The sequence below is a fragment of the Vicinamibacterales bacterium genome (genome assembly GCA_041659285.1).
In the GTDB taxonomy this organism is placed as follows: domain Bacteria; phylum Acidobacteriota; class Vicinamibacteria; order Vicinamibacterales; family UBA2999; genus 12-FULL-67-14b.
Genome location: JBAZYO010000005.1, coordinates 288,358 through 344,164, shown reverse-complemented (window position 1 = coordinate 344,164; position 55,807 = coordinate 288,358). Strand labels below are relative to the sequence as shown.

Here is a 55,807-nt window from a genome sequence, read left to right as displayed (position 1 = left end):
CCCGCGTTGGCGCCGTGTGGCTCACCAAGCGCGTGCTGCAGGACGGCTGGACCGTCGAGAAGGCCACCGCCGAAGCGAGACTGATCGGCCTGGGCAACCCCGCGCTCGAGAAGTTCGCCCTCGACTACATCGAGACCCACAAAAAGTAACCGGGCGGCGTGACGCGACTGGTTTGACAGTGTCGCGCCGGCAAGGTGATACTGAAGGGTCGTTTGTGCGGCGATTTCCTCGACTTGATGGGCCGCACCTCGTCATGCCATACCGGGCGCACTGAAAGTGCGCCCTTACGACGGCTGACGTGATTTCTATCTAAGTCGCGAGGCAGGCCCGCGACCGTCGCGGGTCTTTTTTTTTGGAGTGTGAATGGGTAACCGTTACATCTTTTCTTCGGAGTCGGTCGGCGAGGGCCACCCCGACAAGGTCGCCGACACGATTTCGGACGCGGTCCTCGACGCCTGCCTGGCGCAGGACAAGTTCAGCCGGGTCGCCTGCGAAACCTACGTCAAGTCGAACATCGTCATCGTCGGCGGCGAGATCACGACCAAGGCCAAGCTCGACTTCGTCAAGATCGTGCGGGACACCATCCGCGAAATCGGCTACGTCAACGACGATGACGTGTTTCACGCCGACCGGGTGTTCGTGAACGTGCTCGTGACGCAGCAGTCGCCCGACATCGCCCAGGGCGTGGATGCCCGCAAGGCCAAGGGCAAGAAGACCTCCAAGCAGGGCGCCGGCGACCAGGGCCTGATGTTCGGGTACGCCAGCAACGAGACGCCCGAGCTGATGCCGGCGCCGATCATGTTCGCCCACCGCCTCGGGCGGGAGCTCACCAAGATCCGCAAGCAGGGCAAGTGCCCGTGGCTGCGCCCCGACGCCAAGTCGCAGGTCTCGGTGATCTACGACAACGGCAAGCCGGTCGGCATCTCCAACGTCGTGATCTCCACGCAGCACGCCGCCGACGCCCAGCACAGTGACATCGAGAAGTTCTGCATCGAGGAAGTGATCAAGAAGGTGCTGCCGGCGCGGCTGCTGACCAGCGCGACCGAGTTCCTGATCAACCCGACCGGCCGCTTCGTCGTCGGCGGGCCGCAGGGCGACACCGGCCTCACCGGCCGCAAGATCATCGTCGACACATACGGCGGCATGGGCCGTCACGGCGGCGGCGCGTTCTCGGGCAAGGACGCGACCAAGGTGGACCGCAGCGCGGCCTACATGGCCCGCTGGGTGGCGAAGAACGTCGTCGCCGCGAAGCTGGCGGCGAAGTGCGAAGTGCAGTTCGCCTACGCCATCGGTCATCCCGATCCGGTGAGCGTGCACGTGGAGACGTTCGGCACCGCCACGGTGTCTGACGCGAAGATCATTCGCGCCATCAACCGCGTGTTCAACTTCCAGCCGTCGGAGATCATCGACCAGCTGAACCTGCGCCGGCCGATCTACTCGAAGACCACCAACTACGGGCACTTCGGCAAGAACGACAAGGACCTGACGTGGGAAGCCACGAACAAGGTCGGCGCGCTGCTGAAAGCGCTCTAGCTCCTCATCGCATCACGGCGTCGGGGTCACGATCCCGACGCCGTTCCTCACCGTCACCGTCGCGCCAAACGCCTTCGAGCGCGTCGTCAGCGCTTCCAGGATTCTCGCCGCATCCGCGCCCGTGGCCAGCTTCGGGCGCCCGCGCTCCGCGCGCGAGGTCTGGTAGCCCAGCGTGATGGGCTGCAGTTGCAGCTCGACGAACTTGCCGCCGTCCCACTTCGTCGTCGCCAACACCGAATCCCAATAGTCACGATCGGCCGGGAAGCTGCGGCGATCCTTGTCGTAGCGCGCGTCCAGGTAGTCGGACGCCTGCGCCTCGTCTCCCAGCGAGTACTGCTCGTAGCTGTCGGCGGGCATCCGCAGCAGCGTCTCGTTCTGGAAGATGAAGTTCGACAGGCTGTAGAGGATCGGCTTGCCCTTGTAGATCTCGACGCCGCGGAGCACGTGCGGTCCGTGGCCCACGAAGACGTCGGCGCCGGCGTCGATCACGGCGCGGGCAAAGATGGGGATGAAGTCCGCCGGCACGGACCGGTTGACGCCGCTCTCGTGGCCGTGCAGCGAGACGATCACGATGTCGGCAAGCGTGGCGGCGGAACGAACCACCCGCGCGATCTCCTCGACGTCCTGCTGGTTGGGCTCGGTCCGCGGCCCGGGCGTGGCGCCCGACTCGTAGCGGCGTCCGCCAAAGTTCAACGTGTCCCCGGCGGCCGGTGGTTGTCCGGACAACTCCGACGCGACCCGCTTCAAATCAGCGAGCCGATCCGGAGAAACGACGTAGGTGGTGGTGAAGCGCAGCGGGCTCAGGCCAGGCCGCGCCGGCATGTCGCCGCGCGTATTGCCGGCGCGCGAATGCGGCGTGAACGTGGACGCGGCCGCGATCAGCGCGATGCGCGCGCGCGGCGTTTCCAGGAACTTCGCCTCGCGGGCTTCGGTCAGGCTGTTGCCCACTCCGGCTTCGACCAGCCCGGCCTCGCGAACGTACTTGCTCGTGATCTGCGCGCCGAGCGGCCCGAAGTCGCCGGCGTGGTTGTTGGCACGCGAGACCAGGTCGAACCCGGCCCACGCCAGATCCTTGAGGATCGGCGGATCGGTGCGCATCCACGTGCCGCCGCTCTCGTGCGCCGGCGGCGCTTCGTAGTCGTGGAACAGCGTTTCGAGGTTGGTGAACGCGGCGTCGGCGCCGCGGATCATGTCCATGAGGCCGGTGAACTCCGGCTCCTTGAACGGCGAGATTCTCTGCGTGATGATCGAGTCGCCGGTAAGCGCGAGCGTCACGGGCCCGCGCGACTGTCCCATCGTGGTCGCCTGCCCGAGCAGGATCACCCCCAGCAGCCCCACGCCTAATGCCATGCGCTTGATCATCGCGGCCTCCAACTGGCGTGAGTATACGCAAGGTTCACGCCTGGTGCGCCTCGGGGGGCCTCCGTGAGCCCGATTTCCGTCGAGCGGAGTCTAATCACTCGGTCTCCTTCAGTTTCCAGACAGCGAGCAGGTTGGCCTGTGCCACCGGATCGTCGCGATCGATCGCCAGCGCCCGTCGAAATTCCGAAATCGCCTTGTCGAAATCGCCAGCGAGGTAGTACGCGTATCCCAGATTGACGTGCGGCCTCGCTTTCGACGGCGCCTTCCGCACGGCATCGGCCCAGAACCGGACCGGCGACGCGTAGACGGCGTTGCGGTCCACCGTCGCCATAGCGAGAAGCGGAACGAGGACAAACGGAAGAACATACGCGGAGGCTTGCGAGACGCGCGCCGCTGGACGCGGCATCGACTCCATCACCCATGCGATACACGCCGACCATGAGGAGGCAATCGCGAAAAAGAGGCCCGGCGCTGCCAGATACAGGTTGCGCTCACTCAGCAGATCGTAGCGAGCGAGGACGCTGTTGGTGGGCAGAAGCTGGAGGAGGAACCAGAAGAGGCCGAACGCCACGATTGGGTGTTTGCGCACGCACGCCACTGCCACTGCCACAAGCGCCGCGATCAGCAGCAGCGAGCCGAACGCCGGCCACACGAAGAGGGAACCAGCCGGGGCGAAGTTGTGCTCGATGCTGAGACGGCCCGGAAGCACGAACAGGGTCAGCGCGTAGGCCACGGCGTGGACCTGCGCGATCAGGTTCTCGGATATCGGACGGATATGACGGCTGACGCTGAGCAGATACACGTAGCGCGGCGTCAGCGCGGCAGCGCACAGGAAGCCGGCCAGCACGCCCCAGAACGGAAGATGGAAGCGCCAGACGGCCTGCCGGAATTGGGAACCCCTCCGCCGTCGCGCGACGAACTCGACGAGCAGCAGCGCCAGCGGAAATGTAATGGCGATCTCTTTCGAGAGCAGCGACAGCGCGAAGCACGCGATCGCAGCCGCGTACGGCCAGGACGCGACGCGGGCCTCGGATGGTCTCGTGGCGGCGGTCGCGCGAAGATAGCAGTACAACCCTGCCAGATAGAAGAACGCCATCATGCCGGTGGCGCGTCCCGAGACGTAGGTGACGGTCTCGGTGGCGATCGGGTGAACGAGAAACAGCAGCGCGGCCCAGACGGGGACAATCTCCCTTGACGCACGACGCGAAGGACCCGGATCGCCGCCGGCGAGATGCCGCGCGATCAAATAGAAGAAGAAGACGCTGCCGATGTGGAACAACACATTCAGCAGGTGATAGCCCGAGGGGTTCTCGCCCCAGACCGCGCGATCGACGAGGAAGCTGAATCGCAGCGCGGGGCGGATCATTCCCGGCAGGTGGGCCACGTAATCCGTCACGCTCGAGATCCGCGGATCTCGGAGGATCGCCGCGTCGTCGAGATGAAACAGACCCTGAAACGCATTGGCGTAGACGAGCGCCGCTCCCAAGACGATCAGGGCGGCCACCCGCCGCGGCGCCGAGTCAACGGAAGGCATCAGCACGATCGGCGGGAGACCTAGGGTGCCGTCTTGTCGTCCACGCGAGTGTAGGCGGTCGTCACGTTGAAGGTTCCGGCGGGCGATGCAATCGTCCGGGTCTGCCGCAGTTGCCTGCGGTCCTCGGAAAACGCCACCATCGCGGCCGTCCCCGCCCCACCGGGCGGGCCGACCTGCAAGACCAGGGTGCCGCGCTGCTGGTCGACATTGGAGGTCGAGTACACCTCCTGACGCGTCGGCTCATCGGGACTCACGGTCCACATCGTCTGCTGGTCGATATACAGATCGACCTGGCGCGTGGCGCCGGCCTTGCCTTCTTCAGCGGCGACAGGGGCGGCGCCAGGAGCGGCGTGACGCCAGCCGGGCTCGGCAGCCGCGATCTGTTCGGAGGTCTGGCGCCAATGCCCGAGGAGGGGCTGATCCGTCGTAGCGGGAGCCTTCGAGCAAGACCCCGTCGCGAGGCCAACGAGCACGAGACCGAGCACTGTCGCCTTCACGTGTCCTCCTCCCGTTTGTAACGGCTATCGCATTATACGTGCCCATCGTCTCAGGCGGGGACTCTTCCCGCCCAATTCGTGGGTGACGAAGAGCCGGCAGATGGAATCCTCTGCCAGGCGCCACCGCTAGGTGTAGCATTTGCCAAGCTGCTATGAAGACACCCCTGCTCGTTGTGTGTGCGGCGGCCGGCCTGCTCTTGGTGGGCGCCGATCGCGCGACGGCTCAGCCCGCGTGCAACGACCAGCCTGCGACGATCGTCGGCACTGAGGGCCCCGATGTCCTCGCCGGCACGCCCGGCGACGATGTCATCGTCGGACTCGGCGGCGACGATGTCATCCGCGGCGGAGACGGCAACGACATCATCTGCGGCGGACCGGGCAACGATGAGATCCACGGCGGATCCGGGATGGATCACATCTTCGGCGACGAGGGAAACGACCGGCTGTTCGGCGACGCCGAGTGGGATGCGATCAACGGCGGCGATGGCAATGACTTCATCGACGGCGGCGAGGGCGACGCCAACGGGTGCCCCGCTTCTTTCAGCTTCGACACCAACGGCACACTCGTGCGCACCGCGGGAGTCGCGTGCGGGCTGCGCGGCGGACCGGGCAACGACGAGATCCACGGCGGGCCCGGCGTCGATCTGATCTACGGCGACGCCGGTGACGACCGCCTGTTCGGCGGCGCGGGGTTGGACGCGATCCATGGCGGTGAGGGCAACGACGACATCGAGGGCGGCGACGGCGACGCCAACGGATGCGGCGACGAGATCTGCGGCCTACACGGCGGGCCGGGCAACGACGTGATCCACGGTGGCCCGGGCATCGATCTGATCTACGGCGACGGCGGTGACGACCGCCTGTTCGGCCAAGGGGGGTTGGACGCGATCCATGGCGGCGAGGGCGCCGACTTCATCGACGGCGGCGAGGGCGACGCCAACGGATGCGGCAGCGACATCTGCGGCCTGCACGGCGGACCGGGCAACGATGAGATCCATGGCGGATCCGGGATGGACCTCATGTTCGGCGACGGGGGAAACGACCGGCTGTTCGGGGAGGCCAACTGGGACTCCATCGGGGGCGGCGAGGGAAATGATTTCATCGACGGCGGCGAGGGCGACGACAGGGGCTGCGGCGTGTACTGGGCTCCGGGCCCCAATGGCACGACCATCCGCATGTCCGGGCTCGACTGCGGCCTGCACGGCGGGCCGGGTGACGACGAGATTCACGGTGGCCCAGGGATGGATCTGATCTTCGGTGAAGCCGGAGACGACCGCGTGTCCGGGGAGGCCGGATCGGATCACATCGACGGCGGCGGGGGCGACGACATCATCGACGGCGGTGATGGGGACGACCAGATGGAGGCCGGAGACGGCGTCGACCAGTGTAGCGGCGGCGCCGGTGCGGACAAGTGCGACGGCGGATCGCCGTCCGGCGACGATGACACCGACTGCAACGATCCGGACACCTGCTCGGCCGACACCGAAAAGCGCACGCATTGCAACAAGCCGTGCGCCGAGGAGGAGACGACCGACCAGGACAATCAGGACGCACGAAACGCGCGGCGGGAGCGCGTCCAGCAGGCGGTGGATCGAGTTCGCACTTACGGCCAGTCGATTCATTGAAGGACACACACATGACGGACACGCAGCCCGCCGTCGAGATCGCGCGCGGACACTTCCTGGCCGCCGGCTTTCACGAGCTGCAGCGCCGATATGCCCGCTTCACGATGCGCCGGACGATTCGGCAGCAGGCGGCGGAGCGCGCGGCGGCGCTGACGGCGCTGGGACAGCGTGCGTGGGACGAACAGATCGATCTCTCGTCGTTCTCCGAGCTGCGCGATCGGCTGACGGCGCTCGATGCGCGCGTCGGCGAGATTTCGCAGACCAAGAGCGCGCTCGAGAGCAGGAAGGCCTCGCTCGAGCAGGAACGGCGCGCGGAGGTGGACACGTTCACCAGCCGTCGGCAAGCGGTGCTCGACAAGAAGAATCCGATAGACGCCGCCCTCGGTCAATTCCGGTCGCGCAAAGCCGGGTGCGAGCGGACGATGGCCCATGCTGAAGCACGCCTCGCCGCAATCCCCGCGGAGTTCGCGGCCGTCGATCGCGACCTGGCTGCGGGCGGCGCGGATCCCGCGAAGGCGCAGACGGCCACCGGGCGACGGTCACGGCTCGCCGCGGAACAAGCCGAACTGGGACCGAAGCTGACGGCAGCACGCAGCGAACTGCCCGGCCTTGCGGCCGAAGATCGCCGGCTGTCGGCCGAGAGCCAGGAATGCGCCTCGCAGATCGCCGGCATCGACGCCGAGCAGAAGGCCGCGCTCGGGCGGATCGACGGAGAGTTGGGCCGTGTGCGATCCGGGCTGGACGGCGCCGCACAGCAGTCGAACACCGCGCAGCAGGAGCGCCGCGAACATTTCGGACGGCTCGGAGAGAGCCTGTACGATGCGCGGGTCAACGCGTCCGTCCTATCCGAGCAGACGGCACGGGTCGCCGCGATCGATAGGGCCCGTGCCGAAAGCGAAGCCACGCTCGAGCGCTCGCTGGCCGTGACACGAACGCTGGTGCCGGGAACGATGGGCAAGTTCTGGGGCGCGGTCGCCGGCGTGCTGGTGCTGGTGATCGTCCTGGCCTCGATCGCGAATCGCTCGGCGAATCGAGCCGCTGAAGATCGCACCGCCAGCGAATCTGCTGGCGCAGCGAAGACATCGCCGCAATCACCGTTCGCCAACGCGCAACAGACCGGGACCGACGTCGTCCGCCGCTTTGCGCAGATGGGCACCGAGAGCCCGCCGCAACTGCGCGCAGACGCCGTTCGCATCTTGAAGGCGGATCTGGAGATGATCGGCTCCACCGCCGATCCGGCCTACCTGCCGATTCTGGTGCCTGTCTTACGGAGCGACGACCCGGAACTGCGCAAGGCGGCGGCCGATGCGATCGGCCTCATCGGCCCGACTGACGAGGAGACGGCTGAACTCAAGCGCCTATTGAACGATCCCGTCCCTGGCGTGGCTGCGGCCGCGCGCCGCGCGCTCGCCGAGCGGCCGCGGTGAACTCGGCGCCAGCCCCGATGGCCCCCCCCGACATGACCACGAGAAAGATCCGACCATGAAAAGAACATCGCACGTGCTGCTGGGCGTTCTCGCCCTGTCGATTGCCGCCGTCCCCGCTGCGGCGCAACAGAAGGACGCCGCCAACTGCAAGGACCACCCGCTCCTTACCCGGATACCCGACTACTGGATTCAGGCGTGTACGCTGAAGCAGTTCGACGGATTTGCGTTCAGCATCGGCCAGGGAAAAACAGCCCGGGTGGAAGGCCAGTTCACGAACATCAGATACCAGCCGCCTGCCAATCTCACGATCAAGCCAAGCACGCTGCAGGTGCTGCGGAACGTTGAAAACGCCGTGAAGGAAATCGGGGGGACCGTCGTTGCGACCGATTCGAGCAAAGAAACCCTGAAGCTCACCAAGGACGGCAGGGAGCTGTGGATCGAAGTATGGGCCGATTTCACGGGCCAGTACATCCTGACCATCGTGGAGAAGGCGGGGATGGTCCAGGACATCGTCGCCAACGCCGGTGCGTTCGCCAGCGGCCTCAGGACGACGGGCCACATCGCGGTCGAGGGAATCTACTTCGAGACCGGCAAGTCCGAACTCAAGCCCGAATCGGCGCCGGCGATTGCGGAGGTGGCGAAGCTCCTGAAGGCCGACGCGAGCTTGAATCTCTACGTCGTCGGCCACACCGACAACGTGGGCGCCCTGGAGGGGAACATCAAGCTCTCCCAGGACCGCGCCCAGTCGGTCGTGCAGGCGATCGTTCGCACGCCCGGTATCGAGGCTGCGCGCCTCAAGGCCTATGGCGATGGTCCCTATGCGCCCGTGGCCTCGAACGACTCAGAGGAAGGACGGGCGAAGAACCGTCGCGTCGAACTCGTGAAGCGGTAGCCGCATCAAGGCGGACGCCGGATCGGATGTTGTCTAGTTCGCGAGCTTGATCGACTTGACGTTGATCGACTTGACGCCGTCCTTCTCGGTCACTTCGCCGGTCACGATGACGGTCTTGGCGACGAAGTCGAGCATCTTGGCGTTCTTGTTGGCGATGTAGTCGCCGGTCACCGTGTAGATGGCGTCGGCGGTGAGAATGCCCACCGGCTGGCCACTCTTGGCGCACGACATCGCGCAGCTGGCGTGGGCCGCGCCCTTGCCGGCTTCCTTCTTCGAGGTCGCGCACGCAATATCGACCACTTCACCCTTCACGGTCATGTCGGCGGCAAACGCCGGAATCGCCAGGGCGGCCACGAACGCGGCGCCCGCAACCATCGAAATCACATTACGCATCTGAGCTCCTTGAATTGAACGACCACTGTGGACCCCGCATCCCTCGTCGGCGCGCGTGGCTGGGGAGCCTCAATTAATGACTGTGGCTCCTGCGGGATTACCTGTCAAGCCACCGCCCCACACCAGGATGCCAGCTCTGCTGTTCTTCCAGAAACAGCGCGTTCACGCGCCATGCGGCAGAATCTCGACTGGTTCACGAAGCACCTCTGGGGCGCTACCGAATCGCGCTGAAGGCGATGTCGAGGATTGGGTACTGCGTCCAATCCTTGTAGTTGAAATGCCACCACTCGTTGGGCTCCACGGTGAACCCGTGACGCTCCATCGCCTGGCGGAGACGGTCGCGCCTGGCGCGCGCCTCCGGCGGGCCGCCGGTGTAGTCGGGATACGACCGCGGCGTCATCTCGTCGTAGCCGCCCGGCATCTCCACCACCTGCCCCGTCGCCAGGTCGTACATGCTCAGGTCAACCGCGCAGCCGCGATTGTGCTTTGACCCGGTCTTGGGGTTGGCGACGAACTCACGCTGAAAGCCGCTGGTCATGTCCCAGAACAACTTGGTGATGGCCCACGGCCGGTAGCCGTCGTGGATCAGCAGGCCGTAACCGTCTTTCGCGAGGTCCTTGTGCGCGGCCAGCAGCGCCTCCGCGGCGGGCCGCTGCAGGAAGGCGCGCGCCTCCTGGTAGACCGGCTTGCCGAGAAAGTTGTTGGTGCCGGCGTAGCGGATGTCGAGCTTGATCGTAGGATCGAGCTTCACCAGCTCCACCAGGTCCGCCGTGCGGGTGGCATTCGGATCCTTCGGCGGACCGTCCTGTGCCCACACAGCGGCCACAGAGACACAGAGACACAGAGCAATCAATAGCCGTTTCATTCGTTGCCTCTTAGCAACACCGTGGCAGCCAGGCACCGCGGCCGTTTGAACTACTCTATATACACACATGGAATACCTGATCGATTTGTTTCTTCACCTCGACGTTCACCTGGCGGAATTCGTCGCGCAGTACGGCATCTGGGTCTACGCGGGTTTGTTCACGGTGATCTTCGCGGAGACCGGCCTCGTCGTCACACCCTTTCTTCCCGGCGACTCGCTGCTGTTTGCGGCCGGGGCGCTGGCCGCCGCCGGCGCCATGGACATCACGCTGGTGTTCGTCCTGATTGCAGTGGCCGCCATCCTCGGCAACACCGTCAACTACGCCATTGGCCGGGTGATTGGACCGCGGGTGTTCGGCGCCACCGACACGCAGGGCCTGCTGCACAAGCTGCTCAATCGACAACACCTCGACAAGGCCCACCAGTTCTTCGAAAAGCACGGCGGCATCGCCGTGGTCTCGAGCCGCTTCGCGCCCATCATCCGCACGTTCGTGCCCTTCGTCGCCGGCGCGGCCGCCATGAACGCCTCCACGTTCGTCTTCTACAACGTCGTCGGCGGGCTGCTGTGGACCGCGGTCTGCGTCGGCGCCGGCTACGCGTTCGGCAACGTCCCGGTGATCAAGGAGAACTTCTCGCTGGTCGCCATCGGCATCGTGCTGGTCTCGATGTTGCCGATGGTGATTGAAGTGATGCGACACAGACGGGAGACCGTCAAGTGAAGCCTTAAACAGAAGGTCAGGAGTAACAATATTCTTCTGTTCTCCTGAACTCCTGTCGCTTGGCGTTTACCTCGCCAGCCAGTACGTCATCTTCACCGCGAGCGAGCGGCTGCGGACGCGCGACGAGGCGTCGGGAACCTGTCTCGAGGTCAGCGGCACATCGATATCCCAGCCCTGGTTGTAGACCACGTAGAGGTCGCTGCCCGGCTTGTAGTGATACCACCACAGGAAGTTGAAGCTCGCCGTCTTGCGGTCGTCGTTGTACTGGACGAAGCTCTTGAGGTAGAAGTCCGGCGAGAACGAGTGGCTGACGCGGAAGTTGAGGACGTTGCTCGAGTAGTCGGCGCGGCCGGGGAGCTGCACCCGGTTGTGCGTGTAGTTGGGCTCGAACAGCAGCGTCTTGCCCACCTGGATGGTCAGGTTGGCGCGAATGGCCTGGCGGTCGCCGTTGTAGTAGCCACCCGCATCGCCCCCCACGGTGCCGAACACGCGCCTGGTCCGGTTCGACGAGTAACTGGCGGTCGCCGTCGTCCATGAGTAGGCGCCCACCGGCAAGGTGGTGCCGGCGGTCGTGAATGACGCGCTCAGGTTGTCGTACTCGCGCGTCACCGAGACCCGCGCACTCGACGTGTCCTGCCGCTGCATGTGCGCCTCGAATTCGGAGGTCCGCGAATCGACGCGGCCGCCGTGGTTCTCGTAGTAGTCGGTGGTGCCGTTGAACATCAGCTGCCGCACGCCCCTCCACCGGGGCCGCGGGGTCCAACCGCCCCTCACCTTTCCAGCGCGGATGTCCAGGCGCGGGATGTAGCCCATCTCGGCGTTGAACTGCGCGCCGATGTCCTGGTACTGCGCACCGTAGCTGAACTTGTCGTGCTTCCAGAGGAAATCGACGACGCCTGCCGAGGTCCGGCTGAAGCCGGACGCCACATCGGAGCCGGACACCACCCCCGGAGAGAACGTTTTCGCGAACAGGCTGGTGAGGGTGACGTAGCGGCCGAGCACGAGGCCCGCATCGAGGCCAATCGCGCGGTTGTAGTCCGAGATGCCGTTGGCGCTGTTGAGCACCAGCGCGCCGATGCTCGACTTGGCCAGCACGTTGCGCTTCACGCGCACGGCGGTGTAGTTGGCATTCGCAATCTGGCGGGTGTTGAGCGTCTCTTCCTCGCTCTCGATGTTCAGCACGCCCACCGCGAACTGGCCAATCCGCCCGGTGACGCGGCCGCCGCCGATGAGGGGAATCTGCTGGCCATCGACCAGGCCGATACGCCGGCTATAGAACAGCGCGAGCAACCCGGGATCGTTGGCCGCCGACTCCCCACCCAGTCCCGCCACGGCCTTGCCGAAGTCGAAGATGCCGGCGCTCTCGGTGAAGAACTGCCGCTTCTCGGGGAAGAACAGGCTGAAGCGGGTGAGGTTCACCACCTCCTGGTCGGCTTCGACCTGGGCGAAGTCGGTGTGGTAGGTGAAGTCGGCGATCAGGTCGTTGGTGAGGCCAATCTTGAAATCGCCGCCGTACTTCGCGTCGGCTTGCCCTGAGCCATGTCGAAGGGCCTTGCCCTCGGCGTGCGACAGGTAGTCGCGCGACGCGGTCGGCAACACGAACGGCACGAACTCCACGCGCCGGCGCGACTTCAGATTCTTCAACCCGCTCAACAGGCCGGCGTTCGAGACGCGCGCGAATCCCGACGCCCCCCACTCGCGCGGAAACGGCACCCAATACGACTCCTCGTTCTTGCGGAAGAGGATGCGGCACAGGTTGATGCCCCACAGCGATTCGCCGATCGTGGTGCGGAAGCGCAGCTGGCTGAGCGGGATGGCAATCTCGATGTACCACCCCTTGTCATCCACCGTCGTCTTGTTGTCCCACACCGCGTTCCAGTCGTAGTTGATGGTGCGGCCGTTTTCGACGGTGTTGGCGTCCTTGTAGGCGCCGAGCGGGTTGGTGCTGAAGTAGAAGGCGTTGCGGTGATCGTGGAAGGTGTCGATGGTGATCTTGATCTGATCGCCCTTGTTCAGCCCGGCATCGCGCTTCATTTCGCTGGCCATGATGCCGGCCGGGTCGTCGTCCCAGACCCAGACGCCGAAGTACAGCGTCTTGTCGTCGTAGAGCACGCGGAATTCGGTCTTCTCGGACGAGGCCTGCCCGTAGTCGGGCTCGCGCTGCACGAAGTTGCCCTGCACCGGCGCCAGTGCCCAGGCTTCGTCGGTCAGCTTGCCGTCAATTTTCGGCTGCTGGCCGTCGGCCAGCTTGAACGCGATGGCGCGAAAGGTGTCGGGATCGATGGTCTTGATATCGAACGCAGATTGCGCCCATGCCACGCCAGGGCCGCTGATGAATTCACCAGGGGCGCAGATTACGCAGATTACGCAGATCAAGACACGCACCGAACCCGGCCTCATCCGCAGGATTCTATCGTCGCGATCCGTTCGGGCCTGCAATCATTTGTCTGTGGGCCGCGCCTGGCTGACGGCGGCGCTGAACTCCGCAAGTGTGCGCTCGGCGCTGCTGAGGCCAATGCGCCTGACGATCGGCTCGATGATCCAGCCCAGTAACTTCGGGAACCTGCGGCTCAACCCGAGCGTGTCCAGTTCCACCCGCACGCCGCCGTCGCGCTCCATGAACCTGGTGAACGTGTTCGCCGCCCACAGGTAGCCACTGTTCTCCCCGGGCGGCAGATAGCGCGGCCGGCGCCAGTCCCCGTCCGCGAGCTGCCGAATCGTCCTGGCTTCACCAAGCGCGCGGACCTCGCCGGCGCCGCGGACGTAGGTGACCACCGACCAGACGTCGAGCACCGCGGTCACCATGCCGCCGCCCTCCTTCATCCTGGCAAACACGCGAAACGTGTTTCCCTCGCGCGCGAGTAATCGTGATTCGAGCACCGGCGTGTGGATCGCGGCGTAACGGTCGTAGTCCTGGGCGACGGCGAGCACGTCGTCGAGGGTCACGCCGGGAATGAAGGTGGCGCCGCGCCAGTGATGCACCAGGCCGCCCGGCACCCTGGTGATGTGCCCGGTCTGATCGTCGCCGGCGGGACCTGGGCCGTCACCAAGAAACGCCTGCCGCACTGAGGCGACGTAGGCCTCGTAGGCCCGCAGCGTGCGTGGTTCCATCTCCGCCGCAACGGCCACGGCCGAGAGGACGCAGGCGGTGAGGCCCATGACCACGGCGGCGAATCGGTGAGTCTTCACGGTCGGTCTTCCTTTCGGCGTTCATGCCGCGCCGGCTGTCCCTGGTACCGCCGCGGCTTCCGGGACCGCCAGCGGGCGGTCCGGGTCTTCGGGCTGAAACTGGATGCGATACAGGCGCGCGTACAAGCCGCCCTTGGCGAGCAACTCGCGGTGCGTGCCCTGCTCGGCAATCACGCCGTGATCGAGCACGAAGATCACGTCGGCGTGGCGCACCGTGGCCAGGCGGTGCGCGATCGTGATCGAGGTGCGGCCCGCCATCAGCGTGGACAGGCCTTCGAAGATCAACTGTTCCGACTCCGGATCGAGCGACGCCGACGGCTCGTCCAGCAGCAGGATGGGCGCGTCGCGAATGATGGCGCGGGCAATGGCGATGCGCTGGCGTTGCCCGCCCGACAGGGTGTCACCGCGCTCGCCGAGCATGGTCTCGTAGCCCTGTGGCAGGCGGTCGATGAACTCGTCGGCATGGGCAAGGCGGGCGGCGCCCACGATCTCGTCCGTGGTGGCGTCCGGCCGGCCGTAGGCGATGTTCTGCGCCACCGTGGCGCGGAACAGCAGCGTGTCCTGGAGCACGAAGCTGACCTGGCGGCGCAGGGTCTCCAGCTTGTAGTCGCGGATGTCATCCCCGTCGATGGTGATGCGGCCGTCGCGGACGTCGTAGAGCCGGGGGATCAGGCAGAGCAAGGTGGACTTGCCGGTGCCGGTCAGGCCGACCAGCGCCGCCCGCTGGCCCGCCGCCACCGTCAGGTTGACTCCCGTGAGCACGGACTGGTCCGGCGAAAACCCGAACGTGACGCCGGCGAACTCGATGCGGCCGCGCAACGGCGGCGCCGGCTTCGCGCCGGGCCGGTCCCGAACCTGGCTTTCCAGCGACAGCACCTCGCGGATGCGCTCGAAGCTGATGGCCGCCTTCGACAACGTGTCGGACATCTTGGAGAGGTTCTTCATCGGCTTGTACATCTTGCCGAGATAGATCACGAACACGAGGAGGGCGCCGGCCGACAGGCGATCGGCAATGACCAGCCTGACGCCGTACCACAACACCACGCAGGTGCCGACCGCGACAATCACATCAACCAATGGCGCGAGCCGCGCCTTCAGGCTCCGCGCCCGCAGGCTGATGCGGACGCTCTCCGCACTCTCCCGATCGAGGCGCCGTTCCTCGTAGTCTTCGGTCGCAAACGCCTTCACCACCCGCGCCGATGAGATCGACTCCTGGACCACCGAGGCCAGCGCGCTCTCCTTCGCCTTGACCTCACGGGCCGCGTTCTTGATGCGCCGTGTGTAGCGGTAGACCATCACGAACAGCACCGGGGCCACCGAGAGCCCGATCAGGCTGAACCGCCAATCCAGATAGAACATGACCACGGTCATGCCGGTGATGGTGATGAGGTCGAGCGCAATCTGGAGGATGGCGGCGATGAAATCCTCGGCGGCGTCGATGTCGCTGGTCAGGCGCACCACCATGTCGCCGGTCTGCCGCCGTTCATAGAAGGAGAGCGAGAGGCGCTGCACGTGGTGGTAGAGGCGATGCCGCAGCTCGAAACCCACGCGCTTGCCGACGGTGCTGGAGAAGTACTTGTCGGTGTAGGCGCTGACAGCGTTGACGACGGCAATCAGCACCACGGCCATGGCCGCGACATCGAGAATCACCAGGCGGTCGCCGCCGCTGAGCCACGGCGCCATCCACGCCGGCGGGGCCTTGTCGCCCAGGACGTAGTCGAAGATCACCTTCAGCGGCCACGGCTCGAGCAACTCGGTGAAACCCTGGACCAGCATGGCGCCGGCGGCCACGGCCAGCAGGCGGGCGTGCGGCCGCAGCAGGCCGGCAATGCTCAGGCGGCGCGCTTCCATGGTCCGGCCCTCCCCGACACCCACAGGGCGCGCACGCGCTCGGCGTGGGAGGCTGGCGTCTCGTCGAAGCAGCGGCCGAGGGTCCGGGCCTTGCCCAACAGGTCACGGCGATACGCGCGGACCGAGCGCAGGCCGCGCGCGGCCGCGCGCGGCGACAGCGAAGGCGCCTCGCGGATCAGCGGCACCAGCAGGTCGGCGTTATGCAGTTCGCCCAGACAGGCGTCGAGCACCTCGAGCCGGTGCTGGTCATCGACCAGCCGCCCGCCGCACGCGTGATCGAGCAGCCGCAGCAGGTACCACTGGTTTTTGACTCGCCGCCGCCAGGCATGCAGGGCATCCGGCCGGGGATCGGCCAGCGCCTCGTCACGGGCATCGCGGCTGCCCCGGTGTGCGGCCTTGACCGCCGCCACCACTGCGGCCTTGCCGCGCTGCTTCACTTTCAAGTCGTTCTCGCGGCGCTGTTGTGTCTTCAGCAGCCGGACGGCGCGGGCGCGCGCGCGGCCGGCCTCGGCTCGCTGAGAGACACGCCCCGCCCGCGCCAGGAGGCCGGCGCGGATCGCGCTGACGGTTGGGGCGGCGAGCCTCTCGCCCTCGAGGTCGCACAGGCGGTCGAACGTTGCGACCACCGCGCTGGCGTCGGCGATCGGGCCCAGCAGGCGATTGGCCGCGCGCAGCCGGTGGTTGGCCGGACCGTATTCGCCGCCCAGCGCCGAACGCACCAGCCGCAGCAACGCCCGGGCCTTCTTCACATGCTTGCGAGCCTCGTGGACATCGTCCACGCTCGGCGCCGCCGACGGCGTGTCCAGGCACGCGATCGCCGCGTCCAACTGGCGGTCCATCAGCCGCCGCACCTGTCGAGACAGCGGCGCTCCGGGCTTCAAGCGAAAGGACATCAGGCGGCCTTTCTCCGTTCCGCAAACCTCCCGACACCCAGCACCCGGGCCACCACAAACGTGACCACGATGCCTGCCACCGTCGAGAGCGCGCCGAGCGTGATCTGCCCAAGCACGGCGCCAATCGGCAGGATCGCCGCGGTGACAAACAGCGCGAACGTGAAGCCACTGGTCGTGGCCAGCGCCATCACCAGCATGTCGCGCCAGGTCGTGTGGCGCGGCAGCCGCAAGCCGGCGACCGCCGCCAGCCCGATGCCGCCGAGCACGCCGAGCGGCCGGCCGACGAGCGCCGCCGTGAGGACCGCCCACGTGCCGGTGTCGTAGTGCTTCAGGATCACGCCGGCGTTGACCAGCCCGAACAGGAACAACGCGACCTGCGCGACACCGTTCCACTCATGTTCGGCGTGGTGAATCGGGTTGTTGTCGGTCCGGTCATCGAACACGTTCCGCCGCCGCGGGTCGTGTGGCAGGAGCGGCACGATCGGCACCAGCGCCAGCGCGGGATGGATCCCCATCCAGTAGAACGAGAGCCATGACAGCGTCCCGCAGACAATCCAGTACGGCCAGAACGATTGCACTTTCATCCAGCGCAGCGCCGCGGCTCCGGCCAGCGCCGCCAGCAGCACAGCGCCCCCCACCGGGTGGAAGCGGAAGTCCGGTGCGGTGAGCGTGACCACCACCATCACGATCGCGTCGGTGATCACGGCCAGCACCAACACCAAGCCGACCACGCTGCTCCGGCGTGGATAGATCAGCCTGAGCACGTAGTAGGCGGCCGCCAGGTCGATAGCACAGCCGACCGGCCATGCCACGGCCAGGGCCATCTCGTGCCGCAGGGTGACGACGGCGGAGAACGCGGCCGCCGCGCCGAGCAGCCCGCCCACGGCGCCGGCCGCCGGCATCACCCAGTACCGCCAGTGGCCGAGGGCGCCGCCGGGCATGACCGCCTCGAACACTTCCTGGGCGATCAAGGCAAGGAAGATGGCCATCCCGATTTCGTTGACGGGCCAGGTCCACGCGCCGGCGAAGCGGAAGTAGCCTTCGCCTTCGGTGTTGGCCCAGATCAGCGCGATGGCGGCGCCGAACGGCAGCAACAGAAACTGGTTCAGCACGAAGCGAAACGCGCGCCGGAGCGTGCGCCGTTGGGCGGCCGTCGTGGTCATGGCGGGAACGGTGAGAATGGGCTGGCTCATGACGATCTCCTAGGACGTCGCCCGGCGGCGAATCACGCCCGCGTCCACGGTGGCGCCGGTGCGCGAAAGGGTCTGGAAGAACATCTCGTCACCAATGACCGAGACGATCAGGAACGCCCGGTCCTGGTCGAAACCGGCGGCGGTGATCGCCGACGGCGTCAGTCCGCCCTTTCGCAACTGGCCGCTCGATCCGGCCACGAAGTAGGTGATGCCCTTCTGCGGCTTGATGCGCTCGTAGACGTGTTCATGGCCCGAGAACACGACGTCCACGCCGTATTCGACCAGAAGCGGCTCGAGCGCGACGCGCAGCTGCAGGTCCGGGCCATGGCGGTCGCCGTCGGAATAGATCGGGTGATGGAAGACGGCGATCTTCCAATCGTCCGGGGACCCGCGCAGCGCCTCCTTGATCCAGTCCAGTTGCTTCGGGTCCATGAAGTTGGTGTCGAACATGAAGAACCGCGCCCGGCCCCTGACGAAGCTGTAGTAGCGCTGGCCGCCCATGTTGAATCCCGGGTAGTTGCGATTGGTCGGCTCGTCGTGATTGCCGAGCACCGCGAAGAACGGGATCTTCATGCGGATCAACGGGCCGTACGGGCTCTCGAACTTGTTCAGGAAGTCCCGCGGCGTTTGCGACCCATACATGTTGTCGCCGAGCATCACGACGAACTCGAACGGGAACGTCGCATGCGCCTGCAGCATCTGCCGGGCGACCTCGTACTGCGGCGGCTCGCCCGTGCCGTTGTCGCCAATCACGGCGAACCGCACGGCCTCCCGATCGTCCACGGGCAGGGTGACCTGCCGCGCGCCCACCCACGACACCGGGGCGGCCAGGAGCAGGAGCAGGAGCAACGTGACAAGGCGACGCATGGCTTACCGCCCTTCCCCTTCAATACCGGCGCCGCCGCCGATGCGGACGGCCTGGTCGATCCGCCGCTTGATGACACTGATGAACGGAGCCGCGGCGGCCGGCGTGAACCCGCCGGCGCGAAAGGCTTCGTCCCACTGCCGGGCGTCCAGGCGCGCGAGCAGTTGGCCGGCCCACTCAACGTCTTGCGGTGTGATCCGCCCGCGAATGAGTTCCTGGTGATAGCCGCGGAAGCCGAACTGCACGAATCCGTCGCCGACGCCGGTGATGAACCGATGCCTGGCAAAGACGGCGGCATCGCCGCGCTTCGGCGCCAGACGGCCCGTGCCGCCCAGCGCGGTGCCCAGGTCGCGGACCACGAACCACTGCTCTGTTCGGTCGCCGGTCCGGTACTCGTACAGCGTGTTGTTGTCGTTCTTCAGGTCCGACGCGTTCACGAGCAACAGCACGACCAGCAGGCCCTGGTACGGCTGCGTGCCAACCAGTGGGCTCGTCTGCCATGACCAGGACCCGCGGTCTTTGAGCAACGGATCCTTGAGACGGAACCGCCCGCCGGGTTCGACATGCGTGCCCCAGTCGTCGCGGAGGGTGAACGACGGCAGGAAGTACACCGGCGGCTGGTGATAGCCGATGGCGGAGAGCACGCGCGACAGCGCCACCTCGATCGGCCCCTCCGGCGGCTGGCCTTCGGGCGGCGCCTGCTTGACGCTCCACTCGCGGTCGCGCGAGTCGCGCACGGTCAGGCCGGGATTGACGCCGGTGTGCTTGTGCTCGACCAAGGTATAGGTCGCGCGCGGTTCGGGTGCGCGTTCCGGCCCCCATGGTCCGAAGAACAGGTCGCGCTCAGACAGGTCTTCCGGCGGCACCCACAGCGAGCGAATCGCCGCGGCCGGCGGCGGCACCGTGGGATGCACGACCTTCGCGCACAACGGCAGGTAGAGCGCGAACAGGATCGACGCGGTGCCGAGCGCGACAATGTGCATCGCCATCACCCCTCAGGGGACGAACGGAATCGCCGCCGTCTTGCGCGACAGCCGCGACGCATGCAGTGGATCGCTCGTGGTGAACAGGATGCGCCACCCTTCCTTGCCGTGCGCCACGTCAAGCCGGCCGAACGTCGAACGAACCGAGTGCAGCCTCAGGCCCAAGCCAAACGACGTCTTGTCGAGGTTGAGGTCTGCCATGCGCGCCGCCACGTTGCCGGCGTCGGCGAACACGGCGAGATCCACGTGCGTCATCAACGCCAGGCGGGCTTCCACGTTGACCACCGCGAAGTGGCGGTCGTGGAAGCGGTAGTTCGGGTAGGCCCGGAGCGTGTTGTTTCCGCCCAGCGACGGCATCAGGTAGAACGGCACCACGCTGCCCTCCGCCGTATCGGAGGCGGCGAGCCAACCGTGCAACGCGAGGGTGACGCGCGAGCCGGCCATCGGCACGAACTGCGCGCCTTCAACCTCGAAGCGCTGGAAGCTGAATGCGGCCAGGTCGCGGGCCCAGTAGCGGGTCCACGAACTCCGATACAGCCCGCCGCGCAGCGGGTGGCTGCGATGGTCGCGCGTATCGGCCGTCACCGACAGTTCACCGGTCACGTACGCGGGCTGCTCGGCGACCGCGAACACCGGGTCGTTGGGGAACAGGTCCTGCGTCGCCGGGTAGTCGCGCAGGAAGGTGCCACCGGCCACGTCGATGGTCGGCCGCCGCAGCCAGCCGCCGCGGCCGCCGAACGTCAGCCACTTCACCGGCCGGACGTTGGTGTAGGCGACCAGGTTGAGCGACTTCAGCCGGTACTCGCTGCGATCGGTCTCCGGTGTCTCCGCGCCGGTGCCGAAGAAACTGTTCTGCGTGAAGTCCTGCCAACGGGCTTCCGTCCCGATTGCGACGCGGCTGCGGGCCAGGTTGGTGAACTCGAACCGCGCGCGCGCCATCTTGTAGGACCGCCATGACATCCCCGCCGACACGTCGAACACCATGCGGTCGCCGCCCATCCACTGGCGATAGCCGGCGCCGCCGGAGATCCAGCCGGCGCCCGTGATCATGTTGCCCATCTCCGGGTAGATGCCGCTCTTCTCCCCGCTCCCGTCGCCCATCGTCCGGGTGGCGAAGTCGATGCCGCGGGTGAGGAGGCCGGGTTCCGGCAAGACGCCCTCGACGACGGGCTGCGGATCAGCGGGCGACGACGGATCCTGTGCCGACGCGACCGCGGGCATGGCCGTGACGACGAGCGCCAATGCGCTCGACACGGCCACGGCGACGTAGTGTGGCGTGTGGGACTTCATAAAGCACCTTCGTTCAATAAACCGCCGGCCAGAGCGCGGTGGAGGTGTCGCCCAGCGCGAGCGGCAGGATGTCCACGATCAGGCTGGCGTGCACGTCAATCAGCAAGAGGTCGCGGCCGACGAGCCGGTACTGCAGTTCCGGCGGCAGCGGGGGCAGGGCCTCGAGCACGCATGGGAACATGGCCGTGCCGAGGGCCCAGGGGAATGTGCCGTTCACGCGCAGGGTGACGGCGGCGGAATCAATGCCGGCCGTCAGTTCAACCTCCTGCACGTCCGCGGGCGTGAAGCCGTGCGACCCAAGCGACCTCGCGATGCGCACGCGAATCGCGGCCTGGACCGCCGGGTTGAACAGGTCGCCTTGCCGTGCCTCCGGCCGGGCGGCGCGAATCGCCGCCGCCATGTCGTCAATGGCGCGGCGGATGGACTCCGGATTCGCGTTGACCACCACCGGCGGCAGCCGGCGTTCGAGCTGGCGGTGGAGGAAGGCGTAGTCTTCGGCTGCCTTCGCGAACTGCAGCACGCCGTCCGCGTCGGCCTGGTGCGGCGCTTGGGCGGAGGCCCTGGCCGTGAAGAATCCCAGAAGGGCCACGGCAAGCACGCGGACGGCGAGGCGGGCGTGAGAGTGACGAGCGTGGGTGGCGTACACGATACCCCTCCGATCACTCGGAAAGACTGCACCGCCCGTGCCAGCCAAATCGGGCCTGTTTTCGGGCGCGATCCGCGCCAAAACCGGCTGAAACCGCGGGAATTGCCCGCAATGGCGGGGGAATCGTTCGCAGGGGGCCGGGCGGCGCTCAGCAGGGAACAGCGAGCACGAACGCGCGGCCGGTCTTGAGCACCGCCGAGGCGATGATGCCGGGGCGGCCGCGAGGCCGTTCGCGGAGTCCCATCACCACCAGGCCGGCGCCCTCGGTCACGGCGCAACGGGAGATCTCTTCCGCCACGTCGCCGCGGCGCACGATGAGCGACCTCGGCTTGACCGGCGACAGCCCGTGGGCGTGGTCGCGAAGCTCCTGCGAGGCTTCGTGGTCGGTCTTCCTGCCATGCGTCACCGTCAGCAGGTGCAGGGGGTGAGCCGCCAGCCCTGCCATTTCGCTCGCCATTTTCAATTGACGAGCGCAGTGCTCGGTGGGGTCCACGGCCGCGAGCACCGCACCGCAGGTCAACGCCGGCCGGTCGCCCATGCTGACGATGTCCATGTCGGTGGGTGGCACCAACAGGACCGGCGCGGTGGCCACTCCCAGCAGGGCCTCGCTCGTAGAACCGAGCAGGAGGCGCGCAATGCCACCGTAGCCGCGCGAGCCCACCACGAGAAGCGTGGCGCCATGCTGTACTGCCGCTTGCTGGATCGCGTCAGACACCCGGCCCGTGGCCAGGATGACCGAATCTTCGTGGATCGACGCTTCGTACGGCGTCGCGCGTTCGCATTCGGCAAAGACACGGGTTCGCAGGTCCGCCGAATCGTCGGCACCCACGTGCACGACCTTCAGGCCGGCGCCGAGTATGCGGGAGAACCCAACGGCGTGGTGCAGAACCCTCGAGGTAGACGGACCCAGGTCCACGGCACATAACACGAGAGGTTCACTCAATACCTGCCTCCAGCCCACAGCTCCACGTTGCTAACGACAGTATCGACCTCGGCGGCCCGTGCCTATACCCCCCGGATCAGCCGGGTCCTGGCCCGGGAATCCCCGGAAAGCTTGGGAAATATCCCCGAAATCGGGGGAATTCCCCCGCGCCGGACGGCCGGACACGCGCGATTTCCGGCGAATCAACCGGCACGCATTTCGCTTGATCAGACACGGAATCCTCAGGGGCTTCATCATGGAGCGCCGCATGATGATGCCGATCACGGCGCTGGCGGAAGAAGGGTAACCACATGGTTTCGCGTGACAGTCTGAAGACCGCCGGCGGCGGCCTCGCCCTCGGCGCCAGCCTGGCTGCGCTCGGGTATGCCGGCCTCATTGCCTACCATCGCGCCCGGTACGGCAAGGATGTCGTGGAGTTGAACGACGACAGCCTGCTGCTCGATCGGTTCATCCCGTCGCCGGAAGTTGTCGAACATCATCGCGTCCGCATCTCGGCTCCGGCCGACGTGGTGATGTCGACGGCCCGCAGCCTGGAACTGCTCCACTCCCGGATGATCCGCGCCATCTTCAAGGTGCGCGAGCTCGCGCTGGGCGGCCATCCGGACGAGCGCCGGCACCCGTCGGCCCTGCTGCCGCAAATGCAGTCGATCGGCTGGGTGATCCTGGCGGAGCGGGCCGGCCGCGAAGTGGTGCTCGGCGCGGTCACCAGGCCGTGGGACGCCGCCCCCACGTTCCGGCCGGTGCCAGCCGCCGAGTTCGCGGAGTTCCGGGAACCCGGCTACGTGAAGATCGCGTGGACGCTCCGCGCCGATCCGATCAGCGACACCGAGTCGATGTTCCACACCGAGACGCGCGTCGCCTCCACCGACGTCGAATCGCGCAAGCGCTTCCGCCGCTACTGGTCCTATGTCGCGCCGGGCGTGGAGTTGATCCGCCTGGCCATGCTCGCGCCGCTCAAGAAGGCGGCGGAACACTCCCCGTCCGCCAAGGCGGCGCACGCGCACGGCCACTAGCCAAGGCCGGCGGCCTAGACAGGCCTCAGCAGATTCGCGGCAGTTGCTCGCCGCTCAGCATGTCCACCACCCTGGTTGCGCCAATGCGGCTCTTGAGCGTGACCAGGGCGCGTGGTTCTGCCGACACCGTGCCAATCGCGATCGCGTCGCGGCTCACCGCGTGACGCCGCAGGATGTCGAGCGCGCGGTCGGCCTCGGCGGCCGGCACGAAGGCAATGAAACGGCCTTCGTTGGCGACGTATAACGGGTCAAAGCCGAGAATCTCGCACGCGCCGCGCACGTCTTCCCGGATCGGGATGGCCTGCTCCGACAGCCGGATGTGCAGGCCGGTGGACTCGGCGATTTCAACGGTGGCGCTGGCGACGCCGCCTCGCGTCAAATCCCTGAGGCAATGGATCGTGACGCCCGCCTCGATCAAGGCCAGCACCGGCGCGGCCAGCGGCGCGCAATCGCTCTCGATGTCCGACTCGAATTGCAGGCCCTCACGCGCGGCCATCACGGCCATGCCGTGACGCCCGATATCCCCCGACAGCAGCACCACATCGTCCGGGCGGACGCTCGCCGGCGCGATCAGGCCGTCGTACTCGATGAGGCCGACGCCGGCGGTGTTCACGTAGACCCCGTCGCCCTTGCCGCGGTCCACCACCTTGGTGTCGCCGGTCACCACCGTCACGCCGGCGGCCTCGGCCGCCGCCTTCATCGATGCCACGATCCGCCGCAGGCTGTCCATCGGCAGCCCTTCCTCGATGACGAAGCCGACGCTCAGGAATTGCGGGCGGGCGCCGCACATCGCCAGGTCATTTACCGTGCCGTTGATCGCCAGCGTGCCGATGTCGCCGCCGGGAAAGAACATCGGCCGCACGACGTAGGAGTCAGTGGTGAAGGCCAGGCGGGCGCCGCCCAGGTGCAGGTGCGCGCCGTCATGGTGCGCGTGCGCCGCGGGATTGCCGAAGGCGGGCAGAAACAGCCCGTCGATCAGCTGGTTGGTCAGGCGGCCGCCGCCGCCGTGGGCCAGCAGCACGTGCGTGTGATCGCCGATCGGGACCGCACAGGTCAGCCCCCCCACGAGGTCAATTGCCACGGACCACCACCTTTTCCTGCGGCGGCACTTTCAGGCGCCGGTAGCGATAATACGCGGCGCAGGCGCCTTCCGACGACACCATGGTGGCGCCCAGCGGATGCTCGGGCGTGCATCGCGTGCCGAAGGCCGGGCACTCGTGCGGCTTCATCAGCCCCTGCATGATCTGGCCGCTGCAACATTCGGTCGGCTCGTCGGCGGTGTGGTCCGCCACGCCGAACCGCAGCTCGGCATCGAACGCGGCGTACGGCTCGGCCAGGCCGAGCCCGCTGGCGGGAATCTCGCCGACGCCGCGCCACTTGCGCGGCACGATGCGGAAGACCTCTCGCATCAGCAACTGCGCCGGCACGTTGCCGTCGCGCCGCACCGCGCGGGCGTACTGGTTCTCCACTTCGGCGCGCCCTTCCTCGAGCTGTTTGACGCACATGTAGACGCCTTGCAGGATGTCGAGCGGCTCGAAGCCGGTGACCACGATCGGCACGCGATAGCGGGCGGCCAGCGGCTCGTACTCGGTGTAGCCCATCACGCTGCACACGTGTCCGGCGGCGAGGAACCCCTGCACGCGGCTCTTCGGCGACGACAGGATCGCCTCCATCGCCGGCGGCACCAGCACGTGCGACACCAGCAGCGAGAAGTTCTTCAGGCCGAGCTGCGCGGCCTGGAACACGGCCATCGCGTTGGCCGGTGCCGTGGTCTCGAAGCCCACCGCGAAGAACACCACCTCGCGATCGGGGTGGTCGCGCGCGATCGTCACGGCGTCGAGCGGCGAGTAGACAATGCGCACGTCGCCGCCGCGGGCCTTGACCGTCAACAGATCGTGGGCGCCGCCCGGCACGCGCAGCATGTCGCCGAACGAACAGAAGATCACCCCGGGCATCGACGCGATCTCGATCGCCTTCTCGATCAGCTCGAGGGGCGTGACGCACACCGGACAGCCGGGCCCGTGGACCAGCTCCACCTCCGGCGGCAGCAGCTCATCGACGCCGAACTTGACGATCGCATGGGTCTGCCCGCCGCACACTTCCATCAGCGTCCACGGCCGCGTCGTGATGCGGCGCAAGGCGCGGGCGTAGCCGGCGGCGGCTTCGGGGTCGCGATACTCGTCGATGAACTTCATGACGGCTCTCCGTCTTCGAGTTCGGCCAGCTCGCCCATTTCCCGGAGGTAGCGGAAGACCTGCCGCGCCTCGGCTTCGTCCACCGTTGAAATGGCGAAACCGACGTGCACCAGCACGAAGTCGCCGACCGCGGCGTCGGGCACGTAGCTCAGGTTGACGCGCTTCACGACGCCGGCGAAGTCAACCCGGCCGCTGCGAAGCACAGGGTCGGCGCCGTCAATCGTGAGGATGCGTCCGGGAATGGCGAGGCACATGAAAGGCTCTCCTTGGCGCGAAGGTAAGCGGCGATCTGTCCCAGCGCGATGCCGCCGTCGTTGGTGGGAATGCGCTGGTGCCAGTACGGCCGGAATCCCGCCCGCCGCAATCTGGTCACGGTCTGCTCGATCAGGTAGCGGTTCTGAAAGCATCCGCCGCTCAAGACCACGGCCGCCTGCTCGAAGAACAACGCGGTGGCCACGATCATCTCGACCATGGTGTTGTGGGCGCGGGCGGCGATCACGCCAACGGCCACCTCGCCGGCGGCGTCGTCGAGGACCGCGCGCACCATCGGCGCCCAGTCGATCACCAGCCGCGGCGCCTGCCACGAACCAAGGGCGTACTGGCTGCCCTCTTCCGACAGCGTGAAGGGGTAGGCGTCGTGGACGCCCGGAGTGATGGCGAACTCGAGGTCCATCGCCGCCTGCCCCTCGAAGCTCGTGCGCTGGCGCAGGCCGGCGATCGAGGCGACGGCGTCGAACAGCCGGCCGGCGCTGGTGGTGACCGGTGCGTTCACACCGCGCGCCATCGCGTCGATGAGCAACGCCTGTTCGCTCGGGCTGAACGCGCCCGCGGTCAGCGACGGGCCGACGATGGCGATCTCGCTGGCAATCGCATGCAGCGCGCCAAGGGCCGACCGCCGCGGTTCCTTGATCGCGCGATCACCGCCGGGCAGCTGGAATGGCCGCAGGCAGGCGACGCGCGTGAACGACCCGCCGTTGACCGCGAAGAACTCGCCGCCCCACACCGTGCCGTCCAGGCCGTAGCCGGTGCCGTCCCACGCCACGCCGAGCGCCGGGCCGTCCAGTTCGTTCTCGGCCATGCACGCCGCGACGTGGGCGACGTGATGCTGCACGTGCGACACCGGCAAGCCGAGCGAGGCGGCGTGCCTGGTCGAACGGTAATCGGGATGCAGGTCGGCGACGACCGCGACGGGCGCGACTTCGTACAAGTGCGGGAGGTCGGTAAGCACCTTGACGAAAGCCGCGCTCGCCTCGGCCGATTCGAGGTCGCCGATGTGCTGGCTGACGATGATGTCCGTGCCCGAGGCCAGCGCCACCGTGTTCTTCAGGTGCGCGCCCACCGCCAGCACCGGTGGTGACAGTTGCTTGATCGGGATCGGCAGCGGCGCATACCCGCGCGCCCGCCGCAGCACCAGCTCGCGGTCGAGCACGATGCGCACGATCGAGTCGTCGACGTGACGGGCGATGGGCCGATCGTGGACCAGGAACAGGTCGGCGATGGTCGCCAGCCGCTCGATGGCGTTCTGCTCGTCGGTGCAAATCGGCTCATCGGATTGATTGCCGCTGGTGGCCACGACCGGCCCGCCAACGTCGCCCACCAGCAACTCGTGCAGCGGCGTGTAAGGGAGCATGACGCCCAGGTTGGGATTGCCGGGGGCCACCGACGGCGCCAGGCCGTCCGCGGCATCCGCGCGCCTGGCCAGCAACACGATAGGCGATTCCGGCGACGTCAGCAGGCGCGCTTCCGCATCCGCCACGAGGCAGTGACGGCGGACGGCCGCCAGGTCGGAGCACATCACCGCGAACGGCTTCTCGTCGCGGTGCTTGCGCTTCCGCAGGTGCCCGATCGCGGCGTCGTTGCCGGCGTCGCACATCAAATGAAATCCGCCCAGTCCCTTGACGGCGACGATGGCGCCGGCGCGGATGGCGGCGGACGCCGCGCGCAGCGCGGCGTCCTGCTCGGCGATCACCTTGCCGGTGACATCCCACGCCGCCAGGCGCGGGCCGCAGTGCGGGCAGGCGTTGGGCTGCGCGTGAAACCGGCGGTCGTGGGGGTCGTGGTACTCGCGCCGGCAGGCCCCGCACATGGTGAAGTGCCGCATCGAGGTGTTGGCGCGGTCGTAGGGCAGCGACTCGATGATGCTGAAGCGCGGTCCGCAGTTGGTGCAGTTGGTGAACGGATAGCGGTAACGCCGGTTGGCGGGATCGAGGATCTCGCGACGGCAGTCGTCGCACATGGCGAGGTCCGGCAGCACCAGCGCCGAGATCGCGCCGTCGCGAACGCTGTCGAGAATCTGGAAGGCGGGGTGACCGACCGCGTCCAGCCACGACGCCTCGAGACTGTGAATCACGGCGCGGGGCGGCAGCTCGGTGGCGAGGCGGGCGCGGAACAAATCCAGCACCGGGCGGCGGCCCTCGACCTCGATGCTCACCCCGAGCGTCGAGTTGCGGACCCAGCCGCTGACCGCGAGTTCCTCGGCCAGCCGGAACACGAACGGCCGGAAGCCCACCCCCTGCACGGCGCCGCGCACCGCGAGCCGCAGGCGTTCACGCATGGCCGGCGGCGAGCCTGGCCACCAGCCAGTCGCACCACTCCGTGATGCCGAGCCGCGCGGTCGCCGCCGTCTCGAACACCACCAGCTTGGGGTTGATGTGTTGGGCGTTGCGCTTGATCTCCTCGACGTCAACGTTCACGTACGGCAGCAGGTCCACCTTGTTGATGATGAGGACCGCGGCCCGGCGGAACATGGCGGGGTACTTGAGCGGCTTGTCGGCGCCCTCGGTCGTGCTGAGGACCACCACCTTCATCGCCTCGCCGAGGTCGAAGTTGGCCGGGCATACCAGGTTGCCGACGTTCTCGATCACCAGCAGGTCCACCTGATCGAGGTCGAGGCGCTCCACCGCGGCGGCCACCAGGGCGGCTTCCAGGTGACAGCCCCCGTTGGTCACGATCTGCACCACCGGCACGCCGTAGCGGGCCACGCGTTGCGCGTCGATGTCGGTCTGGACGTCGCCTTCGACCACCGCGATGCGGGCGCGGTCTTTCAACTCCTCGATCGTCGCTTCGAGCAGCGTTGTCTTGCCGGCGCCCGGCGAGCTGACGATGTTGAGGACCAGCAGCCCGTTGCGCGCGAACAGCTCGCGGTTGGAGGCGGCAAGGTCGTCGTTCTTCTGCAGGACCTTGCGTTCGATGGTGACCACGCTCATGCCGCCCCCTCGACCGTGTCGTCGAGCTCGAGGTCCACGACCTGCAGCTCGTCGCCGGACTGCAGGGCCATCCCCATGGCGCCGCACGCGGGGCACACGAACAGCGGCTGCGCCAGCCTGGTAAAACAGCCACACTCGCCGCACGTGGCCAGCGCCGGCACGCGATCGATCTCGAGGAAGGCGGCCGCGTAGGGCGTGTCGGCGACGATGGCCTCGAAACAGAACTCGAGCGAATCCGGCACCACACCCGCCATGTCGCCGACGCGCACGCGGACGGCGCGCACCCGGCCGGCGTCGGCGGCGGCGACGTTCTGTTGGACGATGTCGAGGATGCCGGCGGCCATGGTCAGCTCATGCATGGCCGCACTCCGCCGACGCGGCCAGCCGGCCCACGTCAACCGCATCGCCGATGTCGGAGGTGGCAGCGACGGCTTTCAGGCGGAAGGGGAAGCCGATCGCCGCCGCTTCATCGGCGACGCGTTCGACGAGGCCGGCCAGTCCGTCGGCGACCGCCGGTGTCAGCCCGATGCCGAGCTCGATCGACTGCGGCACCAGACCCAACAGCACGACGCGGGTCGGATAGCGATCGAGCCAGCGGGCGCCGTCCAGCAGGTCGGCGACGCCGACCTGGTGCGGGGACAGACGCGTCGCCACCGCCGGCGGGACATCATCGCCATCAAGACGCACGAACGTGCCAGGCGCCGCGTCGGTGCGAACCGCGTCAACGAGGATCACCGCGTCGGCCTGATCGAGGTACGGCAGCAGGGCGAGCCCCAGCGTGCCGCCGTCGAAGACGCGGACGCCCTCGGCCGCGTCGTAGTGATCGCGCAGCCGCGTCACCGCCGCGGAACCGACGCCATCGTCCTCGAGCAGCACGTTGCCGAGTCCGAGCACGAGCAGCGGAGTGCGCTCATTCATCGACTTGGCCTTTCCGGTTGATGAACCGGTAGCCGGAGTACTCGAGATCCTCCGGCGGGACGAACTTGTAGCCTGAGAAGATCGACTCCATCGTCGCGTTGGCCTCGACGGTGGACATCAGGACGGCGCTGTAGACGTGGTGCACGGCGAACCCCAGCAGCAGCCACATCACGCCGTGATGAATCCACCGGGCGACCTGCAGGCCGCCGATGATGGGAGCCAGCGATGCGAACCATCTGACAGGGGATTCGACATCGGCACTGGCGCTTCGCAACATCAGTCCGGTGATGATGGCCACGAAGTAGAGGCCGAACACCAACATGTACGTTGCTCCCGCCACGGGGTTGTGGCCGACGAAGCCGGGTGGCTTGCGCTGGGCAAACAGGTAGAACTTGACGGTCGGCCACAGGCCGTGGCGCCGGGACGGGTGGACCGGCAGGAACTTGTCCCATCGCGCGTACTTGTTGCCGGTGAACATCCAGATCAGGCGGACGACCACCGCGGTGAGGAACACGTAGGCGACATACCCGTGAACGACCTTGACCCAGCCCATGAAGAACGATTCGCCGGCCGGTCCGGGGACGGTGATCATCGGCCGCCCGATGTAGAAGCCGGTGACCGCTAGCACGATGATGGATGCGGCAATCAGCCAGTGCGTGAGCCGCACCGGGACTTGCCACACATACACGCGCCGGAGCGACCCGACGGTCGTCACGACACCCTCACATCCGTGATCTGGCGGCCGCGCGCGTCAACGACGTGGACGCCGCAGGCCATGCACGGATCGAAGCTGTGGACGGTGCGCAGGATCTCGATCGGCCGTTCGGCGTCAGCCACCGGCGTCCCGATCAGCGCCTCCTCGTAGGGTCCGCGGCGCCCCTTGGCGTCGCGGGGGCCGGCGTTCCAGGTGCTCGGCACCACGCACTGATAGTTCTGGATCAGGCCGTTGCCGATGTTCACCCAGTGCGCCAGCGCCCCGCGGGGGGCTTCGTGGAAGCCGGCACCCATCGCCTCGGCCGGCCACGACGAGGGATCCCACTTGCTGGTGTCGTGGATCCGGAAGTCGCCGGCCTCCATGTTGGCGGCCAGTCCATCCACCCAGGCGTCCATCTTTTCGGCGAGCAGCTGGGTCTCGATGCCGCGGGCGGCGACGCGGCCAAGGGTCGAGAACAGCGCCTCGGGGCCGACGTTGAGCGCCTTCAAGACGCCGTCCACCAGTTCCTTCACGCGCGGCTGGCCCGACACGTAAGCGACCAGCATGCGGGCCAGCGGCCCCACTTCCATGGGCTCGTCGGCGTAGCGCGGCGACTTCAGCCACGAGTACTTCTTGTCGGTGTCGAGCCGCTCGTAGGGCGGCGTCGGGCCGGTGTAGTTCGGCGAGGTCTCGCCCTTGAAGGGATGCAGCGACACCGCATCGCCCTGCTGGTAGTCATACCAGGAGTGCGAGATGTACTCCGTCACCTTGGCGGCGTCGAAGGTCTCGGTCTTCGAGATGTCCCGGCCGCGAATGATGCCGCCGGGGATGAACAGTGCCGGCGACGCGGTGTCGTCATCGGGATACTCGCCGTAGGCCAGGTAGTTGCCGACGCCCTTGCCGTGTCCGGCCCAGTCCTTGTAGAACCCGGCGATGGCCAGCAGGTCGGGAATGTAGACGCGGACGACGAAGTCGCGCGCCCGGGCGACCAGTTGCTTCAGTTCCGCGATCGTGCCGGCGTTCAGGGCCGACTGGCTGTTGGGATCGATCGGCGTCGACATGCCGCCGACGAGGAAGCTTTGCAGGTGCGGGTTCTTGCCGCCGAGCACGGCGTGCAGCTTGATGAACTCGCGCTGCCAGTCGAGCGCCTCGAGGTAATGCGCCACCGCCATCAGGTTGGCTTCGGGCGGCAGCCGGTAGGCGGGGTGGCCCCAGTACGCGTTCGCGAACGGGCCGAGCTGGCCGCGCTCCACGAACGCCTTGACGCGATCCCGCACGCCGGCGAAGTAGGTCGGGCTCGACAGCGGCCAGTCAGAAATCGACTGTGCGAGTGACGACGTCTTCGCCGGATCGGCGGAGAGGGCCGAGACGATGTCCACCCAGTCGAGCGCGTGCAGGTGGTAGAAGTGCACGACGTGGTCCTGCACGCATTGCGCCCCGATGATCAGGTTCCGCAACAGCCGCACGTTCGGCGGCGGCGCCGAGCCGATGGCGTTCTCCACCGCCCGGATCGAGGCGATGGCGTGCACGGTGGTGCAGACACCGCAGATGCGCTGCGCGAACGCCCACGCGTCGCGCGGGTCGCGGCCCTTGAGGATCAACTCGATGCCGCGGAACATCGTCGATGACGACCAGGCGTCCTTGACGACGCCGCCGTCCACCTCCGCCTCGATGCGCAGGTGGCCCTCGATGCGGGTGACCGGGTCAACAATCACACGGCTCATTGCTGGCCTCCCTCTTCGGTCTTGGGCGTCACGGGCTCGGCGTCTTCACCCACCCGCTTCATGATCTGGATCAGGCCGTGTCCGGCGAAGGCGGCGCCGACACCGGTCACCGCGATCAGGCCGATGGTGTCGATGTTGGACGCGGCGCCGAAGCCGGGCACGCCCGGCAGGTGCTGGTAGAAGGGCGTCATCGTGTCCCAGAAGTTGGGCTCGGAACAGCCGATGCACGGGTGACCGCAGCCAATCGGCCAGTTGGTGCCGCCGTTCCACTTGATGTGCGGGCAGTTCTGGAACGCGACCGGGCCCTTGCAGCCCATCTTGTAGAGGCAGTAGCCGGCGCGGTGGCCGGCGTCGCCCCACTCTTCGACGTACTGCCCCGCGTCGTAATGGGCGCGGCGCTCGCAGCCGTCGTGAATCGACTTGCCGTAGGCAAACAGCGGCCGGCGATAGTGGTCGAGATCGGGCCACCGCTTGAAGGTGAGGAAGTGCACGAGCAGCGCCGTGAGGTTCTCGACGTTGGCCGGGCAGGCGGAGAGGTTGATCAGGTTCTTGACCCCGGGCACGGCGGCGCTGACGCCGAGCGCGCCGGTCGGGTTCGGGCCGGCGGCCGGAATGCCGCCGAAGGACGCGCAGGTGCCGATGGCAATGGTGGCCATGGCCTGGCCGCAGACCTCGCGGGCAATGTCGAGCGCCGAGCGCCCGCCGATGGTGCAGTAGGCGCCGTTGGCGCCGGTGGGGATCGAGCCCTCGACCACGGCGATGTAGCCGCCCGGGCGCTCCTTGACGGTGCGCGCGAGGTTGGCCTCGGCCTGGTGGCCGGCCGCCGCCATGATGGTCTCGTGATAGTCGATCGACAGCGTGTCGAGGATCACTTCAGCCGCCGTCGGACGGCTGGCGCGCAGGAACGACTCGGTGTTCCCCGCGCAATCCTGGAATTCCAGCCAGACCAGCACCGGCTTTTCCGTCTTCTGGATGGCCCGCGCGATTTGCGCGGCCGCGGCATCGGGCAAGGCCAGGGCCGAGGCCATTGCGGCGCAGAATCCCATGAACTCCCGCCGGGTGACACCGCGGCGTTCGAGTTCAGCCGCCAACCAGTCGCGTTGATTCCTCATGGCTTACCCTCGCTTTCGCGCCGGCCGTCCACGCCCGCAGGCTTCCTGGGCCACTCCTTGACGCGAACCCAGATGGCGATCGTGATTGGTATGAGCGCGCTGACCGCGGGGACGAGGGCAGATGCCGCCGCAATCTCCTCGTGGTGACGTCTCATCCCATTGACTCCGTGACGCCCGAATTGACGACGGTCTGGAGGGCAGGCTTGCAGCGGGGTCGCCCTTCCGGGGGCGCCCCGGTGCAAGCCTTGAGCCAGACCAGCACTGCGGCTGAACCGGCGCAAAGTGGCGCTGGCCGCCGGGCAGGCCCGGGGAGATTTCAGTGGCGGTGCGAACTATTCCGGGTCACCGCCGACGGCTTGGTTTGCCCACCGTCGCGCCTTGCGCCGGAGCGGCTTGCCCACCGTCGCGCCTTGCCCGGGAGCGGCTTGCCCACCGTAGCGCTTCGCGCGAAGGTGGGTGGCGCGATCCGTGCATCACTGCCAATGGTGTCGTGCTGCGACCGTTCCGCGGCGGCGCCGGAGGGTGTCATGTCAGATCCAAGTTCGCGGGCGCTTCTGAATCACTTGATCGAGAGCTGCAAGGATGGCGAGCACGGCTTCATCCACGCCGCCGAGCTCGTCAGTGATCCCGGGTTGAAGACCCTGTTCAGCGATCTCGCCGGGCGGCGGGCCCGCGCCGCCGAGGAACTGCTGCCTCACGCGCAACGGTTCGGCGGGTCGGCGGCCACCGACGGCACGACCGCCGCGTCCATGCACCGGCGATGGATGGACGTGCGCAGCAACTTGAGCGGCCACGACGACCGGACGATCCTCAGGGAAGCGCAGCGCGGCGATGCCATCACCCTGGCCGCCTACAAGACCGCCCTGGACGGCCTGCTGCCGCCATCGGTGCGCGACCTCGTCGAGCGGCAATACGGGGAAGTGCGCGACACTCACGACGACCTCGCCCGGTCGCTGACCGAAGCCATGTGAGGCGCGGCCCTCACGCGCGGAGGAACCACCGGTCGAGCACGACGTGCTTGGTGAAGGCCGGCGACCCCATGAGCAGGCGGCCGAGCGCGCCGGTCACGGCACGCACCGGCGCCGAGTTGCGGGGGACGGGCGGGTGCTTCGCGCGCAGTGCCTCGGCATAGGGTTCCAGCGCCGTGATGTCGTCGCGGCCGGCCGCGGCGACAATCGCCTCCGCCGCCAGCCGGCCGGATTCGATGGACGGCCGGATGCCTTCACCGCTTTCCGGATATGCAAGCCCGGCGGCATCGCCGACGAGCGCGACACCCGGCCCGATCAACGGCCGCGGGCCAACGCCGGCCGCGAGGTAGGCGTGGCCCCGCCATCGCAGCGCGGCGCCTGAGCGGATGACGCGGCGCTCCTCCAAAAACACGATGAAGTCCCTGACGTGGGCGGCGAAGTCGCGGCTGCCGCGGCGGCCGATGCCGACGTTGAGGTAGCGGCCCTTCGGCACGCACCAGCCGTAGCCGTCGAGATCCCGGCAGAAGAACAATGACGGCGCGTCGCCGGCGGCATCCGCCGCATGAGCCTCGCGCAGGAACTCCGCCTCCTTGGCGACCACCGGCCGCGCGGTATCGGCGCCGCCGCGAAGGTGCTTCGCCACCGGGCAGAAATGCCCGCCGGCGCCGACCAGCACCGTGGCCTCGATGGCGTCGTTGGCAATCCAGCTGGTGCGCGTCCGGCGGAGCGTGTCGATGGGCGTAGCTTCCAGCACGCGGACGTTCGCCCGCCGAAGCAGGAAGTCGTCGAATTCACAGCGCCGGATGCCGTAGCTGACCACCCGAGGGTAGGTCGTGTCGATCAGGCGGCGGCCGATGATGCCCGTGCGGAACGACGTGATCTCCTGCAGGGTCAGCCCGCTGTCGCGGTATTCGCCCGGGTCCAGCTCGAGCGCGGTGAACACCTCAGGCGTCAGCCACCCGGCGCACACCTTGTCGCGCGGGAAGCGCGCCGCGTCCGCGACGATCACGTCCCAACCCGCCAGCCGCAGCGCCCGCGCGCACGTCGAACCCGCGGGCCCGCCGCCCACCACCAGGGCATCGCAGCGGATCATGCCGGCTCCCGCGCCGGCACGCGCGGATCCGGACGGATCCACGACGGCGGCGCCGACCCGTGCGGCGCGAACACGATCTGGAACAGCTGCATCCAGCCGGAGGCGAAGGCGGCCTGCGACCCGGCCAGGTACAACTCCCACGCCCGCGTGAACTCATCGCCGTAGCGCGCCGTCACCTGGTCTCTCGCCTCCGCGAACCGCTCGCTCCAGCACGCCAGCGTGCGCTCGTAGTGGAGGCGCAGGTTCTCCACGTCAACGACCGACATGCCCGCCGGCGACAGCACGCGCGACGTCACCTCCGCGAGCGTCGGCGGGTAAGCGCCGGGAAAGATCCGGCGCCGAATCCACGGGTTCAACGGGCGCGGCACGTCACGGCCGATGAAATGCAGAAAACCACGCCCGCCGTCGGGCCTGACCGCGCGCCGCAGCACGGCGGCGAGTGACGCGAAGTGGTGGACCCCGACATGCTCGAGCATGCCGACCGACATGAACACGTCGCACTGCCCCGTCACGTTGCGGTAGTCGTCTTCGACAAACTCGACGCGGCCGGCGAGGCCTTCACGGACGGCGCGGGCGCGCGCGAATTCCAGCTGCTCGCGTGAGATGTTGAAGGCGCGGACGCGGGCGCCGTAGTGCCGCGCCATGTGCAGCGCGAGCGCACCCCACCCGCACCCGGCTTCGACCACGAAGTCGCCGGAGCGCAGCGCCACCTTCCGGCAGACCAGGTCGAGCTTGGCGGTCTGCGCCTCCGCCAACGACATCTCGGGCCGCGCGAAGTAGGCGCAGGTATAAACCAGGGCCGGGTCCAGCCACAGCGCGTAGAAGTCGTTCCCGAGGTCGTAATGGTGATGCACGTTGCGGCGGGACGTGGCGAGCGAGTTGCGGCTCGAGATCCAGGCGCCGAGGCGCTGCGGCCAGGTCAACGGCGAGGGCAGCCGCGAGAGCGCCTCGACCACCGGCTCGAGCGGCCCGCGCACGTCGAGCCGCCGGGCCGTATAGGCCTCGCCGAAGGCGAGTTCAGGGTTGAGGGCCAGGCCGACCAGCGTGCCGGTATCGCGCACGACGAGGTCACCGACCGGCGGGTTCGTGCCGCCGTAAGACGAGGTGCCATCCCATAGTTCGAGGCGGACCCGGGCGGCGGCGATGGAGCGTTGGACGGCGGTGGCGACGACGTGATGCGGGCGCGTCACATGGGCCTCCTTCAGGTCATTCGTCCTTGGTCACATCGACGGCCAGCCCTCGTTGCAGGCGAAGGACGCGTTCCACGGCGGGCCAATCTACCATCTCCGCGTAGCCGTCGCGCTCGGCCATCGCCTGAACGTGTGCAAGCCCCAGCGGCCCTCGCTTGTAGCCATCCGGGTGCGCCTCGACGAACACCCGATCGTCGATGCGCGCGATCGTGATCGGGCGATAGATGCTCGCGCCGGGCGCGCCGATTTCGACCCGCATGTACAGCAACGCCACGTCATCCGGGTGGACGCGGATGCAGCCGTGGCTCGCGAAGTTGTAGATGCTGGAGGGCGCAATGGTGCCGTGAATGCCGATGCCGGGCAGCGACGTGCGAATCCAGTGCGCGCCCAGCGGATTCTCCGGTGATGGCGGCATCCTGGTGATGACCGGCTTGCCCTGAGCCCGCATTTCTTCCTGGATCGACACCGGCACGTCCCAGGTCGGGTTCTCTTCCTTGTCCACGACCGTGAAGCCGCCGACCGGTGTCGGCCAACTGCGCAGGCCGACCGCAATCGGGTAGGCGGACACCGTGTCGCCTTCCACCAGGAACAACAGGCGCTGGGGGATGTTCAAGGTGATCTGGAATCGACTCTCGACGACGGCGAGGTGGCGGTTGTCGATGGTCAGCACCTGCCCCGGCACCAGCTTGTCCTGCCGGCGGATGCCGTTGAGCTCGACGATCGCCGCGACGCCGGCGCCGAACCGCGCGCTGACCGAGCCCAGCGTGTCGCCGTCGGCGACCGGGTAGGCGAACACGGAGCCGGTGAGCGCGGTTCGCACAAGGGGAACCTCCTGCGCGCGCGCCGGGTCGCCGGCCCCCGCGGCCAGCGCCAGCAGCGCGCACCGCAGGAGGCGCGTCATCAGCAGATCTCGACGTCAACCGGGGGTATCGGGACGAGGTGCGGCGCGACCGTGATCCGGTTGTCCACGTCGGTGATGCCGGGCGCGTGCATCACGGCGTTCTCGACGGCTTCCATTTCGGCCCACGACGCCACTTCGCCTTCGAGCCTGACGGCCGAGCCGTCAATCACGATGGCGACACCACGGGCATCGACCTCGGCGCTGCGATGGAGCGCCTGCACGATGCGCCGGCGCAGGTCGCGAACCGACGCTGCCGCCTCGACGCGGATGTAGTTGGTGACGTCGCTGACCCCGGGAATGTGGCGCACGGCTTCGGCCGCGAGCGCACGAATGAAGTAGGTGGGGACCAGGCCGGTGAGGGTGATGTGCCCGCCGTGCACGACCGCCTGCACGGTTTCTGGAATGGCGACGCGCATCCGCAGGGCGGCGTCGATGTCGGCGGCAATCTCCGGATCGGTGCGTCCGAGACGCAGGCGAACCTGGATGTCGTTGGCGACGGCACGGACGCCGCGGACCCGCTTGGCCGCCCGTTCGGCGGCCAGCTTGCCGGCATAGGTATCGATGAAGCCGGTGAGCGCGACCACGCCGCCGCGTGCGCTGACGCCGACGTCGGTCGCATCCACCTCCGAATCCCACTCGAGCTGTTGCGCGACAGCGTCCCGGAGCATGGTGTTGATCTGTGCAGAGGCGGCTGTAGTCATGGCGGCTTTCCTTTGGGGTCCATCAATGCCAAACACGTGCCACCGGAGTATCCTGCTCGAGGAGTTGCCATGACTGCGTCGGAGCGTTCGAACGACGACGAAATACTGAAGAATTGCGCCTTGATCGAGGTGAATGTCGGCGACCTGAAGCAACTCTTCAACTCCCTGGATCCGACGCCGTTTCGCGAACGCGACCTGGATCCGAGGGCCGAGGAATTCATCACCGGGTGGGCCAGCGAGCTCCACTCGGACGTTCCGCTGGCCCTGGTTGTGCACGTTGACCTGCAGGCCGTGACCCCGGCTGAGGTGGCCGTCCTGAAGGACGCGATCCGGGAGTACTTCAAGCAGCGGGCCGTGGTCACGCGGCGCCGCCTCCGGCAGCTTTTCCGGGTCGGCCGCACCAGCCTGATGATCGGGGTCGCGGCCGTGGCGTTGTCGATTGGCCTCGGCGACCTGCTCGCCAAGCTGCTGAGCGGCGGGAACTTCGGCGGCATCATCCGGGAAAGTCTGCTGATCGGCGGCTGGGTCGCCATGTGGCGTCCGCTGGAGGTGTTCCTGTACGACTGGTGGCCGATTCGCGCCGAGGCCAGGATGTTCGACCGTTTGAGCGACATGAGGGTTCGCGTCGTGGCGTCTGCGCCACGCTCCTGACTGGCATCAACCATGCTTGTTCCCTCGGTGTAAGGCGCGCCCGCGCCCCATCCTCTGGGAATTAGTGTGCGGTCATGGTGAAACTTTCCGTGCTGGCGCTGGACTACGACGGCACTGTCACGCGCAACGACACGCTCGACCCGACGGTGCGTGACGCCATCGCCGCGATCCGGGCCACCGGTATCACCGTGCTGCTGGTCACCGGCCGCATCCTGAGCGAGCTTCGCCGCGTTGCCGGGGAACTGCACTTCGTCGATGGCATCGTCGCGGAGAACGGCGCCGTCGTCCACTTCCCGGCGACCGGCCACACCAACCGGCTGATGCCGGCGATACCCCCCGCGTTCCTCGACGAGCTGCGTTTGCAGGGCATTCCCCACCAGGCGGGTGAGTGTCTGGTCGATGCGTCGGCCGCCGACGCGCCGAGGCTGCTGGACGCAATCCGCCGGCTGGAGCTGCCGCTCGTGCTGCTCTTCAACAAAGGGCGGGTCATGATCCTCGGACAGGGCGTCAGCAAGGCCACCGGGCTGCACGCGCTGCTGGACATGCTGCGCCTGTCGTCGCACAACATGGTGGCGATCGGCGACGCCGAGAACGACCACGAGTTGCTGCGCCTGGCCGAAGTGGGCGCGGCCGTGGAATGGGGCAGCCAAGCGCTGCGCGCGGCCGCGGACGTGGTCGTGTCCGGTTCGGATCCTTCCGCCGTCGCGGCCTACATCCGCGACCTCGCGCGCGCAGGGCAGCTGCCGGTGCCCAGGCACGACCGGCGCCGGCTGCGGCTGGGTCACACCGAAGACGGCCGCGAGTTCTCGCTGTCGGCCCGCGGGCGCAACGTCCTGATCGCCGGCGACGCCAAGTCCGGCAAGTCGTGGGTCGCGGGCCTGCTGTGCGAGCAGTTGATCGTGCACGGCTACTGCGTGTGCGTGATCGATCCCGAAGGCGACTACGGATCGCTCGAGGGCCTGCCAGGGGTATCGGTGCTGGGCGGGGCGGACCCGCCGCCGACACCGCGCGAGGTCGCCCGCGCCCTCCGCTACCCCGATCGCAGCGTGGTCATCGACCTGTCGCAACGTCCGCAGGACGAGAAGATCGAATACATCCGCGCCGTGCTGCCGGCGATCAACGAGATCCGGCGGCGCACGGGCCTGCCCCATCGCGTGGTGGTGGACGAGGCGCACTATTTCCTGCACGACGCCGACACGCCGAGCCTGGTCGACCTCGATCGCAACGGCTATACCTTCGTGACTTACTGGGCCTCGCGCCTGCCGGCGGCGGTGCTGGCGGCCACCGAAGTGATGATCGTGACGAGGGAAACCTCGGCCGCGGAAATCGAGGCGCTGCGCCAGCGCTGCTTGACCTGCGGGGTCAGCCGCGAGCGTTGGTCCGTGCTGAGCCACCTGGCCACGTCGCAGGCCGTGGCGCTGCCGATCACCGAAGAAGCCGGCGGCGACCTCGTGCTGTTCACGCTGGGCCCGCGCATGACGCCGCACGTTCGCCATCGCGAGAAATACGTGGACGTGCCGGTGACGGAGGGCCGCGCCTTCGTGTTCACGAAGCCGGGCGCGGGACCGGGGCGCCGGGCCAAGACGCTGCGGCAGTTCATCGCCGAGTTGGAGCGGCGATCACCTGACGGGGTGGATCATGTCCGCCGGGGCGACTTCTCTCGATGGATCCACGACGTGTTTGGTGATTTCGCGCTGGCCGCCGAACTGAAGGCGATCGAACAGGCGCCGGGCGCGGCGACCGATGCCGACACGTTGCCGCGGATGGTGAACGCGATTCGCGCGCGCTACGACGTGACTGAAGACTAGCGGTGTCGGTGTGGAATACGCGCGGGCGGGGACAGCGGCACGCCGTCCCGCCCGCCGTCAGTTCACGGGCTTCACTTGTAGCGTGCGGACGAAGTCCACCAGCGTATCGATGCGCTCCTTGACGGTCGCGGCGTCGCCGCCATCGCGAGAGCGGGCAAACGCATCGCCCCATACCGGCATGTCGGGCCCGCCGTGGCCGCGAATCGGCTGCTTGCCGTCGATCGTGCGATAGACCACCTCCGAGGGGTACTGGCCGCCATTGCGCTTGGCGATCTCGGTCAGGTCAGGCGGCTTGCGGCGCATGGAGTCGGCCAGCGGTCCGTCGCCGCGGCCGTTCGGGCCGTGGCACGTCGCGCAGTAGGTCCGGTAGATCTCGGCACCGGTGACCCGTTGCCGGCCGGTGTCCTGGGCCGCCGCTGGTGACGCCGCGACGGGCGCGAGGAGGGACACGGCCAATACGACCGCGGCCACCACGCCACCCTTCGTCACCCAGCGATCGGCCACAGGCTCCTGCGGTTCGCGAACGGTCAGGACCGGACATGACGCCATACGCACCACGCGCTCGGCCACGTTTCCCATCAGGGCGTGCATCAAGGCCCCGTGCCCGTGCGTACCCATGACGATGAGGTCCGGCTTGCGGGCCTCGGCCGCGGTCACGATGGCGCGCGCCGGGTTGCCAAACAGCACCTCGGTCGACACCCTGACGCCGGTGAGGTTCGGCGTCAGCGTCAAGAGCTGCCGCTCGGCCTCCTCCCCGAGTTGCTGGCTCCAGTTCGAGTACGCGATCGCGTAGGCGTCCATCGACCCGGTCCTGAGCGCGGGGACCTCGCACACGTGGATCAAGTGCAGCGAGGCGCCGAGCCTGGTGGCCAGGGCGTGGGCGTAGTCGAGAGCGCGAGCGGAGTTCGAGCTGAAGTCCACGGGAACGAGGATGCTCTTGATGTCGGGCGTCATGGTCTGGTCCTTTTCTGGGTGACCGTTCGGCGGTTACAGGGGCAACCTCCGTGCCAGCCCGTTTCCCCACGGCTCCCGGCGCGGGGCCCCAGGGAACCGCGACATTTCCACGATCCCGTGAAAATTTCCGCGCCGATGCCAGGGTCGCGCGGGGCGAATTCTGCAAATTTCTGCGCGAATACCCTAGAATCGGCGGTTCCGGCCCGATCTGTGCAGAGGGAGCGGCGGAGGCATCTCGACTTGGTTGACCTGGACGCGTCGTTCCCCCCCGCCCGCACGTTGACGCCTTTCTTCGAGCCGGCCTGCGTGGCCGTCGTCGGGGCCAGCCGGGAGCGCAACAAGATCGGATCGGAAATCCTGCACAACCTCGTGGCCACCGGGTTCACCGGGTCGGTCGTGCCGGTGCATCCGACTGCCGAGTCCATCCAGGGCTTGAGGGCCTATCCGCACGTCGCCGACATCCCGGACGCCGTGGACCTTGCCGTGGTCGTCGTGCCGGCGGCGCAGGTGCCCGCCGCCGTGGACGATTGCCTGGCGAAGAATGTCGCGGCCATCTGCATCATCAGCGCCGGGTTCGCCGAGTGCGGCGCCGAGGGCCGCGCCGCCGAACGCGAGATCGTCGAGAAGATCCGAAAGGCCGGCTGCCGGCTCATCGGCCCCAACTGCATGGGCCTGCTCAACACCGACCCGCGGTTCGCGCTGAACGCCACGTTCTCGCCGGTGTACCCGCCGGCCGGCAACGTGGCGATGTCCACGCAGAGCGGCGCGCTCGGCCTCGCGATCCTCGACTACGCCCGCCAGCTGAACATCGGCATTTCGAGCTTCGTCTCGGTCGGCAACAAGGCCGATGTCTCGGGCAACGACCTGCTCCAGTATTGGGAAACCGATCCGCGCACGGCGGTGATCCTGCTCTACCTCGAGAGCTTTGGAAACCCGGCGAAGTTCAGCACCCTGGCGCGACGCATCAGCCGGACCAAGCCGATCGTGGCGTTGAAGTCGGGACGGTCCGCCGCCGGCGCGCGCGCCGCGGCGTCGCACACCGGCGCGCTGGCTTCATCCGATGATTTCGTGGACGCGCTGTTTCACCAGGCCGGCGTCATCCGCACCGACACCGTCACCGAACTGTTCGACGTCGCCACGCTGCTCGCGCGCCAGCCGCTGCCGCAGGGACGCCGCATCGCCATCCTGACCAACGCCGGCGGGCCCGGCATTCTCGCCGCTGACGCCTGCCTGGCGCACGGGCTGGCGGCCGCGGATCTCTCGGCCGCCACCAAGGCGGGCCTCAAGGCGTTCCTGCCGCACGCGGCGAGCGTCAACAACCCCGTGGACATGCTGGCCTCGGCGTCGCCCGCGCATTACCGGCAGGCGCTCGAGCTGCTGCTCGCCGATCCGCAGGTGGACAGCGTGATGGTGATCTTCATTCCGCCGTTGATCACCAGTGCGGACGACGTGGCCACGGCGATTGCCGAGACCGCCGCGCAGGGACAGGGAAAGCCGGTGGCCGGTGTCTTCATGCGCAGCCATGCCGCGCCGGAGTCGCTCGCCGCCGTGCCCTGCTACGCGTTTCCCGAACCGGCCGCCATTGCCCTGGCCCGGGTCGCGGCCTACGGCGAGTGGCGGCGGCAGCCGCTGGGACAGGTCCCGGTCTTCCACGACTTCCAGCCTGGCATCGCGCGCGCGGTGGTGGACACCGCCATGCGGCGTGGCGGCGGATGGCTGAACGCGGTCGAAGCGAACGCGCTGATGGCCGCCGCCGGCATAGCCACGCCGCGATCGCACCTCGCGATGTCGATCGACGAGGCCGTCGAGGCGGCCGTCACGCTCGGCATGCCCGTGGCATTGAAGGCGGTCGGCGCGGCGCTGCTGCACAAGACCGAGCATCGCGCCCTGCGCCTGAACCTCGACACCAAGGCGGCCGTGCGCGCCGCCGCCGGCGATCTCACCAGGACGCTGGGCGATCGCATGGAAGGCCTGCTGGTGCAACAGATGGTGAGCAGCGGCGCCGAGATGATGGTCGGCGCCATCAACGACGCCACCTTCGGCCACGTGGTGGTGTGCGGCAGCGGCGGCGTGCTGGTCGATCTGCTCGCGGACTCGGCGTGCCGCCTGCATCCGGTGACCGATCAGGATGCGCACGAGATGGTGAATGCGCTGAAGGGCGTGCGGCTGCTCCGCGGATTTCGCGGCGCCGAGGCGGCGGACGAGGCGGCTTTCAGGGACACCATCCTGCGCATTTCGTCGCTCCTCAGCCTGTGCCCAGAGATCCAGGAACTGGATCTGAATCCCCTGAAGGTGCTGCCGGGGGGCGTATCGGCCATCGACGTTCGCGTCCGTGTCGATGCGACGCCCTCGACGCCCGCCCGGTAATCCGCCGCCTAGGCCTTGGTCGCCGCGATCAACGCATCGGGCGCGATGAAGTCGCGTTCCTTCGCGCGCACCGCCAGCACCGGGCACGGCGCCGTCCGCACCACGCGTTCCGCGGCGCTGCCAAGCAGCAACTGCTTCACCGCGCCACGCCCGTGCGTGCCGACGATGATCAGATCGATGACGTTGACCTTGGCGTACTCGGTGATGCCCGCCGACACGTTGAAGCTGGTCTGCACGACCGGCACGACCTTCAGCGTCTTGCGGTCATCGTCGGTGACGGCCGCGTCGAGGTCGCGTTGCGCCGCCTTCTCCAGATCCTTCTGGAGATCCGGGATCGCGAAACCGACTTCGGGGCTGTAGCGCATCATCACGTCCTCGACGACGTGGAGCACGTGGAGAGTGGCGTTGTAGGAGCGGGCCAGGTCACGGCCGTACGCCATGGCGACGGCGGACGGCTCGCCGAAGTCCGTGGCGACCAGGATGTTCTTCAGCACAACCATTGGAGTCCTCACTGGAAACGCCGGCGGTCGGGCCGGCACTTTGGATTGAGCACAATGTATGCCAGAGCTCGCCGGCCTGTGGCGCGATTTTTGAAGATCGTCCCGGCATGAACAGGATCGCGTGCACAACCGCGCGTGTTTCCGGGCCCTGGATTCCCGGTTCGCTCCCGGTCGCACGTGAGATTCCGAGGGTCGCCGTGAAAAAACCCCCACTCCACGTGCTGGTCGTCGACGACGAACCGCTGATTCGGTGGTCGGTGACCGAGACCCTTGCCGACCTCGGACTCGACGTGGAGCAGGCCGACTGCGCCGCCTCGGCCTTGCATGCCATTACCAGCACCGTGCTGCCCTTCGACGTGATTGTGTTGGATCTGCGCCTGCCCGACATGCGTGACCTGTCGCTGCTGGCGACCATCCGGCAACTGGTGCCCGAGACGCCGGTCGTGTTGATGACGGCGTTCGGCACGCCCGAGATCCTCGCCGACGCCTACCACCTGGGCGTGCGTGGCGTCCTCACCAAGCCATTCGAGCTCGCGGACCTGAGCCGGCTCGTGATGGAAGTCGCCAAGGTCTGACACCGGCGACTGAGGCGACGCGGGGCATTTTCCCGACTCACACGCGAAATTCCGGGGACTCGAGTACAACCGCGAGACACTGCTCCGCACGTCGAGCGTGTTCACGACCGGGTAGTACTCGGTGCTGGACCAGTCGTCGCCACCGGGGCGCGTTGAACAATCGCCGCTGCTTGGGCCATACTGGGGCGTTTCCTGACAGCGCCCCACTGGACCATGACTCCACTTTCCTGCGTTGACGAGCCTTTTCTGCCCGATGCCTTGATGGCGCCGGTGACGCACGGCGACTTCGAGGCGCCGGTGGTGGGCGCCGTGTCCCAACACGCGCTGGTGGTGGATGACGAGGCGCTGATCCGCTGGTCGGTGTCCGAAACGCTCTCCGGCATGGGCATGACGGTGCAGGAGGCGGGCGACGCCGCCGGCGCGCTGGCGGTCATCGCCGCGGCCACGGCGCCATTCGACGTCGTCATCCTCGACCTCCGCCTGCCGGACATGGATGACCTGTCGCTGCTCGAGAGGGTCCGCCAGTTGCTGCCCGCCGCCGTCGTCGTCTTGATGACCGCGTTCGGCTCGGCGGAGATCGTCGCCGAGGCCGCCGAGTTGGGCGTGCAGGCGGTGCTCAACAAGCCGTTCGAACTCGACGAACTGAGTCGCCTGCTGTCGCGCGACGGCCCGCCATCCTGATGTCGAACGCGACCATCCTTGTCGTTGATGACGAGCAACTGATCCGCTGGTCGCTCGCCAGCCGGCTCAAAGAAGAGGGCTACCGGATCCTCGAGGCCGCCACCGCCGGCGAGGCGCTGTCGCTCTACCGCGAGGGCGTGGATCTGGTGCTGCTCGACATCGGGCTGCCCGACGCCAGCGGTCTCTCGGTGCTCAAGCAGATCAAGGAGTCGGACCCCGACACCCTGGTCATCATGCTGACGGCGCAGACCGGCGTGCAGACCGCGGTGGAGGCGATGAAGCACGGCGCCTTCCACTACGCCAACAAGCCCTTCGATCTCGACGAGGTGGTGCTGCTCGTCGAGAAGGCCCTCGAGACCACGCAACTGCGCCGCGAAGTGCGGACGCTGCGCGCCCGTCAGGCGCAGCCGTACAGCCCGGAAAGCATCGTCGGCGAGAGCGCCCCGATCGTCGCGGTGCGCGCCATGCTGCAGAAGATTGGCGTCAGCCCGGCCACCACCGTGCTGCTGACCGGCGAAAGCGGCACCGGCAAGGACCTGGCCGCCAAGGTGATTCACTACAGCAGCAGCCGCGCCTCGAAGCCGTTCATGAACATCACCTGCTCGGCGCTGCCCGAGACGCTGCTCGAAAGCGAACTGTTCGGTCACGAGCGCGGCGCGTTCACCGGCGCGGATCGGCAGAAGCGCGGGCTGCTCGAATCAGCCGACGGCGGCACGGTCTTCCTCGACGAAATCGGCGAGATGGTGCCGATGCTGCAGGCCAAGCTGCTGCGGTTCCTCGAAGAGAAGTCGTTCAAGCGGGTGGGCGGGGCCACCGACGTCAAGGTGGACGTCCGCGTGATCGCCGCCACCAACCGGTCGCTGCAGGACGAGGTCAAGAAGGGCCACTTCCGCGATGACCTCTTCTATCGCCTCAACGTGATGGCGGTGCCGCTGCCGCCGCTGCGCGATCGGCGCGACGACGTGCCGCGGCTGCTCAACCACTACATCGACAACTTCAACACCGAGTTCCGCAAGAAGATCCGCGGCGTCACGCCCGGCGCGCTGAAGGCCCTCCAGGCCTACCCGTGGCCCGGCAACGTGCGTGAGCTCCGCAACGCCGTCGAGCGGGCGATGTTGTTGAGCGAGGGCAACGAGCTCAACGAGAGCCACTTCCCCATGCTCAATGCCTCGGACGCGGAACTGTCCACGGGAATGGGGTTGCCGGCCGCCGGCATCAACCTCGAAGAGATGGAGCGCTCGCTGGTGGTGCAGGCGCTCGAGCGCAGCGGCTGGAACCAGACCAAGGCGGCGACCCTGCTCGGCCTCAACCGCGACCAGATCCGCTACCGCATCGAGAAGTTCAAGCTCGAAAAGCCGGCCTGAGCCGGCGGCGGTCAGCCGTCAGCCGTCACGTCACCCGACGGCAATTCCACCGACACGATCGTGCCGCCCCCGGGCGGGCAGACCACGCTGATGCGGCCCTCGTGCAATTCGACCAGGCGCTTGGCGGTGGCCATGCCCAGGCCGGTGCCGCGCGCCTTGGTGGTCTTGAAGGGGCGGAACAACACGGCGCGAATCTCGGCGGGAATGCCGGGGCCGTGGTCGGCGACATCGACGCGGTGCCAGCCGGCGGTCGCGCGAAGCGTCACCTCGATCGCCCCGCGGCCGTGCATGGCCTGCGCCGAGTTGATCAACAGGTTCTGGAACACGATGGTCAGCAACGCCGGGTCCGACGTCAGCACCGGCGCCGCGCCGGTGATCGACACCTCGAGCTGCTCGTAGGCCGGGTCCGACTTCAACAGGTTGACCACCGAGGCGAGCAGCGCCCCCAGGTCGGTGTCGGCGGGCTTCGGCTTCGGCGGCCGCGAGAACACCAGCAGATCCTGGATCAGGCTGTTGAGCGCATCGATCCGCGCGATGATTTCCCTGATGATGGCGGCATCGCCGGTGCCGCCTTTCATGCGCGACCCGATCACCTGGATGGCGCCGCGCACCGCGGCGAGCGGGTTCTTCACTTCGTGGGCGATGACCGCGGCCATCTCGCCGAGGCGCGCCAGGGCGGTCGCCTCGCGCAGGCGATCTTCGAGGTCGGCGCGGCTCGACAAATCATGCAAGATGCCCGTGAAGTGCCTCTCGCCGTCGATTTCCATCTCACCCACCGACAGGTGCAGCGGAAAGGTCTGCCCGTCCTTGCGCTTCCCGGTCACCGCCCGGCCGATGCCGATGATCCTCCGTTCGCCGGTCGCGGCGTGATGCGAGAGGTAGCCGTCATGGCGGGACCGATCCGGTTCCGGCATGAGCAGGCTGACGTTCCGTCCCAGGATTTCCTCTTCGGAATGGCCGAACATCCGCTGGGCGGCGGCGTTGAAGACTTCAACCCGCCCCAGCGAGTCGATCACGATGATGCCGTCCACGGCGGCGTCGATGACGGCGCGCCAGCGGGCCTCGGCAATGCGGCCGGATTGGAGCAATTGCGGTTTGGGATCGGTGTCGCTCATGCCGTGAGGAGACACCAATAGCAGATTGCGGGGGATTTCGCTACCTGCAGAGGCACGCGCGAGAGCGCGGGACCGGCGCCGTCAGCAGCGTCGGCATGCCGCCGCGCCAGAAGTATTGCCACAGCCCCGTGCGGAACCGGCGGTGGCCGGCGCGCACCTTCGGGTCGCGTTGAGCCAGCGGCCGCGCGTCACGCGTTGGTCTGCGTTCTTCACGCCGCGCTGGGTCTGCCGCAACCGCGCGTCGCAGGGCGCGAGGGGCTGTGGCGGTCACAGGCATTACTCTTCCGTCTCCAACCATTCCTCCTGGCCGCGAGCCTTGCGCAGGTCACGGTTGGACTTGTGTTCGGGCTTGCGGGCAATCAGATCCAGCAGGTCCGACACCGTGACGATGCCGGCCACCTTGCCGTTGGCCGACGTCACCACGAGCGAACCGAGCGACCGGCCCTTCATGAGGGTGGCCGCGCGCCGGACCGCAGTGCGCGTCGTCACCGTCACCACCGGGCTCGTCATCAGGTCCGAGACCGTGAACTTGCCCAGCACCTTGGGCAGCTTGGCCCCGCCGAGATCACGTTCCGAGACGATGCCGAGCAGCTTGGCGCCATCGGTGACCACCAGGTGATGAATCTTCTCTTGCTTCATCCGGGTCTTCGCTTCCGATGCAGCGACCTTCGGCCTGACGGTCTGAACGGCTTTGCTCATTACTTCGTAGACTCTCATCGGAGCTCTCCTCGTCTGTATCGACCCTGGAGAGTGCAAAGATGCTGCCGCCGGCGGGGCGCGCCCGGTCAGGGAAACGCCGACCGGCCTCGTCGAGTGGCCCAACGGGACCCGGCGAGAACGGTGGCTGCGGCAGGTGACCCAGCTCGGCAGTGAAGCCCGGCAGGGCCAAACGCCGAGGAAAACTCCCCAACGCTGCGGGATTTCCACCCGGCTGGCGCCCTTCTGGCCTTCGGATTCCCAGCTCACGAACATGGCACGAAGAGTGCTGTATTAGCGGTGACGCGGAACCACCAAAGGGCGGAATCATGAAAACCATCGTCATTGGCTTGCTGGGGATCGGGCTGGTTCAGGGAGTCGCGGCGGCACAGACGCCGCAGGAACAGTCGCAGATTCTTCGAGCGTTCCAGGACAGCGTCGAGGGCTACTCGAGCGCGGCAACGCCCGCGCCGCGCATCTTCACGCTGCCGGTGGGGACGGTGTTCCGCCAGATCATCGCGAAGACGCTCGACGAACAGGTCCACGTCACGCACATGACCGCGGTGGCGCCGGAGCTGCCGCTCGATCATCACCCTGCAGCCCTGGAACCGTTCCCGGACGCGGAACTCCACGAGTTCCCGCCGGTGCTGGCGCGCGCGCTGCCGACGCTCCCCGCGGCGCTCGATTACCGGTTGATCGGCAACGACCTGGTGATCCGGGATGTCGGGGGTCACGTAATCGTCGCAGTGTTGCGCGATGCTGTTGGCCAGGTGGTAACCACCAGGCGCTAGAACGGAAGGATTGGAAGGGGGAGTGATGCCGTCCCAGATTGGCGAGCCTTGCACGGTATATGTGTTCAATCGGACACCGCCGAATGACCTGGAGCTCAGGGTCCGCGGCGAGTACCGGGAGATGCCCGGCCTGCGGCTGCGTGCCGAACAGGCAATGCGGCTGTGGTCGCTCGACCGCGCGACATGTGAACGCCTGCTCGACGACCTCGTGGGCGCGGGGTTCCTGCAGCGTGACGACACGGGCCGATACGTGCGCGTCCACGGCGGGTACTGAGGCCTCAACGGCTTGGCACCGGTTTCGCAATAGAGTTAAGACAAACGCGTAACCGGGATCTCAGTGGTGCGCGCGGATCGGCCGGGCCCGTTAGCCTGCCGCGAAAGGCAGATCGTCATGCGCACAGTCAATGCACTCGTTCTCGCTGTAGCTGTTGCCGTGCTGGCCGGCTGCGCGTCGATGAACGTGAGTTCCCACATCGAGCGCGGCGTCAACTTCGCCGCGTTCACGACCTTCGAGTGGGGCGGGCCCGACAACCTGCCCGTCGGCGATCCGCGGCTCGACAACAACCCGTTCTTCAGCGACTACGTGACCGGCACCATCGAGAAGAAGATGGCCGAGAAGGGCTTCCAGCTCTCGAAGGCCGGTGGCGCCGACCTGTTGGTTCACTACCACGCGAGCGTCAACCAGCGGCTCGACGTCTACCGCGCCGACCAGCCGTATGGCTACTGCTACGGCAACTGCGAACCGCAGGTGGTGGACTTCGAGCAAGGGACGCTGGTCATCGACCTGATCGATGCGAAGACGAAAAAGGTTATCTGGCGCGGCTGGGCGCAAGACACCATGACCGGTGTGATCGACAATCAGGAGCGCCTGAAGAAGCAGGTCGATGAAGGCGTGACGAAGATGATGCAGTTGCTGCCACGCGGCGGCGCCGCCCTGCGCTAGGGGCGGAGGGGTCGGGTCAGACCGCCAGTCCGAACACCCAGCCGACCAGGGCGGTCAGGCCCATGGCGAGCGCGCCCCAGAACGTCACGCGCCATGCGGCGCGACCGGGGGGCGCGCCGCCAACCTTGGCGGCGAGCGCGCCCAATCCAAACAACAACACCAGCGACGAGACCGCGATGGTGGTCCCGGCCTGCGCGGCCGGCACCGTCGCGGCGACCACGAGCGGCAGTGCCGCACCCACGGCAAAACTCGCCGCCGAGGCCAGGCCGGCCTGCACGGGGCGGGCGCTCATGGTTTCGCTCAGCCCCAGCTCGTCACGCGCATGCGCGCCGAGCGCGTCCACGGCCGTCAGTCGCGTCGCCACCTGATCGGCCAGCGCCTGGTCCAATCCCCGCTTCACGTAGATCGCCGCCAGCTCCGCATGCTCGAAGTCCGGGTCGTCGGCCAGCTCCCGGCGTTCGCGCTCGACTTCGGCCCGCTCGGAATCCGCCTGCGAGCTGACCGACACGTACTCGCCGGCCGCCATCGACACCGCGCCCGCCATGAGGCCGGCCACGCCGGCCACGAAGACCTCGCGCGGGTTCGATGATGCGGCGGCGACGCCCAGCATCAGGCTCGAGGTCGAGATGATGCCGTCGTTGGCGCCCAGCACGGCGGCGCGCAGCCAGCCAATGCGGTCGGTGCGATGGGACTCGGCTAACGGGTGAGGGAGCATGGACTCGCCTTTGCGGACGCCCTGAGATTAGAGCCTGACACTGTGCTGCTTCACGAAGACGCGCGTGGCGCGCCCTGTCGGCGCGTGGCGGCGCCGCCTTGCCTGCCGTGAGCCGGCGGTGGCCGCCCGCACCGGAGCGAACGTAACTCCAAGGCGGCCTGTGCAAACCGCCTGCCGCCGGGACGCGATTCGCCTAGAAGTCGTGCATGGCGGACGGCGGGAACGCCGCCCGCAACGCGTTGAGCACGGCGACCACGTCGATGGCCTCCTGCAACACGGCGCCGCCGACCGGCGTCAGGTGCCCGGCGGCCGCGAAGCCCATGCCGATCAGGCTGAGCGCCATGCCGCCCACCGCGCTTTGCAGCGCGATGGACCGCATGCGCCGGGAGATGTGAATGAACTCGTCCACCTTCTTCAGCGAGTTCTCGAGCGCCACCACGCCCGCCGCCTCGGCGGTCACGTCGCTGTGCTCGCCGATGGCCATGCCCACCGTGGCCGCCATCATCGCCGGCGCGTCGTTGATGCCGTCGCCGACGTAGAGCGTCGGCGCCGCGGCCGTCTCGGCCCGCACCAGCGCCAGCTTCTGTTCGGGACTCTGGCCCGCGTGCACCTCGCTGACGCCGACCTCGCGCGCAAGATATTGCACCTCCGACTCGCGGTCGCCCGACACGATCATGGTCCGCCGGAACTGGTGCCGGGGACCGAGGTGCTGCACGAACGAACGGCTGTCGGGACGCGGCGCGTCGCGGAAGCGCAGCGTCGCCGCGTAGCGCCGGTCAATGGATACCATGCATTCGAGACCGCCGGCGGAGTCGGGCAGCAGGGCCGCCACCGACGGGTCGTCCGCGATCAGCTTCCGCCGGCTGAGCACCGAGATCTGGCGGCCCAGCACGGCGCCGCACAGGCCTTCGCCCGGCGGCTCGGTGACCTCCGAGGCTTCGGCCAGCGTCACGCCGGCGGCGGCCGCGAGCACCGCGCGCGCGAGCGGGTGCTTCGAATATTGCTCCAGGCTGGCCACCGCCGCGAGCACGTCGGCCCGGGCAAACCCCTCCGCCACGGTGATGTCGGTGAGCGTCGGTTCACCGAAGGTCAGGGTGCCGGTCTTGTCGAAAATCGCCGTGCGGCAGGTCGCAATCTGCTCGAGCACGACCGGGCTCTTGATGATGATGGCGCGCCGCGCGCACAGCGAAATCGAGCCGACGATGGCGACGGGGATGGCGATCAGGAGGGGGCACGGCGTGGCGATCACCAGCACGGCGAGGAAGCGCGTGGGATCGCCGCTGAGCATCCAGGCGGCGAGCGCCACCGCGAGCGCCACCGGCGTGTAGACGGCGCCGAGGCGATCGCCGAGGCGGCGGAGCCTGGGCCGCGTCCGCTCCGAGTCGCGCATCACCTCCATGATTCGCGCGTAGCGGGAATCGGCCGCACGCCGCGTCGTCCGGATCACCAGCACCGACAGTCCGTTGATCGCGCCCGAGATGACGCGCGAGCCGCGCGTCTTGGTGATCTCGAAGGGCTCGCCGGTGAGGTACGACTCGTCCATCACGCCGTGACCCTCGATCACCTCGCCGTCCACGGGGCAGATCTCGTGCGGATGGAGCACGAGGATGTCGCCCACCGCAACGTCGTCCAGCGCGACATCCTCGGAGCCGCCGGCGACGCGGCGATGCGCCACCAGCGGGACGCGGCGGGCGAGGGCGTCGAGGACCGACGAGGCACTGCGCAGGGCGTAGCTCTCCAGGGCGGCGCCACCCGACAGCATCAGCACGATGATCGAGCCGGCGAGGTACTCCCCGAGCCAGATCGACGTGATGATGGAGATGCCGCCCAGCAGGTCGGAGCCGAACTCGCGCCGGAGGGCCCTGCGAAGCAGCTCGTAGACCAGCGGCACGCCACCAAGGGTGATGGTGGCCAGCAGCGGCAGGTCGGAGGTCGTGGCCGGCATGTCGAGGCCGAAGCGCAGCCCGAGGTGCACGGCAATCGCCAGGACGCAGAAGGCGGCAATGGTGGTGGTGTATCGCGGCATGCCTAGGGGGATTCTCCCGCAGACGGCGAGGAATATTCCCCCAATATCGCCAAAAATCAGCGATCTCTGGTCGAGGCGGCAGCGGCGAGGTCTTTGCAGAAGAATGTGCTAAACAAGACAGCCGCGTGTTCGAGGAAGCAATACAACAGGGCTATATTCATTCTTCATTCATTCTTCGACGCGACTGTTCAATGGAGGAATTTAAGACATGAGCGGACTAATTCGGGTAAGCGGGTTCCTGATGTTGGCGATTTTCGCCGGGGGTATTGGCGGGGCGGCGGCACAAGCGGCTCCGGCACCGAGCGGGGCGGCGGCGGCCGATAAGGGCGCGGCGGTCTATGCGGCACAGAAGTGCACGATGTGCCACGCACTGGACGGCAAGGGCAACGCCAAAGGCGCGCTGGACGGCGTGGGCACCAAGCTGACCGCCGTCGAAATCCGGCAGTGGATCGTCACGCCTGTGGAAATGGCGGCCAAGGCCCAGGCCCAGGCGGCGCGCAAGCCCGCGATGAAAGCGTTCGCGACCCTGCCGAAGGAAGACCTCGACGCCCTGGTCGCATTCCTGGCTGCGAAGAAGAAGAAATAGGCGGAGGCCACATGTCTCGCATCTGTTCAATGACGCTGATGGGCCTTGGTTGCGCCCTGTTGCTGTCGGCTGGTCCGGCCTACGCGCAGACTGAGGCGGGGATCAAGGTCTACGCCGCGCAGAAGTGTTCGCTCTGCCATTCAATCGCCGGCGTGGGCAACAAGAAGCTGCCGCTCGACGGCGTCGGCACCAAGCTCACCGCGGATCAGCTCCGGGAGTGGGTCGTCGCCCCCGTCGAGGCCGCGAAGAAGGCCAAATCAACCGCGAAGCCCGCGATGAAGGCGTATTCCACTCTGCCGAAGGCCGACCTGGATGCGCTCGTCGGGTACATGAAGTCGCTCGCGAAATAGGCTGAGCGATGTCGGCGCGCTTCGCATTCGGAACGGGAACGGTCGTGGTCTGCCTGCTGCTCGCAGCAGCGGGATCTGCCGCGGCGCAGGCGCCGGCGGCGCCGGTGGCGCCCGCGAACGACGACTGCCTGGCGTGTCACGGTGACAGCACCGCGACGCGGGCCAACGGTTCGAGTGTCGCCGTGGCCGCGGACGTGCTCGGCAAATCCGTTCACGGCGCGCTCCCCTGCGTGAGTTGCCACGCCGATCTGGCGAAGACCACCGAGTGGCCGCATCCCGAGAAGCTCCAGCCGGCGGCGTGCGGGACCTGTCACGGACAGGAGGGCAGCAATTACGCCGACAGCGTGCATGGCCGCGCCGTCGCGAAAAGCGGCCTGGCCGTGGCACCCCGCTGCGGCACGTGCCATGGCACGCACGACATTCAGCGCAGGAGTAACCCCGACAGCTCCGTTCATCGCGCGAAGATTGCCGGCACGTGCACGACGTGCCATCAGGGCATCGAGCCGCTCTACGCGAAGAGCGTGCACGCGCAGCCACTTGGCCCCGGGGGCTCGGCGGCCGCCGTCTGTTCCGACTGCCACACCGCGCATCGCATTCAACGCGGCGACACCGATACCTGGCGTCTGTCGGTGATCGAGGAATGCGGCACCTGCCACCTCGGCCGGATCTCGTCCTACCGCGACAACTTCCACGGCCAGAGGACCGCGCTCGGATCCGCGCGCACCGCGACGTGCAGCGACTGCCACGACCATCACGTGATCCTGCCGGCGAGCAACCCCGCGTCGACGGTCTCTCCGCAGAATCTCGTGAACACCTGCCGGCAATGTCACGCGCAGGCCACCGCGGCGTTCGTCAAGTACGACCCGCACGCCGACAAACACGATCCGGCCCGCAGCGCGCCGGTGTACTGGACCTACCGGCTCATGCAGGTCCTGCTGATCGGTGTCTTCGCTTTCTTCGGGGTGCACACGCTGCTGTGGTTCCCGCGATCGTTCAAGGCGCGCCGTGAGCAGCGCGCGGCCGCCGCCGCCGGAGAGGACACCGTCTCATGACGCCCGGTGCGCGACACATCGTCCGGTTCAAGCCCTACCAGCGGTGGATGCACTTCGTGCTGTTCACGAGTTTCCTTGGACTCGCCACGACCGGGCTGCCGCTGTTGTTCAGCCACCGCGCGTGGGCGCACACCCTGTCGCACGCACTCGGCGGCATTCAGGCGGCCGGCATCGCGCATCGGTTTTTCGCCTCGCTGCTGCTGCTGCTCTTCGCGGGTC

The 55,807-nt window shown here is 67.8% G+C and carries 57 protein-coding genes (2 of these 57 running past the window's edge); 21 read left to right on the top strand and 36 right to left on the bottom strand.

The window, feature by feature from the left end; genetic code table 11:
- Nucleotides 1–149 carry the 3' portion of a sulfur transferase domain-containing protein gene (locus WC815_10650; protein ID MFA5909226.1) on the top strand. Its footprint begins 373 nt before the window's first position, so 149 of the gene's 522 nt are visible here — the last part of the coding sequence; the start codon falls outside the window, past its left edge; it ends in the stop codon at nt 147–149.
- Nucleotides 150–363: 214 nt separating this feature from the next.
- On the top strand, nt 364–1,533 hold the full coding sequence (gene metK / locus WC815_10645) for a methionine adenosyltransferase (protein ID MFA5909225.1): 1,170 nt from the start codon (nt 364–366) through the stop codon (nt 1,531–1,533).
- Nucleotides 1,534–1,545: 12 nt separating this feature from the next.
- Here metK and WC815_10640 read toward each other — a convergent pair whose 3' ends face one another.
- The 3 genes from WC815_10640 to WC815_10630 all read right to left on the bottom strand — a co-directional run bounded on the left by WC815_10640 (nt 1,546) and on the right by WC815_10630 (nt 4,926).
- Nucleotides 1,546–2,883 carry a CapA family protein gene (locus tag WC815_10640; GenBank protein MFA5909224.1) on the bottom strand — a complete coding sequence of 446 codons (1,338 nt, stop codon included), beginning with the start codon at nt 2,881–2,883 and terminating at the stop codon, nt 1,546–1,548.
- Nucleotides 2,884–2,989: 106 nt separating this feature from the next.
- Nucleotides 2,990–4,399, bottom strand: coding sequence for a tetratricopeptide repeat protein (locus WC815_10635; protein ID MFA5909223.1), 1,410 nt, complete (start codon nt 4,397–4,399; stop codon nt 2,990–2,992).
- Nucleotides 4,400–4,449: 50 nt separating this feature from the next.
- Entirely contained in the window at nt 4,450–4,926 is a 477-nt protein-coding gene (locus WC815_10630; protein ID MFA5909222.1) for a hypothetical protein, read from the bottom strand.
- A gap of 152 nt (nt 4,927–5,078) precedes the next feature.
- On the opposite strand from WC815_10630, the gene WC815_10625 reads away from it, so the two are divergent.
- Genes WC815_10625 through WC815_10615 form a run of 3 tightly spaced genes read left to right on the top strand, consistent with a single transcriptional unit; the run spans nt 5,079 to nt 8,870 of the window.
- Nucleotides 5,079–6,551, top strand: a complete 1,473-nt coding sequence (locus WC815_10625; protein MFA5909221.1) for a calcium-binding protein — start codon at nt 5,079–5,081, stop codon at nt 6,549–6,551.
- 11 nt (nt 6,552–6,562) lie between these two features.
- Nucleotides 6,563–7,978, top strand: a complete 1,416-nt coding sequence (locus WC815_10620) for a HEAT repeat domain-containing protein (GenBank protein MFA5909220.1) — start codon at nt 6,563–6,565, stop codon at nt 7,976–7,978.
- 55 nt (nt 7,979–8,033) lie between these two features.
- On the top strand, nt 8,034–8,870 hold the full coding sequence (locus tag WC815_10615; protein ID MFA5909219.1) for an OmpA family protein: 837 nt from the start codon (nt 8,034–8,036) through the stop codon (nt 8,868–8,870).
- Between the two features lie 33 nt (nt 8,871–8,903).
- Here WC815_10615 and WC815_10610 read toward each other — a convergent pair whose 3' ends face one another.
- Together WC815_10610 and WC815_10605 are read right to left on the bottom strand one after the other, a co-directional pair.
- A complete protein-coding gene (locus WC815_10610; GenBank protein ID MFA5909218.1) occupies nt 8,904–9,263 on the bottom strand; it encodes a hypothetical protein in 360 nt (119 codons plus the stop codon).
- A 214-nt stretch (nt 9,264–9,477) separates the two neighbouring features.
- The gene (locus WC815_10605; protein MFA5909217.1) at nt 9,478–10,089 is read right to left on the bottom strand and encodes a M15 family metallopeptidase; all 612 of its coding nucleotides are present in this window, start codon (nt 10,087–10,089) and stop codon (nt 9,478–9,480) included.
- A gap of 106 nt (nt 10,090–10,195) precedes the next feature.
- On the opposite strand from WC815_10605, the gene WC815_10600 reads away from it, so the two are divergent.
- The gene (locus WC815_10600) at nt 10,196–10,846 is read left to right on the top strand and encodes a DedA family protein (protein MFA5909216.1); all 651 of its coding nucleotides are present in this window, start codon (nt 10,196–10,198) and stop codon (nt 10,844–10,846) included.
- Between the two features lie 66 nt (nt 10,847–10,912).
- Here the strand turns inward: WC815_10600 and WC815_10595 are convergent, their stop codons facing one another.
- The 10 genes from WC815_10595 to WC815_10550 all read right to left on the bottom strand — a co-directional run bounded on the left by WC815_10595 (nt 10,913) and on the right by WC815_10550 (nt 22,672).
- Nucleotides 10,913–13,165, bottom strand: a complete 2,253-nt coding sequence (locus tag WC815_10595) for a DUF5916 domain-containing protein (GenBank protein ID MFA5909215.1) — start codon at nt 13,163–13,165, stop codon at nt 10,913–10,915.
- A 120-nt stretch (nt 13,166–13,285) separates the two neighbouring features.
- Nucleotides 13,286–14,035 (bottom strand): hypothetical protein, encoded by a 750-nt coding sequence (locus WC815_10590; GenBank protein ID MFA5909214.1) that lies wholly within the window; start codon nt 14,033–14,035, stop codon nt 13,286–13,288.
- Nucleotides 14,036–14,056: 21 nt separating this feature from the next.
- Nucleotides 14,057–15,886, bottom strand: a complete 1,830-nt coding sequence (locus WC815_10585; GenBank protein MFA5909213.1) for an ABC transporter ATP-binding protein — start codon at nt 15,884–15,886, stop codon at nt 14,057–14,059.
- Complete coding sequence (locus WC815_10580) at nt 15,868–16,779, bottom strand: CHAD domain-containing protein (GenBank protein MFA5909212.1); 912 nt, start codon at nt 16,777–16,779, stop codon at nt 15,868–15,870. The genes WC815_10585 and WC815_10580 overlap by 19 nt, the downstream gene beginning before the upstream one ends.
- Nucleotides 16,779–17,972, bottom strand: a complete 1,194-nt coding sequence (locus WC815_10575; protein MFA5909211.1) for a Na+/H+ antiporter NhaA — start codon at nt 17,970–17,972, stop codon at nt 16,779–16,781. The genes WC815_10580 and WC815_10575 overlap by 1 nt, the downstream gene beginning before the upstream one ends.
- A gap of 9 nt (nt 17,973–17,981) precedes the next feature.
- Nucleotides 17,982–18,839, bottom strand: coding sequence for a metallophosphoesterase (locus WC815_10570; GenBank protein MFA5909210.1), 858 nt, complete (start codon nt 18,837–18,839; stop codon nt 17,982–17,984).
- A gap of 3 nt (nt 18,840–18,842) precedes the next feature.
- Nucleotides 18,843–19,820: a hypothetical protein gene (locus tag WC815_10565; protein MFA5909209.1), complete on the bottom strand. Its 978-nt coding sequence runs from the start codon at nt 19,818–19,820 to the stop codon at nt 18,843–18,845.
- A gap of 12 nt (nt 19,821–19,832) precedes the next feature.
- Entirely contained in the window at nt 19,833–21,110 is a 1,278-nt protein-coding gene (locus WC815_10560; protein ID MFA5909208.1) for a BamA/TamA family outer membrane protein, read from the bottom strand.
- A 13-nt stretch (nt 21,111–21,123) separates the two neighbouring features.
- Nucleotides 21,124–21,756 (bottom strand): hypothetical protein, encoded by a 633-nt coding sequence (locus WC815_10555; GenBank protein MFA5909207.1) that lies wholly within the window; start codon nt 21,754–21,756, stop codon nt 21,124–21,126.
- Between the two features lie 148 nt (nt 21,757–21,904).
- Complete coding sequence (locus WC815_10550) at nt 21,905–22,672, bottom strand: universal stress protein (GenBank protein MFA5909206.1); 768 nt, start codon at nt 22,670–22,672, stop codon at nt 21,905–21,907.
- 317 nt (nt 22,673–22,989) lie between these two features.
- On the opposite strand from WC815_10550, the gene WC815_10545 reads away from it, so the two are divergent.
- Nucleotides 22,990–23,712 (top strand): hypothetical protein, encoded by a 723-nt coding sequence (locus WC815_10545; GenBank protein ID MFA5909205.1) that lies wholly within the window; start codon nt 22,990–22,992, stop codon nt 23,710–23,712.
- A gap of 25 nt (nt 23,713–23,737) precedes the next feature.
- Here WC815_10545 and hypE read toward each other — a convergent pair whose 3' ends face one another.
- From hypE to WC815_10490, 11 genes are read right to left on the bottom strand one after another with little or no spacing between them, the layout of a single operon-like run.
- Nucleotides 23,738–24,793 (bottom strand): hydrogenase expression/formation protein HypE, encoded by a 1,056-nt coding sequence (gene hypE, locus WC815_10540; protein MFA5909204.1) that lies wholly within the window; start codon nt 24,791–24,793, stop codon nt 23,738–23,740.
- Entirely contained in the window at nt 24,783–25,907 is a 1,125-nt protein-coding gene (gene hypD / locus WC815_10535) for a hydrogenase formation protein HypD (GenBank protein MFA5909203.1), read from the bottom strand. Before hypD ends, hypE begins: the two co-directional genes overlap by 11 nt.
- Nucleotides 25,904–26,161 (bottom strand): HypC/HybG/HupF family hydrogenase formation chaperone, encoded by a 258-nt coding sequence (locus WC815_10530; GenBank protein MFA5909202.1) that lies wholly within the window; start codon nt 26,159–26,161, stop codon nt 25,904–25,906. The genes hypD and WC815_10530 overlap by 4 nt, the downstream gene beginning before the upstream one ends.
- Nucleotides 26,071–28,461 (bottom strand): carbamoyltransferase HypF, encoded by a 2,391-nt coding sequence (gene hypF, locus WC815_10525; GenBank protein ID MFA5909201.1) that lies wholly within the window; start codon nt 28,459–28,461, stop codon nt 26,071–26,073. Before hypF ends, WC815_10530 begins: the two co-directional genes overlap by 91 nt.
- Nucleotides 28,454–29,113: a hydrogenase nickel incorporation protein HypB gene (hypB, locus tag WC815_10520; protein MFA5909200.1), complete on the bottom strand. Its 660-nt coding sequence runs from the start codon at nt 29,111–29,113 to the stop codon at nt 28,454–28,456. Before hypB ends, hypF begins: the two co-directional genes overlap by 8 nt.
- A complete protein-coding gene (locus WC815_10515; GenBank protein ID MFA5909199.1) occupies nt 29,110–29,472 on the bottom strand; it encodes a hydrogenase maturation nickel metallochaperone HypA in 363 nt (120 codons plus the stop codon). The genes hypB and WC815_10515 overlap by 4 nt, the downstream gene beginning before the upstream one ends.
- Nucleotides 29,465–30,031 carry a HyaD/HybD family hydrogenase maturation endopeptidase gene (locus tag WC815_10510; protein ID MFA5909198.1) on the bottom strand — a complete coding sequence of 189 codons (567 nt, stop codon included), beginning with the start codon at nt 30,029–30,031 and terminating at the stop codon, nt 29,465–29,467. The genes WC815_10515 and WC815_10510 overlap by 8 nt, the downstream gene beginning before the upstream one ends.
- A complete protein-coding gene (cybH, locus tag WC815_10505) occupies nt 30,024–30,746 on the bottom strand; it encodes a Ni/Fe-hydrogenase, b-type cytochrome subunit (protein MFA5909197.1) in 723 nt (240 codons plus the stop codon). Before cybH ends, WC815_10510 begins: the two co-directional genes overlap by 8 nt.
- Nucleotides 30,743–32,449 carry a nickel-dependent hydrogenase large subunit gene (locus tag WC815_10500; protein MFA5909196.1) on the bottom strand — a complete coding sequence of 569 codons (1,707 nt, stop codon included), beginning with the start codon at nt 32,447–32,449 and terminating at the stop codon, nt 30,743–30,745. Before WC815_10500 ends, cybH begins: the two co-directional genes overlap by 4 nt.
- The gene (locus WC815_10495; protein ID MFA5909195.1) at nt 32,446–33,561 is read right to left on the bottom strand and encodes a hydrogenase small subunit; all 1,116 of its coding nucleotides are present in this window, start codon (nt 33,559–33,561) and stop codon (nt 32,446–32,448) included. Before WC815_10495 ends, WC815_10500 begins: the two co-directional genes overlap by 4 nt.
- A complete protein-coding gene (locus WC815_10490) occupies nt 33,558–33,716 on the bottom strand; it encodes a hypothetical protein (GenBank protein ID MFA5909194.1) in 159 nt (52 codons plus the stop codon). The genes WC815_10495 and WC815_10490 overlap by 4 nt, the downstream gene beginning before the upstream one ends.
- A gap of 372 nt (nt 33,717–34,088) precedes the next feature.
- On the opposite strand from WC815_10490, the gene WC815_10485 reads away from it, so the two are divergent.
- The gene (locus WC815_10485) at nt 34,089–34,532 is read left to right on the top strand and encodes a PA2169 family four-helix-bundle protein (GenBank protein ID MFA5909193.1); all 444 of its coding nucleotides are present in this window, start codon (nt 34,089–34,091) and stop codon (nt 34,530–34,532) included.
- 10 nt (nt 34,533–34,542) lie between these two features.
- Here WC815_10485 and WC815_10480 read toward each other — a convergent pair whose 3' ends face one another.
- Genes WC815_10480 through WC815_10465 form a run of 4 tightly spaced genes read right to left on the bottom strand, consistent with a single transcriptional unit; the run spans nt 34,543 to nt 38,414 of the window.
- Nucleotides 34,543–35,622, bottom strand: a complete 1,080-nt coding sequence (locus WC815_10480) for an NAD(P)/FAD-dependent oxidoreductase (protein MFA5909192.1) — start codon at nt 35,620–35,622, stop codon at nt 34,543–34,545.
- Nucleotides 35,619–36,812 (bottom strand): cyclopropane-fatty-acyl-phospholipid synthase family protein, encoded by a 1,194-nt coding sequence (locus WC815_10475; protein MFA5909191.1) that lies wholly within the window; start codon nt 36,810–36,812, stop codon nt 35,619–35,621. The genes WC815_10480 and WC815_10475 overlap by 4 nt, the downstream gene beginning before the upstream one ends.
- Before the next feature lie 16 nt (nt 36,813–36,828).
- Nucleotides 36,829–37,713, bottom strand: a complete 885-nt coding sequence (locus WC815_10470) for a L,D-transpeptidase family protein (GenBank protein ID MFA5909190.1) — start codon at nt 37,711–37,713, stop codon at nt 36,829–36,831.
- Complete coding sequence (locus tag WC815_10465; GenBank protein MFA5909189.1) at nt 37,713–38,414, bottom strand: BON domain-containing protein; 702 nt, start codon at nt 38,412–38,414, stop codon at nt 37,713–37,715. Before WC815_10465 ends, WC815_10470 begins: the two co-directional genes overlap by 1 nt.
- A 120-nt stretch (nt 38,415–38,534) precedes the next feature.
- Between WC815_10465 and WC815_10460 the strand changes: the two genes are divergently transcribed.
- Nucleotides 38,535–39,065, top strand: coding sequence for a hypothetical protein (locus WC815_10460; protein MFA5909188.1), 531 nt, complete (start codon nt 38,535–38,537; stop codon nt 39,063–39,065).
- A 74-nt stretch (nt 39,066–39,139) separates the two neighbouring features.
- Nucleotides 39,140–40,873, top strand: a complete 1,734-nt coding sequence (locus WC815_10455; protein MFA5909187.1) for an HAD hydrolase family protein — start codon at nt 39,140–39,142, stop codon at nt 40,871–40,873.
- Between the two features lie 57 nt (nt 40,874–40,930).
- On the opposite strand, the gene WC815_10450 is transcribed toward WC815_10455, so the two are convergent.
- Entirely contained in the window at nt 40,931–41,827 is an 897-nt protein-coding gene (locus WC815_10450) for a universal stress protein (protein MFA5909186.1), read from the bottom strand.
- Between the two features lie 240 nt (nt 41,828–42,067).
- Between WC815_10450 and WC815_10445 the strand changes: the two genes are divergently transcribed.
- Nucleotides 42,068–44,194 carry an acetate--CoA ligase family protein gene (locus WC815_10445; GenBank protein ID MFA5909185.1) on the top strand — a complete coding sequence of 709 codons (2,127 nt, stop codon included), beginning with the start codon at nt 42,068–42,070 and terminating at the stop codon, nt 44,192–44,194.
- An 8-nt stretch (nt 44,195–44,202) separates the two neighbouring features.
- Here the strand turns inward: WC815_10445 and WC815_10440 are convergent, their stop codons facing one another.
- Nucleotides 44,203–44,694: a universal stress protein gene (locus tag WC815_10440; protein MFA5909184.1), complete on the bottom strand. Its 492-nt coding sequence runs from the start codon at nt 44,692–44,694 to the stop codon at nt 44,203–44,205.
- A 197-nt stretch (nt 44,695–44,891) separates the two neighbouring features.
- On the opposite strand from WC815_10440, the gene WC815_10435 reads away from it, so the two are divergent.
- The 3 genes from WC815_10435 to WC815_10425 all read left to right on the top strand — a co-directional run bounded on the left by WC815_10435 (nt 44,892) and on the right by WC815_10425 (nt 47,314).
- Complete coding sequence (locus WC815_10435; protein MFA5909183.1) at nt 44,892–45,269, top strand: response regulator; 378 nt, start codon at nt 44,892–44,894, stop codon at nt 45,267–45,269.
- A 213-nt stretch (nt 45,270–45,482) separates the two neighbouring features.
- A complete protein-coding gene (locus WC815_10430; GenBank protein ID MFA5909182.1) occupies nt 45,483–45,950 on the top strand; it encodes a response regulator in 468 nt (155 codons plus the stop codon).
- Nucleotides 45,950–47,314 carry a sigma-54 dependent transcriptional regulator gene (locus tag WC815_10425; GenBank protein ID MFA5909181.1) on the top strand — a complete coding sequence of 455 codons (1,365 nt, stop codon included), beginning with the start codon at nt 45,950–45,952 and terminating at the stop codon, nt 47,312–47,314. The genes WC815_10430 and WC815_10425 overlap by 1 nt, the downstream gene beginning before the upstream one ends.
- 11 nt (nt 47,315–47,325) lie before the next feature.
- Here the strand turns inward: WC815_10425 and WC815_10420 are convergent, their stop codons facing one another.
- On the bottom strand, nt 47,326–48,429 hold the full coding sequence (locus WC815_10420; protein MFA5909180.1) for a PAS domain S-box protein: 1,104 nt from the start codon (nt 48,427–48,429) through the stop codon (nt 47,326–47,328).
- A 276-nt stretch (nt 48,430–48,705) separates the two neighbouring features.
- On the bottom strand, nt 48,706–49,128 hold the full coding sequence (locus WC815_10415; GenBank protein MFA5909179.1) for a CBS domain-containing protein: 423 nt from the start codon (nt 49,126–49,128) through the stop codon (nt 48,706–48,708).
- A gap of 326 nt (nt 49,129–49,454) precedes the next feature.
- Here WC815_10415 and WC815_10410 point away from each other — a divergent pair, with 326 nt between their 5' ends.
- The 3 genes from WC815_10410 to WC815_10400 all read left to right on the top strand — a co-directional run bounded on the left by WC815_10410 (nt 49,455) and on the right by WC815_10400 (nt 50,859).
- Nucleotides 49,455–49,916 (top strand): hypothetical protein, encoded by a 462-nt coding sequence (locus WC815_10410; GenBank protein ID MFA5909178.1) that lies wholly within the window; start codon nt 49,455–49,457, stop codon nt 49,914–49,916.
- A gap of 25 nt (nt 49,917–49,941) precedes the next feature.
- A complete protein-coding gene (locus WC815_10405) occupies nt 49,942–50,190 on the top strand; it encodes a hypothetical protein (GenBank protein ID MFA5909177.1) in 249 nt (82 codons plus the stop codon).
- Nucleotides 50,191–50,307: 117 nt separating this feature from the next.
- The gene (locus WC815_10400; protein MFA5909176.1) at nt 50,308–50,859 is read left to right on the top strand and encodes a DUF4136 domain-containing protein; all 552 of its coding nucleotides are present in this window, start codon (nt 50,308–50,310) and stop codon (nt 50,857–50,859) included.
- Nucleotides 50,860–50,875: 16 nt separating this feature from the next.
- Here WC815_10400 and WC815_10395 read toward each other — a convergent pair whose 3' ends face one another.
- Nucleotides 50,876–51,574, bottom strand: a complete 699-nt coding sequence (locus WC815_10395; GenBank protein ID MFA5909175.1) for a VIT family protein — start codon at nt 51,572–51,574, stop codon at nt 50,876–50,878.
- A 193-nt stretch (nt 51,575–51,767) separates the two neighbouring features.
- Nucleotides 51,768–53,600: a heavy metal translocating P-type ATPase gene (locus WC815_10390; protein ID MFA5909174.1), complete on the bottom strand. Its 1,833-nt coding sequence runs from the start codon at nt 53,598–53,600 to the stop codon at nt 51,768–51,770.
- Between the two features lie 241 nt (nt 53,601–53,841).
- Between WC815_10390 and WC815_10385 the strand changes: the two genes are divergently transcribed.
- The 4 genes in view from WC815_10385 to WC815_10370 are tightly spaced (at most 11 nt apart) and all read left to right on the top strand, a layout consistent with a single transcriptional unit that may run on beyond the window.
- Complete coding sequence (locus WC815_10385; GenBank protein MFA5909173.1) at nt 53,842–54,186, top strand: c-type cytochrome; 345 nt, start codon at nt 53,842–53,844, stop codon at nt 54,184–54,186.
- Between the two features lie 11 nt (nt 54,187–54,197).
- Nucleotides 54,198–54,536 carry a c-type cytochrome gene (locus WC815_10380; protein MFA5909172.1) on the top strand — a complete coding sequence of 113 codons (339 nt, stop codon included), beginning with the start codon at nt 54,198–54,200 and terminating at the stop codon, nt 54,534–54,536.
- Nucleotides 54,537–54,544: 8 nt separating this feature from the next.
- Nucleotides 54,545–55,588 carry a cytochrome c3 family protein gene (locus tag WC815_10375; protein ID MFA5909171.1) on the top strand — a complete coding sequence of 348 codons (1,044 nt, stop codon included), beginning with the start codon at nt 54,545–54,547 and terminating at the stop codon, nt 55,586–55,588.
- On the top strand, nt 55,585–55,807 hold the 5' end (the start) of the coding sequence (locus WC815_10370; GenBank protein MFA5909170.1) for a hypothetical protein. The gene runs 602 nt beyond the window's last position; the window shows 223 of its 825 coding nt (coding positions 1–223); the start codon lies at nt 55,585–55,587; its stop codon lies off the right edge, out of view. Before WC815_10375 ends, WC815_10370 begins: the two co-directional genes overlap by 4 nt.

Excerpts from the sequence above, each read along its gene's own strand:
- WC815_10490 (MFA5909194.1), bottom strand. The coding sequence starts at position 33,716 with ATGAGACGTCACCACGAGGAGATTGCGGCGGCATCTGCCCTCGTCCCC.
- WC815_10480 (MFA5909192.1), bottom strand. The coding sequence starts at position 35,622 with ATGATCCGCTGCGATGCCCTGGTGGTGGGCGGCGGGCCCGCGGGTTCG.
- WC815_10615 (MFA5909219.1), top strand. The coding sequence starts at position 8,034 with ATGAAAAGAACATCGCACGTGCTGCTGGGCGTTCTCGCCCTGTCGATT.
- WC815_10580 (MFA5909212.1), bottom strand. The coding sequence starts at position 16,779 with ATGTCCTTTCGCTTGAAGCCCGGAGCGCCGCTGTCTCGACAGGTGCGG.
- WC815_10585 (MFA5909213.1), bottom strand. The coding sequence starts at position 15,886 with ATGGAAGCGCGCCGCCTGAGCATTGCCGGCCTGCTGCGGCCGCACGCC.
- WC815_10545 (MFA5909205.1), top strand. The coding sequence starts at position 22,990 with ATGGTTTCGCGTGACAGTCTGAAGACCGCCGGCGGCGGCCTCGCCCTC.
- WC815_10455 (MFA5909187.1), top strand. The coding sequence starts at position 39,140 with ATGGTGAAACTTTCCGTGCTGGCGCTGGACTACGACGGCACTGTCACG.
- hypF (MFA5909201.1), bottom strand. The coding sequence starts at position 28,461 with ATGCGTGAACGCCTGCGGCTCGCGGTGCGCGGCGCCGTGCAGGGGGTG.
- WC815_10405 (MFA5909177.1), top strand. The coding sequence starts at position 49,942 with ATGCCGTCCCAGATTGGCGAGCCTTGCACGGTATATGTGTTCAATCGG.
- WC815_10570 (MFA5909210.1), bottom strand. The coding sequence starts at position 18,839 with ATGCGTCGCCTTGTCACGTTGCTCCTGCTCCTGCTCCTGGCCGCCCCG.
- WC815_10640 (MFA5909224.1), bottom strand. The coding sequence starts at position 2,883 with ATGGCATTAGGCGTGGGGCTGCTGGGGGTGATCCTGCTCGGGCAGGCG.
- WC815_10470 (MFA5909190.1), bottom strand. The coding sequence starts at position 37,713 with ATGACGCGCCTCCTGCGGTGCGCGCTGCTGGCGCTGGCCGCGGGGGCC.
- WC815_10510 (MFA5909198.1), bottom strand. The coding sequence starts at position 30,031 with ATGAATGAGCGCACTCCGCTGCTCGTGCTCGGACTCGGCAACGTGCTG.
- WC815_10500 (MFA5909196.1), bottom strand. The coding sequence starts at position 32,449 with ATGAGCCGTGTGATTGTTGACCCGGTCACCCGCATCGAGGGCCACCTG.
- WC815_10440 (MFA5909184.1), bottom strand. The coding sequence starts at position 44,694 with ATGGTTGTGCTGAAGAACATCCTGGTCGCCACGGACTTCGGCGAGCCG.
- WC815_10530 (MFA5909202.1), bottom strand. The coding sequence starts at position 26,161 with ATGTGCCTCGCCATTCCCGGACGCATCCTCACGATTGACGGCGCCGAC.
- WC815_10560 (MFA5909208.1), bottom strand. The coding sequence starts at position 21,110 with ATGAAGTCCCACACGCCACACTACGTCGCCGTGGCCGTGTCGAGCGCA.
- WC815_10425 (MFA5909181.1), top strand. The coding sequence starts at position 45,950 with ATGTCGAACGCGACCATCCTTGTCGTTGATGACGAGCAACTGATCCGC.
- WC815_10485 (MFA5909193.1), top strand. The coding sequence starts at position 34,089 with ATGTCAGATCCAAGTTCGCGGGCGCTTCTGAATCACTTGATCGAGAGC.
- hypD (MFA5909203.1), bottom strand. The coding sequence starts at position 25,907 with ATGAAGTTCATCGACGAGTATCGCGACCCCGAAGCCGCCGCCGGCTAC.
- WC815_10620 (MFA5909220.1), top strand. The coding sequence starts at position 6,563 with ATGACGGACACGCAGCCCGCCGTCGAGATCGCGCGCGGACACTTCCTG.
- WC815_10450 (MFA5909186.1), bottom strand. The coding sequence starts at position 41,827 with ATGACGCCCGACATCAAGAGCATCCTCGTTCCCGTGGACTTCAGCTCG.
- WC815_10575 (MFA5909211.1), bottom strand. The coding sequence starts at position 17,972 with ATGAGCCAGCCCATTCTCACCGTTCCCGCCATGACCACGACGGCCGCC.
- WC815_10375 (MFA5909171.1), top strand. The coding sequence starts at position 54,545 with ATGTCGGCGCGCTTCGCATTCGGAACGGGAACGGTCGTGGTCTGCCTG.
- WC815_10565 (MFA5909209.1), bottom strand. The coding sequence starts at position 19,820 with ATGCACATTGTCGCGCTCGGCACCGCGTCGATCCTGTTCGCGCTCTAC.
- hypB (MFA5909200.1), bottom strand. The coding sequence starts at position 29,113 with ATGAGCGTGGTCACCATCGAACGCAAGGTCCTGCAGAAGAACGACGAC.
- metK (MFA5909225.1), top strand. The coding sequence starts at position 364 with ATGGGTAACCGTTACATCTTTTCTTCGGAGTCGGTCGGCGAGGGCCAC.
- WC815_10380 (MFA5909172.1), top strand. The coding sequence starts at position 54,198 with ATGTCTCGCATCTGTTCAATGACGCTGATGGGCCTTGGTTGCGCCCTG.
- WC815_10385 (MFA5909173.1), top strand. The coding sequence starts at position 53,842 with ATGTTGGCGATTTTCGCCGGGGGTATTGGCGGGGCGGCGGCACAAGCG.
- WC815_10495 (MFA5909195.1), bottom strand. The coding sequence starts at position 33,561 with ATGAGGAATCAACGCGACTGGTTGGCGGCTGAACTCGAACGCCGCGGT.
- WC815_10625 (MFA5909221.1), top strand. The coding sequence starts at position 5,079 with ATGAAGACACCCCTGCTCGTTGTGTGTGCGGCGGCCGGCCTGCTCTTG.
- WC815_10430 (MFA5909182.1), top strand. The coding sequence starts at position 45,483 with ATGACTCCACTTTCCTGCGTTGACGAGCCTTTTCTGCCCGATGCCTTG.
- WC815_10465 (MFA5909189.1), bottom strand. The coding sequence starts at position 38,414 with ATGACTACAGCCGCCTCTGCACAGATCAACACCATGCTCCGGGACGCT.
- WC815_10390 (MFA5909174.1), bottom strand. The coding sequence starts at position 53,600 with ATGCCGCGATACACCACCACCATTGCCGCCTTCTGCGTCCTGGCGATT.
- WC815_10410 (MFA5909178.1), top strand. The coding sequence starts at position 49,455 with ATGAAAACCATCGTCATTGGCTTGCTGGGGATCGGGCTGGTTCAGGGA.
- WC815_10515 (MFA5909199.1), bottom strand. The coding sequence starts at position 29,472 with ATGCATGAGCTGACCATGGCCGCCGGCATCCTCGACATCGTCCAACAG.
- WC815_10420 (MFA5909180.1), bottom strand. The coding sequence starts at position 48,429 with ATGAGCGACACCGATCCCAAACCGCAATTGCTCCAATCCGGCCGCATT.
- WC815_10610 (MFA5909218.1), bottom strand. The coding sequence starts at position 9,263 with ATGCGTAATGTGATTTCGATGGTTGCGGGCGCCGCGTTCGTGGCCGCC.
- WC815_10600 (MFA5909216.1), top strand. The coding sequence starts at position 10,196 with ATGGAATACCTGATCGATTTGTTTCTTCACCTCGACGTTCACCTGGCG.
- WC815_10415 (MFA5909179.1), bottom strand. The coding sequence starts at position 49,128 with ATGAGCAAAGCCGTTCAGACCGTCAGGCCGAAGGTCGCTGCATCGGAA.
- WC815_10395 (MFA5909175.1), bottom strand. The coding sequence starts at position 51,574 with ATGCTCCCTCACCCGTTAGCCGAGTCCCATCGCACCGACCGCATTGGC.
- WC815_10400 (MFA5909176.1), top strand. The coding sequence starts at position 50,308 with ATGCGCACAGTCAATGCACTCGTTCTCGCTGTAGCTGTTGCCGTGCTG.